Genomic DNA, 45053 nt, shown 5'->3' on the forward strand with positions numbered 1-45053 from the left:
TGCGTAACGAACCGCTCGTACATGCTGGTTTCCAATCCTTGATGATTGGGAATAGTATGCATGCCAATTGGGAGTCAATGACCTGATATCTGGGAGCGCCCAAGATATCCCGTGCAGCGAGGTCCAGCACGGCCATGACCTGGAGCCAGCCTTCCGCAGTCCAGCTCCATGTGAAGTCGGCCGGCCACTTCTGGGTCGGTCGGTCGGCCTGTCCGCCACGCGTTCGAGGGTCTCTTCGTCGTCAAAGGGTTCGCTGGCCTCCAGCGTGCAGATCACCCTACCATTGCCGCGCTGCATTGATCGCTTCCGCGGTCTGGCGCGAGAGGTTGGTCGAAACGACGGCATTCAACCTGCGGCGTCCTCTCCGCTGCATGAGGGCGCGCCTCGCCCTTCAGGCGACGGGCAGTATCCTCCATCGGAAGCGGTTCCATCGGCCTGATCGGACGGTCAAAGCAATCGAGGTCGATCACCTTCACAGCCGGCCGAACACGGCGGCACTTTCCGCCGCGCCGCGCTGCGGGCCAGACAACTTCGCGCATGGTCGTTTCAGGCGTCTTGCATGCCAGACCATTCCCCCACTTTGCGGTGGCAAACAGCGGAGCCTGCGCTGTCACCGCTTGCATCAGCCTCAGGGACCATATGCTGGACTGCATGCCGATCGGCGTCGTGGTCTTCCCCGGCACCGGCATCCAGGACAACCTCGCCGACAAAGCCCGCAAGATGGGCATCCCGATCATCAGGTTTGGACAGGGGGCGTGAGCCCCCTCCTACTATCGGCCTAGCCTATCGTGCACAAATCCTAGCAGCAGACGCCACCACGAGGCCCTTGGCTCTCGCGCTTCATAATGTGCAGTACGCTTCGCATGTTCCTTCTGCCGCCCGGCATGGATCTGTTTGTCGGTCCACTGATTGGACCATTGAACATTGCCGTTCGTGATCAAGTAATGAGATTTGCAGGGCAGCTGCCAGTTTCCAACAGATGGGCGCCGAGTTGGCCCTCGCACGTCTGCTCGAACGGCCCATTCAGTCGGACCAAGGGGCGTTCTGACCTCTTGCCCGCACCCACATGCGCAAAGGTGAGCTGCGGAATGGAACTCCTCGGACAGGATGCGCCTGAACAGGGGCGGCAATCGTCAGGCGAATGCTGCGCTCTACCGTGTGGCCATCGTGCGGATGCGCGACGACGCGGAAGCAAAGCTCTATGCGGCGCGGCGTATGGCTGAAGGCAAGACCCGCCGCGAAATCGTGCGCTGCATAAAGCGATACATTGCCCGAGAAATCTTCGCAGCGCTGTGCAGGCCTAAATTCCCCGCACAACCCGCTTGACGAATATAGGAGCTTCAACGACTTGGCCGAGACGATCAATGGCCTGAGGTCATCCACCGCCGTGGCCCATGGCGCAGCTTGGAAGCCGTGGAATACGCGACGCTCGAATGGGTGGACTGGTTCAACAACCGCCGTCTTCTCGAGCCCATAGGGAACATCCCGCCCGCAGAAGCCGAGGCCACCTTCTATGCAGCTCTGGAAACTGAAGCCATGGCCGCGTAACTAACGTCAATCAGCCTCCGGCAAACCCGGTGCGGTTCAGAAGCCCTTTACCTTAGACAAATCCTCACTAGTCGCGATCAGGATCTGAGATCGTCCACCTGCTATCCTTGAAGCCTCCGCCAGCAGACCAGCAACGCTCGCCTCGGCTGCTTCCTGCTGTCGGGGTTCGTCGAAAACCACTAGGCCCGGATGGCTGGTCTCGCTTCCTTGGGGAACGTCCAGCAGCCCGAGCTGATAGGCCCACTTCAATCGCACGCTATCGCTGGCGGATAGGCCCGCCCGGCCCGGACAAAATGTTCCTTGCTGCGAAAGTTGTCGCGCACCATGCGCCGTGTGTCCGACATGCCTCAAAGGCGTTCGATCTACCCGAAGATGTAAGTCTTTACCAATAGTTGCATCCTGCCCAGTTGGGTTCCCGGTGATTGGTGCCCCTGCGTATCGTGCCCGTTCAATCCTGACCAGCCGTGCCACAGATCGCGCGAATCTTTCGCAATGACGGCCACTCCAAATTTGATGACACTCGCTACATATCCAGTAATATCAGATAGTTAAAAAGATGAGCCTGAAGCTGGATTTTGTTGACGCCAAAGGGCTCGCGACCTTACCCAGATAGACATGAGGCCCCCTGCGCCATCACGGTCACGGGGAATGTTCGGGAGAAGCCCGACAGCTCTCGCCCAGAGGACTGCCGATGACGGCGAACTCCATGCCATTGGCGCGTCCGGTCAGCCGGGCGTGGCCGTTTCCGATGACCTTCGACCCGAACAAAGGCTTTCTCATGGTCCGCCTTGCAGTGTCTTGCCTGCGCCTGATGCCCGACCCGCACGCCTGCGACCGCGCAGGCCCGGAGCCGGGGTCCGTCTCAAGGCCCTGACAGCGGCAAGGCGGCCCCCGAACGGCCCCTGTCAAAAAAGTCTGCATCCCTGAAACTTGCGCGCGGCAACCATCGTTCCTGCATTCCAGGCGATGAGCGCGTGCGTCCATACACCCAGAGTATATCATGCCCACCACGACGATTGACGACCTTGATGATCTTGCGCTGCCGTTCGAGGGCCGCGGAACCCCGACCTTGCTCGACAGCGCGATCACGCTGCCGGACAGCTACAATTCGAACTTTTCATACACCTTCACGATCACGGGCCTGGAGTCGACCGATACGGTCGCCTTTCAGGAGTCCGCGAATCTCTTCTTCTCCGATGGCTATCTGTCCGCAAGCTATCCTGACTACTCCGGGACCCTGGGGTACATGAACAGCAGCGGCCCGGGATCATTCATTTTCACGGTCAGCGCATTCGTGCTGCGCCCCTTCCTGGAACGCGCGCTGGAGGCGCTGGTCTTTTCGACCACCGATGAGCGGGAAACTTCGACCCGCCAGCTCGGCTATTCGTTGTCGTCCATCTTCTATCCAGGGAACGACATCACCGGAACCATCGACGTGACCCTTGATGGCCCGGAGGCGGTTGCCCCGGTGACACTGGCCGACCTGACCGAGACGGCGGTGTTCAACGCGGGCAGCTTCGATCAGGGCGCGCAGCTGCTGGACAGCGACGTCACCGTCACGCTGGAGCCGGGGTTCGACAGCATGGGAAGCCTGCTGTCAGTGGCGGGCCTTGTGCAGGGCGATACGGTCAACTTGCGCCTGCAAGGGGCGGGCAGCCCGTTCACCATCACGCAGCATCCGTCCTTGCCCGAAGGGTCGTGGCGCCTGCACATGGATGGCGACGAAATCGCGAACGTCACCTTTGGCTACAATGACGGGACCGCACAGTCACCGTTCATGGTCGAGTTCCTGACCCCGGCCAGTGCGGCCACCATCGAGACGGTGATCGAGAACATCCAGTTCTCGACCGCGACGGAAAACAGCGCCCGCACGCTGTCGCTGACCCTGACCGGCCATGGCGAGACCACACCGATGGTTTCGCAGGATATTGCTGTGTCGATGGTGCCTGAAATCGGCGGGATCGCCGACGAAATCTGGATTGATTCGGCCAATCCGAATGGCCCGTTGGCCCGAATGGTGGATTTTCCGGCGGGGGATTATTCTGGCGGCAAGCTGACGATCAGCGGCCTGATCGGAAACATCGACATCCCGGGCATCGCCAACGGCAGCATGTTCTACATGGACAACCCCGATCAAGTTCAGGGCAACACCTACAACGTCTATTGGTTCAGCTCGCACTTCGCGACCATCACGATCCCCGGCTATCACGATGCCGGAGACCTTGTGGTGGATTTCCTCATGAGCGGCACCAGCTCTGGCCTGGCGGAATCGTTCATGAACGACCTGCGGTTCCGGGACGTGGGCGCAATCTGGGGCTTTCCCCCGACGCGCGAGCTGACCTTTACCGTTGAAACCGTGCAGGACGGGATCACGGCGCAAAGCACGGCGACACTGACCTATGGCAAGCCGGAACTGACTGGCGTGGACTTCTACACGTCGGATCGGGTCCAGGCCGGCGGCGCGGCGATGGTGCTGGATGATGATGTGACCGTGACCTTGCCGGCCGGCATCACCCAGGATGATGCGCGTATCGAGGTGACGGGCCTGGCAGCCGGCGATGTTGTCGGCCTGTCCGATGCCGGACCGTTCCGGGTGGATGGTGCAGGCAACCTGATCCTGACCTCCCAGGGGGGCGATGTGACCATCGGCACCTTTGAAGGCGGCTATGCGGGCTATGATGCGGACAGTGGCCAGTTCAATTCCACCCCCGCCGTGATCCGGCTGAACGAAGATGCGCCGTCCTCGGTGCTGGAAACGATCATCGAGAACCTGACCCTGGCCAGCACGGGCCGTTTCTCGACCGACAACCGGACGCTGACTGTCTCGGTTTACAACGCGCAGGGCAATCGGTGGACCAGCGCCGAAGTAAATGTCTCTGTGACGGGCAATCCGATCGACGGGTTGAAGAACGTCCACTACAATGACAGCGATGGCCCCGTTACCGACATGTCGGTGGAGCCCTTCGTCGATACCAACGTCAGCCTGGCACCGGGCAACTACACCGGCTGGACGTTGGAGGTCACGACCGCCAATGGCGACCTGGGCGATGCAGTCGGGATTGGGCGTCACATTGTCGGCCTGCGTTATTTCGAGCTTCAGACCCAGCCGGATCAGTCCATCACGCTGTTCTATATCGACGAGTTCAACCAACCGACCGCCGTTGCAAGCTATACCGGCCTGCCGTTCAAGAACAGCGCGTTGGGCTATGGCTTCAGGCTTCAGGTCGCCAATGACAGCACCTGGACCGCTGAGCGGCTTGAACACCTGATCGAATCGGTGACCATGGCCGCCGGTGGTCCGGTGGGCACCACGTCGTCGGTGACCTACAAGCTGTCCAATTCGCAAGGCGTGTTCTACGAGGATACGGTTCAGGTAGTGAAATCCAACGCCGTGCCGGGACTGGACGGGCTGGCATCGTCGATCACCGTCAACACGGCCGTCCTGGCGCTGGATGGCCCGGTGCTGATCGACAGCGACGTGACGGTGCCGGAAACCTTCTCCTCGGGGCTGCTGAACATCACGGTAGCCGGTCAGGAACCGGGCGATGTGCTGGGGGTGCGCACCTTTGAAACCCCGGCCGTCGGTCAGTTCGGGCTGAGCGGCAACATGGTCTATCGTCAGGGCGCCGATGGGCTGGAACTGATCGGCTATGTCAACGGTGGCGAAGGCAGGCCGCTGGTGTTCGATTTCTTCGTGGGCGTCACGGCCGAACAGGTCGAAGCGGTGCTCGAGGCGCTGACCTTCACCAGCACGTCGAACGTGACCAATCGGGAACTGGCGATCACCCTTACGCAGGATGGCGCAGCGGTGGTCCGCGGCTTTGTCGATGTGAACCTTGACCGGACCCCGCTGATCGAGGGCCTGTCGCGTGTCGTCAAGTTCGATGCCGCCACCATCGCCACCACGCCGATGAACATCGACACGGACGTCACGCTGCCCACCGGCATTTCCTATGACCGCATCTCGATCAACATCCTGCGTCCGGCCGAAGTGCAGATCGGGGTCAGCGGTGATTTCCGGATTGTGCAGGAAGGTCCGGATGCTTTCCTGTTCCGTGGCGACACGAACATCGGCTATTGGGGCAACGGCAGCCAGTCGAACTATGTGTCCCTTGTCTCGGGCCTGACCCGCGAAGAGGTGGAAGCCGTGATGGAGGCGCTGACCTTCACCTCGACCATCACCGACGGGCCCCAGAGCCTGACCATCTCTCTTGCCCAATCGGTTTCGGGCGGAAGCAACCTGCTAGCCCGGACCGAAATCACGCTGCAACCGGCCGCTGGCAATCAGACCCTGACGGGGACCGAATTTGGCGACACGCTGACCGGCGACGAAGGGCACGACCTGCTGTCGGGCCTGGAAGGCGACGATCAGTTGTCCGGCATGGCGGGTCGGGACACCTTGCTGGGCGGTGATGGCGATGACAGCCTTCTGGGCGGCGGCGGGTTCGATCGGCTGTCCGGAGAGGCCGGAAACGATACGCTTCACGGCGAAGACGGTGACGACCGGCTTTTGGGCGGTGCCGGAGAAGACGTGCTGTTCGGCGGCAGGGGGAATGACCGCTTGTGGGGTCGCAACGGCAACGACTGGCTGTCCGGCAACAAGGGCAACGACATGCTGGATGGCGGCAATGGCAACGACAGCCTGTTCGGCAGCCAAGGCGCGGATTCGCTGTTCGGCGGGGCAGGCACGGATTCTCTGAGGGGCGGTGCAGATGATGACCAGCTCTTCGGAGGTGCCGGGGACGACAGGCTTCTCGGTGAGGATGGCGCCGACACCCTGAGCGGTGGCGCCGGTTCCGATACCCTCAACGGTGGCGATGGTGCCGATGTGTTCGTCTTCGGCCTTGAAGATGTCGGCACGGGCGTTGATCTGATCTGGAACTTCCAGCAAGGCGTGGATGCGCTGCAGCTGTCCGTGGACCTGATCGGTCAGCTGGAAAGCATGGGCTTTGCGGCCACGGATGCAATCCACTGGAACGGGGCGTCTCGCACCTTGTCGCTGGACTTCGAGGCCGTCGGCCTGTCGGGCGGCCAGGTCGCGATCGCACGCTTCTCCGGCGTCGTTCCTGATGATGTGACGGCCAGCGATTTCATCTTCGGCTGACGCGCCATGATCTTGCGCCCCCCTTTGGCAACAAGGGGGGCGTCCTTCACCGGGCATGGCCTGGCAACCATCCCGCCGTTCCTGTCGCGCCCGCTCGGTCAGGGGGCGCGGCCTGCCACGCGGGCCACACCCCGTGCCGCAGGGCGGCTTTGTCCCTGGCTCTGACCGCCTCCATCGCTTCACGCCCGGGAAATTGCGCCGAACGCGGCGCCGCCGCAGTATCCTGCGGGCGGCTACAAACCTTCCTGCACGACGGCCGTGTGGAGATCGACAGCAACAGGGTCGAAAACCTGATCCGCGCCATCGCCCTCAATCGAAAAAACGCGCTCTTCACCGGGCATGACGAAGGCGGCATCGCCTGGGGCCGCATCGCCTCGCTCATCGAAACCTGCAAGATCAACGGCATTGAGCCCTTCGCCCATCTCAAGGCCACCCTGACAGCCATCGCCAACGGCCATCCGCAAAGCCGCCTCGACGATCTGCTGCCGTGGAACTTCAACCCGTCAAACTAGCAACTGTATCTCTCAGGCCGTTGCGGCGGTCCATTTCTGACGGCTCTGCCCGTTCCCGGGAAACGCCGTGGCCGGTGTCGCGGTCAGTTCCCGCATCCAGCGGCGCAGAACGCTCTCGGCCACATCAAGGTCTCGCGCCGCCTGCGCCACCGCAACGCCACGGTCCGCCACCAGCCTTACGGCCTCGATCTTGAACTCACGGCTGAACTTCGCTTGCGGCCGTCATGTCCACTCCCCGGTCCCTTGGTCACGATCTTATCTTCGTGTCCACGATAGCGGCAGCAGGCCAACATGGGCCATCCGACCTCAAGGCAGGTTGCCTTTGCCAAACAGCTGGCGCGGATCATACGCCGCGCGCCGTACCGGACGAATGCTTTTGGGGACCGAGGGCCGATGTCGAAGTGGATAGACGGAAATCGGTGAGGCCAACCGGCCTGGGCGAGTTACTTCGTGCGGTCCACGAGCTTCGCAGCGCCCGCCTTGGCCAGGGTCAGAAGAGTCGTGCGAATTCTGGCGGTGAAGGCTGCGCTGAAAGCGCCAAGCTGCTTGCGGTCATCCCAGACATAGGATCGCTCGACGATGTCAGTGTTGACCTCGTCGAGCATGATCCATTTGCGGACATGGGTTTCGAGACCGACGCGCTGCGACTCGATTTCGGGGACCTCGATGGCATGTCGCGAGGGGAGTGGCGGTTGTGTCGTGATCGGCAGAATGAAGACCACCGTCTCGCCATCCTGCCTGGCGACAGTTACGGCGATGCAAACGGGACGCTTCTTGCGGCCCTCGGTTTCGCCGGAGAGGTCCTCCCGCTTCCAGAGAAAGGGATAGCGGAAGACCTCTCCGGCCGCAGGTTTATTCACCATCCTGGTTCATGTCCCGCTCGAGCCCTTCGATCATCAGCGCCTTGAGGTCGTCCGGCATTTCACCCAGCATATGAACCTGCTGGGTCGCACCTTTCGCAAGCTGTTGGTATTGATCCATGCTCATCAGCACGAATTTCGGCTTGCGATGCTTGGTGATCGCGACGGGCGAGCGTATCGCCGCATCGAAAAGCTCGCTGGTGTGCCGCGTCAGGTCTGCGGCCTTGAACTCGGGTAGCTGTTGCATGCCAGAACCTCCATTTGGCCAGAATATACAGATATTCTGGATATTCTGCAAGCGCCGACGCGGCCTGCTGTTATCCGAACCGCCATCCCTCCTCGGTGAAGCATCTCTCCCAGATTGCGACAGCGCGCGCCGATCTCGGCCCCATCTTCGATGCGCGTGACCCGAACGAGCTGGCGACGCGCGGGATGCCCGCAGCGTCCCTCGCCGATCCCGGATGGCGCGCGGCGATGCTGGACGGTCGTGCGGTGCCGACGCAGGATTTCTCCCGGCGCCTCGTCGCCGAGGGGTTCGTGGGCCTGCTGGTCCGCAGCTACGTCAAGGGAGCCGCTGGGACCGACCTGAACATGGTCCTGTGGCACTGGACCCGCGATGGCTGCGCCCTGGACGTGATCGACGATGAGGATCGGCTGGGGCGAATGTAAGCGACGGCCCAAGGCGGACCGCGCGATCCGCTTGCTTGCGGCTCTCCCGCATGGCGGCAAATTCGGCACCGATCTCGCGCGGCTTGGTGCCGATCCATGTGCGCAACAGCATGGCCATCAGGGCGACGACTGCGACCCAGGCCAGATTGGGCTGCCGCCAGGGCATGATGATCAGCGCGGCGAACACCGGCCCCCTGCTTGCGCTTCGTCACGGATCGCTCCTGCCGTATCGACCTGACAAGCTGGTCAAGCATCGCTAGGTTGGCTGCGAAAATCGGCAGTCGGACATGTGACAGGTGGCAAGACGTCGGATCGATGAGGCTTTGGCCGCCCTTGCCGCCAAAGGCGATGACGGGTTCGGGGCGCGTCGCGAAGTGCTGGAGCGCGCCGCCTTTGACATGCTGCAGCGCCCGGCCCTTGGAGGCCAGATCGTCGCGCGGCTTTGCGCCGTCGCAGAGCCGACCCCGAAGGACGCGGACCTGCTCGATCTGCTTGGCGCGGGCCTTGAGGCGGCCCGCATGGCCAGCGAGAATGGCAAGGCGCGCGGTCAGACCCTGATTGATACCGTCGAAGAGGCCCTCGACCTGGCATGCCGGAAGGGGCGCATGACAGCCGGCCACACGCTGCTGCTTGCCCAACTCTGGTCGCGCGCTGGTCTGCGCCCGCTTTCAAATGTGTCGAGATCGGGCACGAATGCCGCGATGGCGCCAGCTGTGACTGGGCCGATCCCGGGAATGGTGCAGAGGCGACGCAGCTGAACATCGGTCCTTGTGGTCGCCTCGAGTTCGTTCGCCGACCGCGTGGTCACGTCGGTCAGTCTCGCGATTTGGTCAAGGTAGATCGCCCCCTTCTCCCGGACTGCGCCGGGTAGAGTGCTGGTCTCCTCGGCCAGCGCGGTCTCGAGCACTTTCAGGCTCGCCAGCCCCTTCGGCGCAACCAGCCCGAATTCGGCCAGATGCCCCCGCAGCTGGTTGCCGAGCTGTGTGCGCTGCCTGACCAAGCATCGGTGCCTACTGAAGGCGACGGCACGGCCCTGCGTCTCGGCACTCTTCACGGCAACAAACCGCGAGGCCGCCTCCGCAATGGCTTCAGCGTCAGCAGCATCGTTCTTTGGCCGCTTGACGAACGGCTTCACATACGCCGCCGGAACCAAGCGCAGCTCATGGTCATGGGACTGCGCCACCCGGCCCCAATAGCGTGATGTGGCACAAGCCCCCGTCACCATGACGCAGCATTGCTGCCCGGCCAACAGTGTCGCCAGACGCGACCGCGAAAGCACCCGGTCATATCGAACCGCCCCATCCTGTCCGATTGCGCAGACCTGGAAACGGACCATTGCCAAATCAATCGCCAACATATTGATCGGTGTCGTTATCGCTGTGCCCGTCCTTCGGTTCCTGTGAAACCATCTTGGCATATGTGATGTCCTTGGGGTGGGGGCATTCGCCGCATCGGTTCACCTGCGCGGTCAGGCTGCCTTGCGGATGCCGCCGCCTGCCCGGTCAAATTCGTCGAAGACCCGCAGCCGACGTGTGGCCTCTGACCAGTGCGGGCACATCATCCACAGACGGAACAGGTGCCGCTTGCGGTCCTGTTCGGGCCAGTCGCGATAGTCCGTCCGGCCATGCACCGTCGTGCGATCGTTGAGGAACTGCATGTCGCCAGGCTGAAATTCCATGTCCAGGAAGACGCCGTCGCGGTTGGCGATCTCCTCGAAGACCTTCAGCGCCTCCAGCGCCTGCGCGCTCAGCTCGGCCCCATGCTGCGCGGCGCTGCGGATCAGCTCGGGGATATAGGAGCAATGCAGCTGGCCATCCGCGTCCTGGGCAAAGACCGGAATGCTGACGGGCGTCAACGCAGGTGAATCGCCGCGGTCGGCTGTCGGGCGATAGAAACGGAAGCCCTCGATCAGCGGCTCCAGCAGGTCGGGGCGCTCGGCCAGCATGGTGTTCCAGATCGTCGCCGCCGAGGCCACGCGGCTCAGGCCGCCTTCCTTGGCGTTGCGCAGGCAGAACAGCCCCACGATGTCGGACGGATCGCGGTGCATGCTGATCGTGCCACCGCGCCGATAGGGGCGTTCGTTGCCCGGCTCGGCGCGGTCGATCACGTCACCCAGATAATCGCCGCGATGACTTTGCGAGACCGAAACGCCGAAATACGACCCGATCCCCACGAAGATCAGCCGCAGCATGTCTTCGCTATGGCGGGTCACGTCGATGCCGCTGAACAGCACAAAGCCGCAGCCGGACCGCAGCACCTCGTCCATCCGGCGCAATTCGTCGCCCAGCGTGGGCAGCGGAAAGTCGGCGCTGGTCACCTCGGACAAGGCGCGCCCCAGCGTGCCCAGATGCGCGGCTGCGGCCTCGATCTCGGCCAGTTGTGCCGGGGAAAAGGCATAGTGCCATTCACTGCGGGGCCCGAAATCGGCCCCGGTCCACGCCATGGGTCCGGTGATCGGGCGGCGCTCGGCCAGAAATCCGCTTGCTGTCATTGCCGTGCTCTCCCTGATTGATTCGTTCATCATATACGAACAATGTTCATCATATGGACATGGCCCCGCTTGGCAAGTCCTGGTCTGTCGCTTATCCCGATGTGAAAGGTCCCAGACCCGCGGAGATGTCATGCCACCCTCGCATTCCAACACCGACCAGCATTCGGGCGCCGAAGTGGCGGACACGTCGGCCAGCGCACGGACGGGCCGGCTGAGCAGCATCACCAAGGCGCTTGATCTGCTGGAGCTGCTGGCAGCGGCCCCGCGCGAATGGGGCGTAAGCGAGCTGGGGCGCGAGCTGTCGCTGTCCAAAAGCGTGGTGCATGGCCTGCTGGCCACGCTGCGCGACAAGGATTTCGTCGCCATGGACGAACGCAGCCGGCGCTATCGTCTTGGTCTCAAGGCATTGACGCTGGGGGCGCATCACGATCTGGACCAGATGCTGCGCGCCGCCTCGATGCCGATCCTGAACCAGTTGACCGCGACCAGCGGCGAGGCAAGTTACCTGATGGTCCGCCGTGGTATGACCTGCGTTGCAGTCGCGCGGTCGCTGCCGGCCACGGCGATCCATCTGGCCATCGAGGAGGGGGTGCGCACGCCCCTTCATGCCGGGGCTTCGGCGCGGGTCATCCTGGCCCATGAGGCGCCGGATCTGGTCGATGCGGTGATCCGTCAAAGTGGCCTGCCGCGCTTGGGCAATTGCACCATCACCGAGGCCGATGCGCTGCTGGAAAGCCTGGAACAGATCCGCCGGCAGGGCCATGCGTTCAGCGTGTCGGAAACGCTGAACGGCGTCTTTGCGCTGGCCGCGCCCGTGCATGGGGCGGGCCAGATGATCGGCAGCCTTGGCCTTGTCGGCATCGAGGCCAGCCTGGGCGACCGCAAGCAGGGTCTGTTGGCGCAGCTTCTGGACCACGCGCGCCAGCTGTCAGCCGTGCTGTCCAGCCGCGGCGAGGCACTGGGCTGATTTGCGTCGGGCGCCAGGCCTCGATGGGCCGAAGTGCAGCCCGCACCCGATGGATGCGCTCGATTTGACCGTCAATCTGTCGGCGATCGCAAAGACGCTCGCGGGACATAGGCCAAGCCTCATGCCGTTGTTTACTTGGTTGTTGCCATGTGCAACATCTGCTTCCGGAATTGGCTTGGCGCGGATACGGGCGGCCGGTTGTCCCGCGAATGAAAGGTTTGGTCATGGCGTCAATCGTGGGCACCGACGGCAACGATTTCATCCATCGGGCGGGCGACGGTCATTTGCCGCCTTCGGGATCGGTGGAGATTCTTGGCGTCACGACTTCGGCAGATGTGCTGTCAGGGGGCGCCGGGCGCGATACCATTTTCGGTGATGACGGAAATGACGTGTTGTACGGCGGCTCGTTCAACGACGTCCTTTACGGCGGGGCGGGCGACGATACGCTTGATGGCGGGGCCGGCGCCGATCAGATGTACGGCGGCGCCGGACATGACACCTATCTTGTCAGAAGCATCGAAGACCGTGTCCATGAATTGCCGGGTGGGGGAATTGACACCGTCGACAGCACCATCAGTTACACATTGTCCGCAAACTTCGAGAACCTGACACTGTCCGGCGGGGCAGCGATCAACGGGACCGGCAATGACCTGGACAATGTGATTCGCGGCAACACGGGCGCCAATCGTCTTGATGGCGGCGCGGGTGATGACCAGCTCCGGGGCGGCAATGGCAATGATACGCTTGTCGGGGGCAGCGGAAAGGATACGCTGTACGGCGGCGCCGACGCGGATGACCTCGTTATCGCTCATGCCTCGGACTTGGTCGCAGGCGAGCGTTATGAAGGTGGCGCCGGACTTGACACGTTGCGCGGCAGCGATGGCGTGGGGGCTGCATCTTTGGTCGGTATCAGACTGCGCGGGATCGAAAGCATCACCGGCTTTGCAGATGGTCTGACAGCCACGACCTCGCAACTGAACGGGTTGTCAGGCAGCCTTGCCACCGGGACGCTGCAGGTGGCGACTGGTGGGAACCTTGATCTTCTGGATGTGCAGGTCGGCACCCGCGTGATCAATCTGTCGGCGGCCGGGAACACCGTGACCTTGCAAGGGCTTCCTTCCCTGTTCTTCGGCACGTTCAACGGGACAGTGAATGGCGACAAGGGGAACGATGTCGTCACCGTGAATGCGGCCGGCTATGTCTACATCCCCATTGGCGTAACCCTTCATGGGAACGGCGGTTCCGACACCCTGGCGGGCGGCGACGGGGCCGATACAATCACCGGCGGGACGGGTGCGGACGAACTTTCGGGCAACAGCGGGGCGGATGTGCTGACGGGCGGCGCTGGCCGCGACACCGTGCGCGGCGGTTCGGGCAGCGATCTGCTGATCGTGACCACGGCCTCGGAGATCAAGGCCGGAGAAGTGTACAGCGGCGGTCTTGGCGAAGACACGCTGGACGGCACTGGCGTGACCACGATGGTTGACCTGAGCACGGTCACGTTCGACGGACTAGAACGGATCACCGGCTTTTCCGGCGGCCTCAAGATGACCGCAGCGCAGTTCGACACCTATTCAGGTGACCTGCTGACGGGGCCGCTTTCCATCACCACCGGGGGCAGCATCGACCTTGCCGATATTCGCCGGGTGACCGTGCCCGTCATCAATCTGTCCGCAGCGGGCAACAGCCTGGTCATCCGCGGCGGAACTGCCGAAGAGGGCGCCTTTGTGGGAACGGTGAACGGTGGCGCCGGCGACGACACTGTCCGCATCATGTTGACCTTTGCCGACGAGGGCGTTCGCCTGAACGGAAATGGCGGCAACGATACGCTCAGCGGCAGCATGGGCGCGGATGTTCTGACAGGCGGCTGGGGAGCCGACAGTCTGCAGGGCATGGGTGGTGACGATACGATCACCGGTGGCACGGGGCGGGATTCGATGGATGGCGGCGAGGGCAATGATACCCTGCTGATCACTGCCGCCAGCGAACTTGTGGCTGCTGAAGTCTACAACGGTGGTGCGGGGACCGACGTGCTGGACGGAACCGGCGTTGCCGGGCCTGTCGATCTGTCGCTGGTGGACATCTTTTCGATCGAAGCGATTCAGGGCTTCTCCGGCGGCGTGCGGATGACCGCCGATCAGGCGAACGGTTTCACCACAGCAATCCAGACCGGCGCCCTGACGCTTGTTTCCGGTGGCACGGCCGACCTGCGCACCGCCAGCCTTGGCATGTCACAGATCACGCTGTCCGACAGCGGGAATGTGCTTTTGCTCGGCGAATTCGCAGGTACGGTCATCGGCGGCACCGGAAGCGATTGGGTCCGGGCGCAGTCTGCAGCCGGGTCCAGTGCATTGCTGTTGCAGGGCAATGCCGGGAACGACACGCTGGAAGGCGGCAACGGCAATGATCGGTTGATCGGCGGTCTGGGCGCAGATGCCCTTGACGGCGGCGCGGGCAATGACGTCCTGCGCGGCGGTGCGGGGAACGATCTTCTCCAAGGCGGGGCTGGAGCGGACACGATGGCCGGCGGGGCAGGCGATGATACGCTGCAAGGCGGGAACGGCAGCGATACCTTTGTCTTCGATGCGACAGATATCGGCGGCGCGGATGTGATTTCCGGTTTCGAAGGCCAGTTCGACGGCACACCATGGGACGGCTTGATCCAGATCAGCGGCGGGGCGTCGGGCACTGTCTATCTGGGCTCATCCTCCTTCACGGCAACCGGAAACACCGAGGTCCGCTTTACCGGCGCGGCGCTCGCGGTTGACCACGATGGCAATGGGACCTCGGATTTCACCATTGCCCTGCTCGGCATGACCAGTGCTTCTGATCTGGCACAGAGCGATTTTCTTTGACTGGCCTGATGGGGTGTGAACAGCCCCATGGCGCATGGACGCCTTCTTCGCCAACTTTGAGGCAAGGAGGCCATGATGGGCACAGGCAATTTCACAGACGAGTGATGTGCTGGCGCAGGTCACGGAGCGGGGCGATCCAGCACATTCAGAAGGCGCTGATGGTGATGAACCGGGGTACCCCCCCCCGAAAGCAAGGGGCTGCATGAACAGAACCTTCTCGCTAGGATGAACGAAGAAGTTCTGAATGAAGACAACCAGATACACTGGGGCGCAGATCCTTGGGATCCTGCGTCAGGCCGAAGGCGGGTTGCCGGTGGCAAAGCTGTGCCGGGCTCATGCCATGAGCCGCGCGTATTTCTACAAGCGGCGGGCGAAGTATGGCGGCATGGGCGCGTCCCTGATCAGCCAGATGAAGGCCATGGGTCGAGCCATTGGCGCCCCATTGGATCAAGCCCAATGGCGAGGGAGTACCGGCGCCTGAAGCGGATGTATGCGGACCTCAGCCTGCAGGCCCATCTGCTCAAGGGGGCTCTTGGAAAAATGACACGGCCATCTCAACGCCGCGAGATGGCCGAGACGGCAGGGGCGCGACACGGGGTCAGCCTTGCGCTGGCTTGGCGGGCCTTCGGGGTCAGCCAGAAGGTTCCGGGCGATGAAGAGATCGCAGCCGCCTTATTCGTCACGCCGCAGGTGGTCAAACAGCGCCTGAACCTCGCCGCCGTGGCCCATGTGCACCCGTTCGGGGCGGGCACGGCACGGATGAAACGCCTGACCGACATCAGGTCTCGTGCCAGGCAGGTCTGCATTGCAGATACCAGCCTGGTTCACGTTCAACCCGCCCTGCGGCTGCCTTTTGTCAACACGGCTCAGGCATCGCAAGGAAGGATGCGTCCGAGGACCTCGGCCAGCCGGGCTCTGGGCTGCGCAACGCCGGTCGGCATGTGACAGGCGATATAGCGATCAGGCCGGACCAGGACCGCGCCGGTGCTATCGGTGCGCCGCAGCCGCGCCCAGGTGGCGCGCATGTCGAGGTAATCACCCTCGTCCAGGCCCAGCCGGATCGCCCGCAACGGCAGCCCGCGCGCAGCGGCCAGATCCTGCGCGGCGGCGACCCAGTCGGCCCCATCCTCGCCAGCAATCAGCAGGAAATGCCCGTCTGCGACCAGTGAGCCCAGCGGCACCATGACACCATCGCGCGACACCCACGCATGGGGCAACGGGTGACCGGGTCGGGTCGCGGGTTCATAAAGACGGATGGCGTCCAGCGGTTCATAGGGCGGTGCCCCATCGGGGATCAGCGCACCGTCGGCATAGGTATAGCCGAATTCGATATTGTGGTGCCGGAAGCCCAGCCGCTGAACCTGCACGGCCTTGAACACCTCTTCGCGCAGGGTGGCGTGATCGGGCTGACCGCTCCACAGCCGCGCCATGTTGGCCCAGTTGGTCGCGCGGTCGTTCTGGTCGGACAGGCCAAGCGCGGTGTCGATCTTGAAATGGTTCATCGCATTGGCCAGTGCAGCCTTGACGTTGGCCTGCGCGACCGGGCGGCGTTCGGTTTCATAGCTGGCCAGCAGGCCCGGCCCCGCGACCCCGCGCAGCACCAGCGCCAGTTTCCAGCACAGGTTGTAGACATCCTGCACGCCCGAATTCATCCCCAGACCGCCGGTCGGCGGATGCACCTTGCAGGCATCGCCTGCCAGATAGATGCGACCTTCGGAATAACGCTCGGCCACGATGCCCTGGATCAGCCATTCGCTGACATGGATCACGCGGTCGATCTCGTCCGCGCGCAGGCCCAGAACCTGCAGCATGTGCGCGATGATCGCATCGCGGTCCAGCGGGGCATCGGACTGGTCGGGGTTGCGGATGTGGAACACCCATTCCTCGGACAGGTGCCCCCATTTCATCGGCCCTTCGGGGATCATCACCCCCGAGGTCCAGCTGCCGCCCACATCGGGGTTGATGAAGAACCGCGTCAGCACATCCGCCCCGGTCGCGATCTGTGACAGGTCAGCCGCAAAATGCACCGAGGCCATGCGCATGATCCGCGCTTGCCCCTGCCGCTCGATCCCCAGCTGCGGACCCACCGTCTTGCCACCATCGGCGGCGATCATGTAGCGGGCACGCACCTGGAACACGCGCTCGGTGGCGCGATCGCGGATGCGCGCCGTGACGCCATCGGCGTCCTGGGTGAAATCCAGAAGCTCGTGGTTGAACACCAGCCGCCCCGGACAGATCAGGTCGGCATGATCCTTGATGATCGGCTCCAGATACATCTGGGGGTAGTTGCCCGGTCGGAACGGGCTGGCGGCCACATAGTCGGGGTCCTCGCATCCGGCGCCCCAGGCCTCGACCCGGCCGATCTCGCGCCCGCTCATCGGGTGGCTGCCCTTGAGCCCGGCATACCAGCCGGCCGCGCGCATCTTTTCCGGCGGCGTCGAGACGGCATAGACCTTGTCCGCCAGCCCCAGCTCGTCGAAGATCTCCATAGACCGCTGGTTGAGGATATGGGACTTCGGATGCGGCGAGGTTCCGGGGTAATAGGTATAGAGCCGCGCGTCGATGCCCAGCCGGGTCAGCAGCATGATGGCGGTCATGCCCACGACGCCACCGCCGATCACCAGAACCTGCGTTTCGATCTGTTCCATGATGGGCCCCGTTCAGCGGTTCACCGGCAGGTGCCGGGCAAGAAAGGCGATGGACTGGCTGTTGGCCCGGATCGCGGCATCGGCATCGTAGTTCGGGCCGCTGGGCAGCGCGAAGGCGTGGTTGACGCCCGGATGCATGACGACGGTCGCATCCTTGCGCGCCCCCAGCCGCTCGCGCAGCGCCTCGCGCACCGGCGCCGGGACCAGATCGTCCTCGCCGGCGACATGCACCAGCAGCGGGGTGTCGCTGGCCTCGGCTTCGGGCAGGTAGCTGTCCAGGTTGACGCCATAATAGCTGACCGCTGCATCCAGCCGGCCGCGTGCCGCCATGGGCACCACCAGCCGCCCGCCAAGGCAATAGCCAAGCGCGCCGACATGGCCATCGCAGCCGGGCAGCGCGCGCAGCACCTCGGCGGCGGCGATCAGGTCAGACACCGCCAGATCGTCACGGATGCCCGCATTCAGCGACAGGGCGCGCTGGATATCCTCGGGGCTTGGGCGTGCCGGATCGGGGATCAGCTGCACGTCCGGTTCTTGCCGCCAGTAGATGTCGGGCACCAGAACCATATAGCCAAGCGCGGCGAAGTGGTCGGCCAGCCGGCGCATCACCTGATTGACGCCGCAGATATACTGGATCAGCACCAGACCCGGCGCTGGCAGGGTGGCGGGGCGGGCCAGGTAGCCCCCGAAGCTGCCGCCATCGGCGGCGGGGATCACGATCTGGGTCATGCGGGAACTCCGTTCGGTTGGGGGGCAAGGACGCAGGCGGCGACATGCCGGGCCAGCGTCAGGCACGCGGTCAGTCCGGGGGTGTCGATCCCGAACAGATGGATCAGGCCGGGCACGCCATGCGCCTCGGGTCCGTCGATGCGCCAGTCGCCGGGCGGCTGACCGGGGCCCGTCACGCGCGGGCGGATACCGGCGAAGTCCGGGGCCAGGCGGCTGGCATCCAGCCCGGGCCACCACTGGCGAATGGCGTCGATCTGGGGGGCGGGCACGTCATCCGTCAGGCGATAGTCGCGGTCAGCCACAAAGCAGGTATCCGGCCCGAACCGCACCTGCCCCGAGGGGTCGAAACTCAGCGCCCCGCCCGCCTCGAGCACCGCGCCCAGCGGCACGACAAGGTGGCGAAACGGCACCTGGCCGCGATGCGCCGCGAACTGGCCGCGTGCGAAATGAATGGGCGGCACATGGGCGGCCGGAAAGCCGTGCAAGGCGCGGGCCAGCGGTGCGGCCCCAAGGCCGGCCGCATTGATCAGCCAACGGCAGGACAGATCGGCCAGCGACCCATCGGCGGACCGGATGCGCACCCGATGGCGCGCGCCCCCGATCTCGCCCCCCAGCGCGCTGGCGGCGGGCACCAGCATCGCGCCGGCCGCCTCGGCCGCATCGCGCAGGCTGGCGACCAGGGCCGCCGCATCGACAATGCCGGTCGAGGGCGACAGCAGCGCCGCATCAGCCTGCATCGCGGGTTCCAGCCGTGCCAGCGCCGCACGGTCGAGCAGGTCCAGATCGGTGACGCCTGCCGCCGCGCCTTGCGCCTGCAGCGCGACCAGCGCCGCAACCCCGGCCCCTGTCGCCGGGATCAGTTTGGGCGCCAGCCGATGCGGCACACCGCGATCGGCGCACCAGGCGAACAGGGCATCGCGCCCCGGCTTGCACAGCGCCGCCTTGAGGCTGCCGGGCGGATAGAGAAACCCGGCGTGAATGACCTGGTTGTTGCGCCCGCTGGTCTCGTCGCCGAAATGGGCGTTGGCCTCGGCCAGAACGACCTCGGCCCCGTCCTGCGCCAGCTGGTGGGCGATGGCCAGACCCACCGCGCCGCCGCCGATCACCGCCACATCGGTTTCCAGCCGCTCTGCCTGTGCCATGGCCGGCACCTAGATCAGCTGGCTGTCAATGCGCAGATGCCGCGCGGGATAGACGATATCGGCCAGGTAGATCAGCCGCCCGGCCGGATCCAGCGCCTCGCGGCGGACCTGCGCCACGGGAACGCCGACCTCGAGCCCCAGATGATGCGCGGCTTCCAGATCGGCGGTGGAAATGGTCAGCGCCTGATGCGCGGCTGCAATGGTCACGCGCGGGTCGCGCGCCAGCACCGGCAGGATGGACTTGCCGCCATAGGTGTCCGGATCGGTATCGTAGATGTCGCGCGCAAGGCTGACGGTCGCCAGACTGTAGGGCGCGCCGCCCGGCCCCAGCCGGTTGACACGCTGTGCCTGCCAGTATTCCGCCGCCGCGATGCCGCGCAGCCCAAGCGGGGGCAATTGCACGAAACTGCGCCGCACCTCGGTCACGTCGGCTTCCAGCGTCTCGATGTGGTGGACCAGCTCGTCCCAGGTATTGGGCAGCAGCAGCCAGCGGTCCTTGGACAGATCACGCAGCACATGCGTGCCCCGGCCCCGGCTGCGGCTGACGATGCCCTCGCGTTCCAGCCGGGCCATCGCCTCGCGCACGGTGGCGCGCGAGACCCCATATTCCACCATCAGATCGTCCAGCGTGGGGATCTGACTGCCCTTTTGCCAGTCGCCGGATTCCAGCCGTTTGACGAACAGCGAATACAGCTGGGTATACAGCGGCATCCCCGATCCGTCGGGACGTTCGGAAAGCGAAAACTGCACCTGATGCGCCATGTCTGATCCTTTCATCTGTTCCATCCGCTTCACATCAGCGCAAAGCCGCCGTCCAGCACGAAGGACTGGCCGGTGGTGAAATCGCTGGCGGCCGAAGCCAGCCAGACCAGGAGGCCGGTCAGATCTGCGGTCTGACCAGACCGCGGCACGATCTGCCGTGCCAACACGCGCGCGATGGCCTCATCCGTCTGGCCGATGTTGACATCGCCAGTCAGGATCTGGCCGGGCAGCAGCGCGTTCACCGTAACCCCGCTGCCCGCCAGTTCGCGCGCCATCGACCGGGTCATGCCCTGAAGTGCGGCCTTGGACCCCACATAATGCAGATAGTTCGGATGCCCGACCAGCACGGTCGAGGAGGACATGTTGATGATCCGCCCCCAGCCCTGCGCCCGCATCACCGGCGCCAGCAGGGCCGATACGCGGAACGTGCCCCCGGTGTTCACCTGCATCACGCGGTCGAATTCCTCGGGCGGGATATCCCAGAACGGGCGGCGTTCCAGCGCCGACATCAGGGCGGCGTTGTTGACGAGGATATCCACCCGCCCGTGTTCCATCATCACTGCCGATCGCATCGCCAGAACCGAGGCGCTGTCGGCGATGTCGGTCGCCACCGCCATCGCCGCCCCGCCGCTGTCGCGGATTGCCGCGGCGCATTCGTCGGCCAGCGCGGCATCGCGGTCGGCGATCACCACGGATGCGCCCTGCGCTGCCAGCGTTTCGGCAAAGGCCCGGCCGATGCCGCGCCCCGCCCCGGTGATCACGGCCACGCGGCCGGCGATGTCTTGGGCCTGTATCATTGGCTGCATGAAATCCTCAGCGCATCAGATGGGGAAGGAACAGCGCGATCGCCGGAAAGGCCGCGATCAGCACCAGGCGCAGGACGTCAATTCCGACAAAGGGGATGACGCCGCGGAAGATCCGGGGGATCGAGATGGTCGGCACGACGCCATTGATGACAAAGACGTTGATCCCGTAGGGCGGTGTCAGCAGGCCCATTTCGCAGGCGATGACCAGCACGATGCCGAACCAGATCGGGTCATAGCCCAGTTGCACGATGACCGGATAGACCACGGGCACGGTGATGATGATCATGGCCAGCGCATCAAGAAACCAGCCCAGGAAGAAATACATCACCAGCAGCAGCGCCAGGATCCCCCAGGCCGGCAGATCCAGCCCCGACAGCCAGCCGACCAGATCCTGCGGTGCCCGCGTGACCGTCAGAAAGGTGGAAAACAGGATCGCGCCGATCAACATGGTGAACAGCGCGCCGGTGGTGCGCACGGCCTCGACAAAGCTGTCGGCCACCATGGCCGGGCCGATGCGCCCTTGCAGCACCGACACGATCAGCGTGGCCGCCGCGCCGATGCCTGCGGCCTCGATCACGGTGAACAGCCCGCCATAGATCCCGCCGATCACGACGGCAAAGATCACGATGGCCGCCCACAGGTTGCGCAGCGAGTGCAGCTTTTCGGCCAGGCTCGTGCGCGGACCCAGCGGAAAGGCCGCCGGATTGCGCCACGAGATCAGAAAGATCGTCGCCATGTACAGCAAGGTGGCCAGCACGCCGGGCACGATGCCGGCAATGAACAGCGTGCCGATATCGGTCTCGGTCAGGATGCCGTAGATCATCAGCGGCACCGACGGCGGGATCAGGATCCCCAGCGTGCCCCCGGCCGCCACGGTTCCGGCGGCATAGCGGTCGTCATAGCCGGCGCGGGTCATTTCCGGCACGGCGATCTTGGCCATGGTGGCGGCGGTGGCGATGGACGATCCGCAAACGGCCGAGAACCCGGCGCAGGCGCCGATGGTGGCCAGCCCCAGCCCGCCGCGCAGCGCACCCAGCCAGGTGCGGAAGGCGCCGAACAGATCGGCCGAAATCCCGGCGTTGCGCGCCAGGACGCCCATCACGATGAACAGCGGCACCACGGCGAAGTTCAGATCCGACGCGGTGCGCAGCGGGGCAAGCGCCAGCAGTTTCAGCGCCGGCATGGTCTTGACGACCATCGCATAGCCGATGACCCCGACAACCCCCAGCGCCACCCCGATCGGCACGCGCATGGCCATCAGCACGAACACCGCAGCAAAGCCCAGAAGGGCGGCATCGTAATGCATCACAACTCTCCGTCGATGCGCTTGGCGCGGATCCAGCCGATCAGGACCAACCCGGTCACCAGGGCCGATACGACCAGACCAACGAAGGCCACCGCATAGAACGGCCACAGCGGCAGCCCGAGGTCATAGGTCTTTTCCCCGCTGCGCCACAGATCAGCGATCCGGCCGGCGGACATCCAGGCCATGATGGACAGCGCGACAAAGGTGATGCCGGTCGCGGCCCGCACCACCAGCGCGCGCAACCCGCGCGGCAAGGCATTCACGATCAGGTCCAGCTCGATATGCTCGCCCTTGCGGCAGGCCCCGGCCAGGCCCCAGAACACCACGACCGCCAGCAACATGCGGCAGATCGCATCGGCGTCGGGGATCGGGTAGTTGAACAGGTATCGGGTGACGGTGGTCACCGCCATCACCCCCATGATCAGGAACAGCGCCAGCGCCCCGGCGCGCTCCATCCAGCGGATGCCTTGATCCATCTGCGGTCTCCTGTCTGGGCCCGCGCGCCTTGGTCGGCCGGTGACGCGCGGGCGCTGCCTCAGTTCACCGCCGCGTTGTGGGCGGCCAGGGCACCGTGCAGCTTTTGCCGGATGGCCGCGGGATCAAGGCCCTTGGACGTCGCCTCTTTGGCCCATTCCGTCTCGACCGCCTGGGCGCCTGCCTTCCATTCCGCCAGCGCCTCGGGCGATGGGGTGACAACCTCGTGCGTGTCGGTCATGCCGCGCAGCTTGCGAAAGCCCTCGTCCTCGAAGGTCTGGGGCGCGGCGAAATAGGTCGTCGCCGCCTGCCCGCTGCAGAACTTGCCGATGACGGCCTTTTGCGCATCGTCCATGCCGGCATAGGTGTCAGGGTTCATCACCATCACGAAGGACACCGCCGAGAATGGCACATCCAGATGATATTTCACCGAGTCGATGGTCTTGAACACGAACTGCGAGCCGACGACGCCGGTGGTGCCGTCGATGATGCCACGGTCCAGCATCTCGCGCGCCTCGGGGTTGCCACCGGGCACGGTGCTGCCGCCGAAGTTGCGGATGAACAGCGCCTCCATGGCCGAGGACGGGCGGATCTTCATCCCCCGCAGGTCCGAGGGCCGTTCCACCCGCGTCTTGCTGTGCACGATCAGCGGCGAGAGCATGTGGGCCAGGCAGAAATGCACGTCCGACATTTCAGAGGCAGCATATTCGGGATACCATTCGTTCAGCGCGGCGATCCCGCCCATGCCATCCGAGACCGTCATCGGGACCTGCACGGCGGCAAAGGCGGTGAAGCGGCCAGGATTGAAGCCGGGGTTCAGCCAGGCCATGTCGGCAATGCCGTCGCGGGCAAGGTCATAGTGATCTTCGGCCTTGCCCAGCTGGGCTGCGGGGAACATCTCGAAGGTGATGGTGCCGCCCGATGCCTCGGTGACCGCCTTGGCCCAGGGCTCGATCGACTGGGTGACGATCGGGTGGGTCGGCGGCAGCCAGTGGGACAGGCGCAGCGTCACCGGGTCGGCGACCGCCGCCCCGGTCAGCGCAAGATAGGCAAGCAGGGCGGTGGCCCGCCGTGTCGATCTGGTCATGTCGTTCACCTGTTGGTTCTATTGCTTTTGTTGGTTTCGTCCCGACCTAGAGGTCGATCCGCATGAGGTCATGGGCCAGATAGAGCGGCCCGCCAAAGGCGCCGCGAATGTCGGCGGCGACTTCGTCAATCAGGTGCGGGCCGCACAGCTCGACCGGCATATGCGCGCCCGCCGCGCGTTTCAGGGCGGGATTGACCGTGTCGAAATGGCCAAAGTGCGTGGCGGCCAGCGCCTTGACGCCTGCATCGCGCGCGATCTGACCCACCTGGGTTGGCGTGGTGTGGTTGAACGTGCCCACGCCGGTTCGCGCCCGATGGTCGATGAAGCTTTGCGGAAAGGTGCATTCGTGGATCAGCAGATCCGCCCCTTGCGCCAGCTTGCCGACATTCTCGCACGGCGCCGTGTCCGAAGAGATCGCGATCACCTTGCCCTCGGCCTCCAGCCGAAAGCCGTAGCACATGCAGATGTCCTCGGGGATATGACGCACCGGCAGCGCGGTCACCCGCAGCGCGCCATCGTCATGGATCACCCCTTCGGTGATTTCGCGGACCACGGGGCGCACCGCGACCATGTTCTGTTGCCGCATCGGATAGGCGCCGCGCGCCCGGATATCGACATCATAGGCCCCGCCTTCCAGCGCGTTGCGCAGGAAATCGGCGGTGCCGGGAGGACCATAGATATGCGGTGCCGCCTGCCGGCCAAAGATCCAGCCGGTCAGGATGTGATAGGGCAGCCCGATGATGTGATCCATGTGCAGATGGGTCAGGAAGACCGTGCCAACCTCGGCCGGATTCACATTGGCCTTCAGCATGTTGCGCGTCGCGCCCTCGCCGCAGTCGACAAGGTATTTCGCGCCGCTTTCCAGCTCCAGCAGGATGGCGGTTTGTGCGCGGTCAGGATCGGCCAGCGCCGCTGCCGAGCCAAGGAAGGTCAGTCGCATGTTGTATCACCCTGTCCGGTGTCCCCCGCCGGATGGCCATGGGAGTCCGCTTACATCGTATAGTTCGTTGTTTAGGACTTTATGTTGTTTTGGCGACCTGTCAATCGGAATCTTCGTCCGATATCAGCTCCAGGCCAACCCCGGCCGGATGCTGCAGATAGACCAGACGGCGCCCACGGTTCGGCCCGGTGGTGACACGAACCACGGCGCCGACCTGCCGCAGGCCATGGGCCTGCGCCAGCTGCAAGACCTGTGCAAGCGATGCGGTTTCCAGCGCCACATGTGCCGCAGCCGGATGGTTCGCCGCAGGAAGCCCGGCGGGCGCACCACCGGGCGCCAGAAAGCGGATCAGCTCCAGCACCAGACCGGGGCCTTGCAGAAAGGCGATTTCCACATCGGCGCCGGGTATCCCGGTCAGCGCCTCAGCCAGGTCCGCAGGCCGCCCCATGCGCGATGTCAGGCCAAACCCCAGCCCGTCGCGAAAGAAGGCAATGGGGCCATCCAGATCGGTGACGGTAAAGGACACATGGTTGACGCCCAGAATCAGCGATGCGGTCATTTTGCTTGCCCTCCGGGGCGCTGGCTGCATTCGCGAAAGATGCGGCTGGTGCAGGTTCGGCAGATGTCGGGGTCCAGCGTCGGCACGATCGCCTCGATTGCGGCGCCCTTGCTCAGGTGGATGTTGCTGCGCGTCAGGTTGCGCAGCACATGCAGCCGCGCCACCTTTTCCAGCTGGCGCGGCGTGCGGGTCTGCAGATGGAATGCCCCGCCGCGTGCGGCCCGTGCCTCGGCCTCCTCCAGCAGCAGCTCGGCGCCAGGCAGGTCGATCTCGCCCACCCCCTTGACGATGAACAGCATGTGGCGTTGCCCCGGCCGATCCAGCGCGATGCGGCGAAACGCGCGCCGGATGAACTCGACAGACCCGAAATAGAGCGGGCCGTTGATCCGCGCGACCACCAGTTGCGGGCATTCCGCCAACCCGTATTCCGCCGCATCGCGAAAGATGCGCCCGCCTGTCGAGGGATCGGGCGCCCCGATCCCGATATGGGGCCGCGCCGTGTTGCGCAAGAACACCGCCAGCGACATCAGCACCCCGGCCAGAATGGCGAATTCCAGATTGACCAGCAACGCCATCAGGAAGGTCGTGGCGGTGATCGCTGCCTCGGCCCGAGAGGCGCGCAGGATCTGGCGCAGCTCTGCGATGTCGATCAGGCGCACCGCGACCAGAAGGATGATGCCGGCAATCGCCGCCATCGGCACATGCGCAAACAGCGGCCCGACCACGGTCAGGATCGCTGCCAGCATCAGCGTGGCAAAGACCGCAGCAAGCCTGGATTGCGCGCCTGCCTCAAGGTTGACACCGGATCGGGTGAAGGAGGCTGCCGCCGGAAAGCACTGGAACAAGGCCCCCGCCACGTTCGACAGGCCCTGCCCCAGGAATTCGCGGTTGCTGTCGAATGGCTGGCCGGTGCGATGCGCCAACGACCGCCCGATCGAGCTGGATTGCAGCAAGCCGACAATGGCGATTGCCAATGCGGCGGGGGCCAGCTCGCGCACAAGTGCCGGGTCGGGCATGGCAAGGCGCAGCCGGGGAAACACCTGCGAGACGGCGCCAACCTCGGGCAGCGGCCCGAACAGCGGGGCGAGGGCGCTGCTTGCAAGCAGCGCGACCAGATAGGCCGGCCATTTCGGTGCCACCCAGCGACACATCAGTGCCACCATGATCGTCAGGCAGGTCAGGCCAATGCTGGCCGGCTGCGCCGAGGGCAGCGCGGTCAGGATGGCGACAAGCGTGCTTGGCAGATCCGGTGTGCGCGCCATCGTCAGTCCAAGCGCCTGCGGAACCTGGCTGACCAGAATCTGGATCGCGGCGGCCGTGACGAACCCTACCATCACCGAATGCGAGATGAAGTCGATCAGCGCCCCCATCCGCGCCAGCGCAAAGCCGATCTGCAACACGCCGACGATCAGGGCCAGCAGCACCGCCGCCTCGACATAGCCTTGCGAGCCGACAGGGAAATGGGTGAACAGCGCGGCAAACACCATCAGGCAGATCGCCGTGTTGGGCCCCGAAACCGCCAGCCGGGATGATCCGGCAAGGGCTGCAACCATCACGGGGACCATCGCGGTATAAAAGCCATAGGCAGGCGGCATCCCCGCGATTGCGGCAAAGGCCACGCCCTGCGGCACGACGATCACCGCCCCGGTCAGCCCCGCGATCGCATCACGGCATAGTCCAGTCTTGACACCTGTCGGCCGGCGTCCGGGGTTTTGTTCGGTCATCGCCCGACGTCCGGCCAAATCCACCCCGCCCGCATGATTTCAGCTTGCACAGATGGCCCAGAGCGTCGCTGGCCCCTGCCGGGTCCATCCACCGCCCCTGGCTGCGAGAGGAGCGCAAAGAGTCTGCCGCCGGAGCGATTGAGCCACCTTTTCGCTGGGTTGGATTGGCGTCATGACAGGCTGGCTCCGCGCGGCTTCGCTCTTGGGGGGCTTATTAGTATTATATTACGAACTAACATATTTAATAATCGCCGCCTGTGTCAATCGTCCCGAAACCCCAGGCGGGACGCCGGGTTCGTCATGCTGGGCAGGGGCTCAAGGGTAACCATGCGGCGCAGGCCGCAGACAGTGGCGGAGCTTGGAATGTGGTCTTGGGTGGTTTTGGGCTTGCCGGGCGACAAAGCCCGTTTGCCCGCTCGCTGACCACAACGCCCAACGATCCCGTCAATGCGGGCATCGTCCGGATCGAGGGACCCGTCTGACGTGCGCGCCTTGTCAATCTGCCGCGCGTGCTCCGGGTCAGTAAAGGCTTCGATCAATGCCTCTTGTCCTCAGACACCACCGACGTCCTCTGGCAGGCATGGTCCGCAGGCCTTCGGAAGCCTCGGCTAGATTGAACCTGGAGCGGCCTCGCCGACCTTCACGGGTCGGATGTCCGTCGCAGCGCGGTCAGTCGCGAGGGTATCGCCGTGCTTCTGACGTCACGGGTGCAGGGCGTGGCGATCTGCTGGCCACTGGGCGCGCGCGATCGTCCGCTTCTTGCTGTGGTTCAACACTGCGGCCGGTCCGGCCTATATCGTCGCGGGCTCTGGCCCGTGGCGGGACAGCCAGTGGGCCTATCGTCTGGCAACCGTCACCGTCGCGGCAACGCGGCTGGTCTGCGCGAGGTTCGGGGCGGCGCGTCCCAAATGCGTCTGGTCATCATGGCGATGCGCAGCGGCGTCCGGGGCTTGATGGCGCTGGCGGCGCGTCAGACGGCTTCGGGATCGTAGATGCAATCCGCAAGTGTGCTCCGGTTGAGTTCGGCGACAAAAGCGGCCTTGGCCCGGGCCAGCGGCGCCTTCAACCGGCATCGCGGCGTGAGCGTGCAGGTATTGCCAGTGACTGCGAAGCATTCAACCAACGACTGCCCGGACTCGAGCAGCGCCACAACCTCGCCCAGCCTTATATCCTCGGGGGGCCGCGCCAGCATCGCGCCGCCGCCACCGCCGCGCCGGGTCTCCAGCAGGTCCGCGGCAGACAGGGCCGACATCACCTTGGCCAGATGATGGCGCGACACGCCGAACTCTGAAGCGAGATCTGCAGTGGTGAAGGCCCGGCCGGGATCGCCCGCCATGCGCATCAGCACGCGCAGCCCGAAGTCGGTGAAGGATGTGAGACGCAAGGTCGCGCTCCTGATTTGGTATTTGCAATACGCATTACAGAAGCGTAATCGGTAAATCAAATGCCAATTCAGGCCGACTCGAGGTCGGCCCGGCCCGAAGAACCATCGCGAAGGGGCGTCCCATGTATGAGGGTCTTGCCAGCGACCTGCCGCCGGAAACCAACGCTCTGATTGGTCACGTCCTGACCCGGTATCACGGGATGCGCAGGGCCGACCTTGCGCCGATGGTGCCCTTAGCCCAGTGTGTCGATCAAAGTCCTGCCAATGATCCGCAGGCCTCGACCGCGTTGGCGCGCGAGATGGCGGATCATGCCAAAACCATCGGGGGGATCGGGCAGTTGACGAACGCCCCGGCGCCGCCCGGGCATGCCTGCGGGTGGTCGCGCTACAGTGGCACGGCGACCCTGCTTGACGAGTTGGGCGCCCATATCGTGCCGGAGACCGATGTGTTCTCTCCCCGGTTCGAGCCTGCGGCATGACCAACAGGGGCACATATGCCTCGCCGCCCTGCATGGCGGCAGAGGTGGACCCAGCGTATGTCGACCCTGACCAGGCGCGAGACGTCGCGCGCTGGCGGCGGGCAGAGCGGGTCCGGCTGGCGGGACTGCGGAAGCAACTGGGCCAGGCGGGGCGGGCACGGGTCTCGGCCAGGATCGGTCAGCTTCTGGAGAGGGAACTGGCCGAGCGCGGGGTGGGACAGGGCACCGTCCTGTCCGGCTACTGGCCGATCAAGGGGGAACCTGACCTGCGCCCGCTTCTGACAAGGCTGCACGCAAAGGGCCTGACACTTGCCCTGCCGGTGGTCGAGGAACGCGCGGCGCCGCTGATCTTTCGCCGCTGGACCCCGGGGGCAAAGATGCTGCGTGGCGCGTGGAACATTCCCGTGCCCCCGCCCGAGGCCGAGATGCTGACCCCGGGCATCGCGCTTGTCCCCTGCCTCGGGTGGACGGGCGACTGCTTTCGCCTCGGCTGGGGAGGTGGCTATTTCGACCGGACATTGGCCGTGATCGCACAACGACCCTTCACCATCGGCATCGCGTTGTCCGCCGCGCGCCTGTCGACCATCTATCCGCAACCTCATGACATCCCGCTGGACCTCATCCTCACCGAGGACGGGGTCGCTGCGGCAAGGACAGAACGATGACGACGACGACCGAACAGATGCGCGCCTGGACTGGGCCGGCGATCCTGACCTTCGGGTTCCGGCCGTTCTTTTTCGGGGCTGCGGTCTGGGCCGTGCTGGCGATGGCGCTCTGGGTGCCGATGCTGTCGGGGCATTCGGTGCTGCCTACCACCTTCGATCCGGTAAGTTGGCACGCGCACGAATTCCTGTTTGGCTATCTGGGCGCCGTGGTCGCCGGATTCCTGCTGACGGCTGTGCCGAACTGGACGGGGCGCCTGCCCATCGTCGGCTGGCGGCTGGGGATGCTTGCGGCCCTCTGGCTGGCCGGCCGCCTGGCGGTTGCGGTCTCGGCCGGCTTGCCAGATTTGTTGGTGGCCGTGGCAGATCTGGCGTTTCCGTCTGTCTTTGCGCTGCTCATCGCGCGCGAGATCGTGGCGGGGAAGAACTGGCGCAACCTGATCGTACTGGCGATGCAGGGCGTATTCATCCTGGGGAACACGCTGTTCCACTGGGAGGCCGTACGGGACGGTTACCCGGCGCAAGGATACGGGCTGCGGCTGGGCCTCGGCGCGGGGGTGATGATGATCGCCGTCATCGGCGGGCGCGTCGTGCCATCGTTCACCAGGAACTGGCTGGTCAAGCGGCGCAGCGCGGTCCTGCCGGTGCCACCGATGCAGCCCTTTGACAAGGTGGCGCTGGTTGCGCTGCTTGTGGCATTGCTGCTTTGGGTCGCGCTGCCGGTCGCGGTGGTGACAGGCGTGGCGCTTGCGCTGGCCGGTGGCTTGCATCTGGTGCGGCTTGTCCGCTGGAAGGGACACCGGACGCTGGCCGAACCGTTGGTGACAGTTCTGCATGCAGGATATGCCTTCGTGCCATTGGGGGCGCTGGCTCTGGCGGCAGAGATCCTGTTGCCCGGCACATTCGGAATGGCGGGTGCTCAGCATCTGTGGATGGCCGGGGCAATCGGCCTGATGACGCTGGCGGTGATGACGCGCGCCACGCTGGGCCATACCGGGCAAGCGCTGACGGCGGGGGCGGGCACGGTCGCGATCTATGTGGCCCTTGCACTGTCGGTCGTTGCGCGGCTCGCGGCCGGGATCTGGCCAGACATGGCGGGCACACTGCACATCGTGGCGGGCCTGTGCTGGATCGGGGCTTTCGGTGGGTTCGCGGCGGTCTATGGGGCGCTGCTGCTGCGTCAGCCTGTGGCCAAGCGGGTGTGACCTCCCTGGCGACCTTTGACCCGCCGGGCATCGCGATCTGGACCCGACTCATGGACAGGACGGACGATGAGAAAGGCACTGCCGCCGAAAGGGCAGACCATCGACCTCTTGCAGGGGCATGGGCCCGGCGCGAAATGCGCTGACCCCGGCCGCAAGCACGGGATGTCGGAAGACACATTCCATGCCGGGAAGGCGAGGTATTCCGGGATGACGGTATCCGAGACCAAGCGGTTGAGGGCACTTGAAGACGAGAACGCCAAGCCAAGCCACGCGTCGGTGATGGTGGTGTCCTTGGCAGCATGATCCGTATCAAGCGCAATGTCTTGCGGTGATCTGATGCGCCGACGGAACACGGGTCCGCCAAGAAGCCTTTGAACCGATGGGGTTACAACGGGTTCTTCGGCCCGATCATGGTCGGCCGGGCCGTCGAAAGTGCAAAGACCAAGACGATCATGATCGACATGACCTGTCTCAGGGCGTGCCGCGCGGCGTCGCGCCTGTGTGCCAACAAGGGGGCGCGCACGACAGATCGGCGGGCCAGCGGCGGCATGAACACCAGCTTGCAGGCGATTGCCAAGGCAAAGGGTCAGGGGCGGGCGATGTCGCGCAGGCCCTCGGGGTCGATCACGGTCAGCCGCTGGCGCCCGCCGCGCACCAGCCCCATGCCTTCCCAGGCCGACAGGATACGCGAGACGGTGTGCAGCGTGGTGCCCGTCATCTCGGCGATGTCCTGGCGCGAGATGGGAAAGTCGATCCGCGTGCCATCGCCATCGGCCGTTCCGGCATTGCGGATCAGCCGCAGCACCGCATGGGCGACGCGGCGTTCGACATCCTGGGTCGACATCTCGCGCAGGCGGGTATGGGCCTCGTCCAGCCGCTGGCCGATGGTCTGCATGGCATTGACCGCCAGGCGCGGGTTGCTGTTCACTACCAGATCCCAGTCCCGGGTTGCCCAGCCGATCACATCGGCATCGACGACGGCATGGGACGTGCCAGGATAGTCGGGGCGACCAAGCGCGCGGGTAAAGCCGAACAGATCGCCCGGATAGACGACGCGCACCACGATCTGCTGGCCATCTTCGGTCACCTGCGTGACCTTGAGCCGGCCCGAGACCAGCAAGAAGAAGCTGGCCGCCGTTTCCCCCTGGCGAAAGACGGCATCGCCCGCGGCCACACGCCGACGCACCGCGCGCCGGGTCAGACGCTCCAGCACGGCGGGATCGAGGTTCGCGAACAGCGCAAAGCTGCGCAGGGTTTCCATGTCTGTCGCCATCAGCGGCCCTTTGCTGCGGTGGTCGCGACTGCCTGTGTCCGGTCATCGCAGATGTTGCGCCGCAGGGAAAGCCGCAACCGGCTGTTTGCGCGACAGCCTTGCGGTTGCATGGATGGTGCCGAAAGGGTCCGGCGGGCAGGCCGGCGCCCCACAGCGCGCAGGTGATGGGCAATGGAACGGTCAGGGTTGTGGCGGATCGGCGGCCCCTGGCGCCCGCACAAGGGGGCTGGGGATCAGGCCCGATCACCGCGCCGGATCAGCAGCCGATAGGCCCGCCCGTCCGGCGCAAAGTTCCCGGCCCATTCATCACCTTGCGCGGCCAGATCGGCAAAGAGTCCATCGGGTTCGCGGCCCAGAAGGGCGAACAGCACATCGCCCGGCGCCATCGGCTTCAGCGTGGCCAGGATGCGCGTTGCCGCTTCGGGCAATGCCATTCCGTGCAGATCCAGCGTGCAGACCGGATCGGGCCAGAACATCGCCTCGGGCGCGCTGCCGGGGGCCATGCGGGTGATGTCCTCGGCCCGGGCGACGGGGGTGAACAGAACCTCCCAGCTGCCATCCTCGCGCGGGCGGGCATCGGCTTCGAACCCGCGCCGGGCCAGCACGCTGAACAGTTGCACCGGCCGGAACGGTGCGATCAGCCGCAAGGCGGCCCCTTCGGGCAAGGCGCGGACGGTCTGCATGATCAGGGCAAAGGGCTCTTGGCCGGCGGCAAGGATCGGTCGCACATCCAGAAACCGGGTGTCATCGTCTTGGGTCATGTAAAGGCTCCCTGCCGGAACTTGCCGGATGTCACAAACGTGTTAACATGTTCCCGTCATCCTCTGACATCCGAAGGCGCAGGTCTTTGCGCCCGGTCAAATTCCGGACTGTCAGATTTTCGAGCGCTGTTTGTTGCGGCGCAAAGATCGTCATCGCCGCACAGCGCAGTGTTGCCCCGTGATCTGTAGGAAACCTGCCATGAAGCTGTTCCGTCTGCTGTTCGTGTTCCTTGCCCTGGCATTGGCCGGGTTTCCTGCTGCGGCGCGCACCGTGCTGGACGATCTGCTGCCTGGCATTGCCGCCGCAGATCTGGTGCCGGGGGCCGACAGCTTTGGCCAACCGCGCACCGATCTGGCCGTTGTGCCGGTCCTCAAGGGGGGCGAGACGCTGGCCTGGGCCTTTGTCACGTCGGATTTCGTCGGCACCACGGGCTATTCGGGCAAGCCGATCCATACGCTGGTGGCCGTGGACAAGAACGCCCGCATCGTCGGGCTGCGGCTGGTCAAGCATTCCGAACCCATCGTGCTGATCGGCATTCCCGAAGCCAAGGTCCGCGCGCTGGTCGAGGGCTATGTCGGCCTTGATCTGGTGGCCGAGGCGCAATCGGGCGGCACGGCGCATGATGTCGATATCATCTCGGGCGCGACGGTCACGGTGATGGTGATCGACGATTCCATCGTGCGCTCGGGCCTCAAGGTGGCGCGGGCGCTGGGGCTGGGCGGGCTGGTGGCCGAAAGCGGTGCCAGCGGTCCCGAATACGCGATCAACCCCGATGCCGCCCCGCCCGCCGACTGGTTCCAGGCCGAAGGCGATGGCACGCTGCGCCGGCTGTCGCTGGATGTCGGGCAGGTCAATGCCGCTTTCGATGCCCACCCCGACCCCCGCGCCCGCGAGCGCGCCCTGACCGAGCCGCCCGAGACCACCTTCATCGAGATGCAGGCCGCACTGGTGTCGGTGCCGGCCATCGGCAAGGCGCTGCTGGGCGAGGCGGCGGATGCCAACCTGCGCGGCTGGCTGCAACCGGGGGATCAGGCCATCGCGGTGGTGGGCCGGGGGCTCTACAGCTTCAAGGGGTCGGGCTATGTGCGCGGCGGGATCTTTGACCGGATCGTGCTGATCCAGGACGATGTATCGGTGCGCTTTCGCGACCGCGATCACCGCCGGCTGGGCAGTCTGGCCGCCGAGGGCGCGCCCGAATTCACCGAGGCCGACCTGTTCCGCATTCCTGCCGCCTCGGGCTTTGATCCGGCCAGGCCGTTCCGCATCCAGCTGCTGGTGCACCGCGAGGTGGGGCCGATCGAAAAGGTGTTCCATACCTTCGACCTTGGCTATCAGCTGCCGGCGAAATACCTCAGCGCCGTCACCCCGCCTGCCCCGCCCCCGGCCGTCGCCGCCGTGACCGAGCGCGACGAGCGCAGCGCCCAGGCCGATCTGTGGAAACGCATCTGGCAGGATTCGCAGGCCAAGATCGCCGTGCTGGCCGCCATGCTGATCGTGCTGACCGGGGTGTTCTTCTTTCAGACCTGGGCGGTGCGCAACGAGCGGGCCTTTGCCATCTTCCGCATGGCCTATCTGACCGTCACGCTGGTCGTGCTGGGCTGGATGTTCAACGCGCAGCTGTCGGTCGTGAACCTGATGGCGCTGTTCGGCAGCCTGGTCAGCGGCTTCAGCTGGCAGGCGTTCCTGCTGGACCCGCTGACCTTCATCCTGTGGTTTGCCGTGGCCGCCGCCCTGCTGTTCTGGGGCCGGGGCGCCTATTGCGGCTGGCTGTGCCCGTTCGGCGCCTTGCAGGAAATCACCAACCGCATCGCCCGCAAGCTGCATGTGCCGCAATGGACCCTGCCCTGGGGCCTGCACGAGCGGCTGTGGCCGGTGAAATACATGATCTTCCTGGGGCTGTTCGGCGTGTCGCTGGTCAGCGTGGAACAGGCCGAACATCTGGCCGAGGTCGAACCCTTCAAGACCGCGATCATCCTCAAGTTCCTGCGCGCCTGGCCCTTTGTGGCCTATGCGGCGGCGCTGCTGGTGGCGGGACTGTTCGTCGAACGGTTCTACTGCCGCTATCTGTGCCCGCTGGGCGCGGCGCTGGCGATCCCGGCCCGGCTGCGGATGTTCGACTGGCTCAAGCGGTATCACGAATGCGGCAATCCGTGCCAGACCTGCGCCCGGCAATGCCCCGTCCAGTCGATCCACCCCACCGGCGAGATCAACCCGAACGAATGCATCAACTGCCTGCATTGCCAGGTGCTCTACCAGTCCGAAACCACCTGCCCCGTTGTCATCAAGAAGCTGAAACGGCGCGAGGCCGTGGCCTCAAGCGCGCCGCCGAAACTGGGCAACCCGCCGGCCGGGCATCCGAACGCCGCCCGTGTCAGAAACTCATAACACAGGAGTCCGATCATGGAATCGACATCGAACAAGGGACTGAGCCGCCGCGCCATGCTGGGCGCAACCGCAGGGGGGGCCGCCGCCGCAGGCGCGCTTGGCGGCCGGCTGGCATTGACACCGGCCATGCTGGGCCTGGGCGCGGCCGGGGTTGCCAGCGCGGCCGGCAGCGGGGCGGCCCGTGCCGCCGGCGCCGATGGCGGCATCGCGCCGGGACAGCTGGACGACTATTATGGCTTCTGGTCCTCGGGCCAGACGGGCGAGATGCGCATTCTGGGCATTCCGTCCATGCGCGAGCTGATGCGGGTTCCGGTGTTCAACCGCTGCTCGGCGACCGGCTGGGGCCAGACCAATGAATCGATCCGCATCCACCAGCGCAGCATGACCGAGGCGACCCGGCGCCAGCTGGCCGCCAACGGCAAGAAGATCCACGACAATGGCGATCTGCACCACGTCCACATGTCCTATACCGAGGGCAAGTATGACGGCCGGTTCCTGTTCATGAACGACAAGGCCAACACCCGCGTCGCCCGCGTGCGCTGCGATGTGATGAAATGCGATGCCATCCTGGAAATCCCCAATGCCAAGGGGATCCACGGGATGCGTCCGCAGAAATGGCCGCGTTCGAACTATGTCTTCTGCAACGGCGAGGACGAGGCGCCGCTGATCAACGACGGCAAGACCATGACGGACGTTTCCACTTATGTGAACGTCTTTACCGCCATCGACGCCGACAAGTTCGAAGTTGCCTGGCAGGTGCTGGTGTCGGGCAACCTCGACAACTGCGATGCCGACTACGAAGGCAAATGGGCCTTTGCGACCAGCTACAACAGCGAAATGGGCATGACGCTGGCCGAGATGACCGAGGCCGAGATGGACCACGTGGTCGTCTTCAACATCGCCGAGATCGAAAAGGCCATCGCTGCCGGCCAGTATCAAGAGGTCAACGGCTGCAAGGTTCTGGACGGCCGCAAGGCGGCGAACAGCCAGTTCACCCGCTATATCCCCATCGCCAACAACCCGCATGGCTGCAACATGGCGCCGGACAAGCAGCATCTGGTGATCAACGGCAAGCTTTCGCCCACGGTGACGGTGCTGGATGTGACCAGGTTCGACGCGCTGTTCGCCTCGGACGTCGATCCGCGCAGCGCGGTGGTGGCCGAACCCGAACTGGGCCTTGGCCCGCTGCACACCGCCTATGACGGGCGCGGCAATGCCTATACCTCGCTGTTCCTGGACAGCCAGGTGGTGAAGTGGAACATCAACGACGCGATCCGCGCCTATGCCGGCGAAAAGGTCGATCCGATCAAGGACAAGATCGACGTCCACTATCAGCCCGGCCACCTGAAAACCGTGATGGGCGAGACGCTGGACGCGGGCAACGACTGGCTGGTGTGCCTGTGCAAGTTCTCCAAGGACCGCTTCCTGAACGTTGGTCCGCTCAAGGCGGAAAACGACCAGCTGATCGACATTTCCGGCGACAAGATGAAGCTGGTCCACGATGGTCCGACCTTTGCCGAACCGCATGATGCGATCTCGGTCCATCCCTCGATCCTGTCCGGCATCAAGTCGGTCTGGGACCGCAACGATCCGATGTGGGCCGAAACCCGCAAGCAGGCCGAGGCCGACGGTGTCGATATCGACAGCTGGGCCGATACGGTGATCCGCGATGGCAACAAGGTGCGGGTCTACATGTCCAGCGTCGCGCCGACCTTCAGCCTGGAAAGCTTTACCGTGAAGCAGGGCGACGAGGTTACGGTGATCGTGACCAACCTTGATGAAATCGACGACCTGACCCACGGCTTCACCATGGGCAACCATGGCGTCGCCATGGAAATCGGGCCGCAGATGACCTCGTCCGTCACCTTCGTTGCGGGCAATCCGGGGGTCTACTGGTATTACTGCCAGTGGTTCTGCCATGCGCTGCACATGGAAATGCGCGGCCGCATGTTCGTCGAACCGAAAGCGGCCTGAGCCATGCGCCTGCCCGCCCTTTTCCTTGCCCTGCTGGTCGCCCTGCCGCTGTCGGCCGGGGAACGCCCCGTGGCACCGGGGGCGGGCACGCTGGCCGCAGCGATTGCCGCGGCCCGGCCGGGCGATGTGCTGCATCTGAGCGACGGGGCCTATCTGGGCCCCGTCACCATCGACCGCCCGCTGACCATCACCGGCCCCCTTGGCGCGGTGGTGGATGGCGGCGGCACCGGCAGCGTGATCACGCTGGCCGCGCCCGACATCGCGCTGCGTGGCTTTACCGTCACCGGATCGGGCCATGTGAACGAGGAACTGGACGCTGGGGTGAAAATCCTGCGCGGCGCCGACCGGGCGCTGATCGAAGGGCTGCAGATCACCGGCAACATGCATGGCATCGACGTCCATGGCGGGCGCGATGCGCGCGTGATCGGCAACCAGATCACCGGCACCCGCGATCCGCGGATGAACGAACGGGGCAACGGCATCTATGTCTGGAACAGCCCCGGCACCTTGCTGGAACGCAACACGATCCGCTATGGCCGCGACGGCATCTTTTCCAACACCAGCGCCGACAGCATCTATCGCGGCAACCTGATGCGCGATCTGCGCTTTGCGGTGCATTTCATGTATACCCGCAACACCGAGGTTTCGGAAAACATCTCGATCGGCAACCATCTGGGCTTTGCCATCATGTTTTCCGACCGGACTGTGGTGCGCGGCAACCTCAGCCTTGGCGACCGCGACCACGGCCTGATGCTGAACTATGCCAACAATGCCGATGTCACCGGAAACCTGGTGCGCGGCGGCACGTCGAAATGCCTGTTCATCTACAACGCCCACAAGAACCTGATCTGGAACAACCGCTTTCAGGGCTGCGGCATCGGCATTCACTTCACCGCCGGATCGGAACGCAACGTGCTGACCGGCAATGCCTTCATCGGCAACCGCGAGCAGGTGAAATACGTCGGCACCCGCCACATGGAATGGAGCCACGATGGCCGGGGCAACCACTGGTCCGACCATCCGGCCTTTGACCTGAACGGCGACGGAATTGCCGACAGCTTCTATCGCCCCAATGACATGATGGATCAGATCCTGTGGTCGCAGCCCGCCGCCGCCCTGATGACCGGATCGCCGGCCGTGCAGCTGATCCGCTGGAGCCAGTCCAGCTTTCCCGCCACCCTGCCCGGCGGCGTGCGCGACAGCGCCCCGCTGATGCGGCCCCTGACGATTGCCGTCCCCCCCGACATCTTGCCGCTTGAGGCCGAGGTGGCCGGGCGCTGGGATCATGGACCTAGACATGACACTGACGATTTCCAATCTCACTAAGCAGTTCCAGGCGGTGCAGGCGCTGTCGGGCGTCTCGCTGTCGCTGGCGCCGGGCCGGCGCGCAGCGCTGCTGGGCCACAATGGCGCCGGCAAGTCGACGATGATGAAGATCATCCTGGGCCTGATCCCCCATGATGCCGGCACCGTCTTGGTCTGCGGCGCGGCGCCCGGATCGGCGGGCGCGCGCGCCCAGGTGGCCTATCTGCCGGAAAACGCCGCCTTCCACCCCGCCCTGACCGGCGAGGAACAGATCCGCCACTACCTTGCCCTGCGGGGCGAGGATCCGCGCCTTGCCATGGGCCTTCTGGACCGCGTTGGCCTTGCCCACGCCGCCCGGCGCCGGATCGGCACCTATTCCAAAGGAATGCGCCAGCGTGTCGGCCTGGCGCAAACCCTGATCGGCCGCCCCCGGCTGCTGGTGCTGGACGAACCGACCTCGGGCCTCGATCCCGTCTCGCGGCGCGACTTCTACGATGTGCTCGACGGGCTGGCGGCCGAAGGCGCAGCGATCCTGCTGTCCTCGCATGTGCTGACCGAGGTCGAAGCGCGCACCGACAGCATCCTCATCCTGTCCGGCGGGCGTCTGGTGGCCGAAGGCACGCTGCCCGACCTGCGCGCCCGCGCGGCGCTGCCCGTCACGCTGCTGGTGCGCCCCGCCTCGGGGCAGGCATCCACGCTGGCCGCCGCCCTGCCCGGAGCACAGGCCCTGGCGGGCGGGCTGCTGCGCCTGACCTGCCCGCAGGGCGACAAGCTGGCACGGCTTTCGCAGATCGCCAGCCTTGGCGCGGCAGTCGCGGATCTCGATGTGATCCCGCCCAGCCTCGAAGACATCTACAGCCATTTCAGCCGGAGGGACGGACAATGACCCCCCACCCCCAGCTTGGCCCGCAGCGCCGCTGCCCATCATCTTGCCCAAAATACCCTCGGGGGGAGGCGTCCCTCGGGACGCCTGGGGGGCAGAAGGCCCCCCATCCGACGCCGGTCCCAGGCGATCGCGCTGTGGTGGCGCCCGACCGGAGGGCCGTGGCATGAGCCGCATCCTTGCCACCGCCGCCTGCGAATTCCGCATCGCCTTTCGCAACCGCTGGGTGGCGATCGCCACCGCCATGATGGTGCTGTTCGCGCTGGTGCTGGCCGCGGCCGGTGCTGCGCCAACGGGCGATCTGGGCATTGACCGGCTGTCGGTGATCGTTGCCTCGCTGACCTCGCTGGCGGTCTATCTGGTGCCGCTTCTGGCCCTCTTGATGAGCTTCGACGCCATCGCCGGCGAGGTCGAGCGCGGCACCTTGCCCCTGCTGCTGACCTATCCGGTCTCGCGGCTGCACATCCTGCTGGGCAAGCTGCTGGCGCATCTGGCAATTCTGGCGCTGGCCACCGGGCTTGGCTATGGCGCGGCGGCGCTGGCGGCGATCTGGGCCGATCCGGGCGCGGTCAAGGGGCTGCCGGCGCTGGGGCGTCTGGTGTGGTCCTCGGTCCTCCTGGGCGCGACCTTTCTGGGTGCGGGTTATGCGCTGTCGGCGCTGGCGCGGCGGCCCTCGGGGGCGGCGGGGCTGGCCATCGGCCTGTGGCTGGCTGTCGTGGTCCTCTATGATCTGGCTGTGCTGGCGCTGATCGTCTCGGATGGTGGCGGCGCGCTGACCACCCATGTGCTGCCCGTCGCGCTGCTGGCCAACCCGGCCGATGCGTTCCGGCTGTTCAACCTGACCGCTTCGCAGGCCGCGGCGGCCGCGGGCGGCATCGGCGGCGCGGCCGGGGCGATCCCGCTGTGGCAATCGGCGGCCTCGGTCCTGCTGTGGCCTGTGGCCGGCACCCTGCTGGCCTGGGCGGCTTTCCGAAAGGTGACACCATGACCCGCACGCTTCCGCTGCTGCTGACCTGTGCCCTGCTGGCCCTGAGCGCCTGCAAGGAGGAGGTGGCGCAAGACACCGCCCCGCAAGAGATGACCGCCGAGACGCTGGGCCATTACTGCCAGATGAACCTGCTGGAACACCCCGGCCCCAAGGCGCAGGTGCATCTGGACGGCATGCCGGGCCGGCCGCTGTTCTTCAGCCAGGTCCGCGACGCCATCGCCTATGCCCGCGCGCCCGAACAGATGGCCCCGATCCTTGCGATCTGGGTCAACGACATGGGCGCCCCCGGTGCCAGCTGGGACGCGCCCGGCGGCTGGATCGCTGCCGACACCGCCTGGTATGTCGTCGGCTCTGCCCGTGAGGGGGGCATGGGCGCGCCCGAAACCGTGCCCTTCGCCACCCGCGCCGCTGCCGAGGCCTTTGCCGCCCGCGAAGGCGGCGCGGTGATGCCCCTGTCGCAGATCACCACCGACATGGTGCTGACCCCGGTCGACAATTCCGCCAGCGACGACGATTTCCTGCGTCGCCTGAAAACCCTGCCCCACCCTGCCGGAGGCTAAGCCATGCTGACCCGTCGCCGCCTGATCGCCATTTCCGCCGTCGCAGTGCTGGTTCCCCTGCGCGCGCAGGCAACCCCGCGCCTGTGGACCGGCCAGGCGCTTGGCGCCCGCGCCTCGATCCGGCTGGACCACCCGGACGGCGCCGCCATTGCCGCCCGCGTGTTGGCCGAGATCGACCGGCTGGAGAATGTCCTCAGCCTCTATCGCCCCGAAAGCGCCCTGTCGCGGCTGAACCGGCACGGGCGGCTGGACGCGCCGCCGTTTGAACTGCTGGACTGTCTGGCCGTCGCTGGTGCGGTGCATCATGCCAGTGGCGGGCGGTTCGATCCCACCGTGCAGCCGCTTTGGGCGCTGTGGGCCGAAGCCGCTGCCAAGGGTGGCCGCCCCGCTGCCACCGCGCGCCAGAATGCCCTGCACCGGACCGGCTGGGACGGGCTGCGCATGGACAGCACCGCCATCACCTTGCGCCCCGGCATGGCGCTGACGCTGAACGGGATCGGTCAGGGCTATGTGGCGGACCGGGTGGCCGCGCTGCTGGCGGCCGAAGGGCTGGACGACATCCTGATCGACACGGGCGAATTGCGCGCCATCGGCGGGCAACCCGGCGGCGGTGGCTGGCCCGTGCAGCTGGCGCCGCAAGGTCAGGTCGCGCTGCACCAGCGCGCGCTGGCCACATCGGCCCCGCGCGGCACCACCTTTGACGCGGCCGGGCTGGATGGCCATGTGCTGGATCCGCACAGCGGCCTGCCCTGCCCTGCCCGGTGGCAGGCGGTGTCCGTCTCGGCCCCGACCGCTGCCCTGGCCGATGCGCTGTCGACGGCGGCCTGCCTGATGCCCGACCGTGCCGCGATCCTTGATCTGCTGGGCCGCTTCAACGGTGCAAGGCTGGAGGCCGCGACCCCTGCATGACCCCGCCGGTTTCGGCAGGGACCGGGCGCGCCCCATTTACATAGCCCCGACCGCCCAGCATGCCGCCCGTTGCGCTGGTCAGGCCGGAGTTTTGCGGCTATGACGCCCGTGCCTTGCAGACCCCCATTTTCCAGACCGGAGCCCTTATGCAAAAGATCGCGCTACCCGAACGGCAGCAATGGCGCGACAAGGCACAAGAGGTGGGGTTTACCTTCGCCGACATGCATGGCGAGCCCTATTGGGATGAAAGCTCGGCCTATCGGTTCAGCCTGCGCCAGATCGAGAACGACATCGAAGACCCCGCGACAGAACTGCACGCCATGTGCCGCGAGGCCGTGGACCATATCGTCACCAGCGATGCGCTGATGACGCAGCTGTGCATCCCCGAGGCGCATCGCGGCCTGATTGCCGACAGCTGGCAGCAAGGCCAGCCAGAGCTTTATGGCCGCTTCGATCTGGCCTATGATGGTACCGGCCCGGCCAAGCTGCTGGAATACAACGCCGATACCCCGACATCGCTTTATGAAAGCGCGTCCTTTCAATGGTCCTGGCTGGAAGACCAGATCGCCGCCGGCGTGCTGCGTGACAGCGACGATCAGTTCAACGGCATCCATGAGGCGCTGGTCGAACGCCTTGCGGCGCTGTTCGCCCCCGACACCGACCTGCATTTCACCGCACAGGCCGGCAGCCCCGAAGATTACGCCACGGTCGAGGCCCTGGGCTGGGCCGCGCGTCAGGCGGGCCTGGGGGCGCATTACTGCGATCTCGACAAGATCGGCCTGTCGCCCGATGGCCAGTTCGTCGACGATCAGGATCGGGTGATCGGCACGCTGTTCAAGCTGTATCCGTGGGAGGATCTGCTGCGCGACGATTACGCCGCGCATCTGGCGTCTTCGGGCACGCGGTTCCTGGAGCCGCCATGGAAGGCGCTGCTGTCGAACAAGGGCCTGCTGGCCGTGCTGTGGCAGATGTTCGAAGGCCATCCCAACCTGCTGCCAGCGTTTTTCGAAACCGACGTGGCGCAGGCCCTGGCCGGCACCGGCCCTGCCGCACAGCCGGTCCGGGCAGCGTTCGGGCGTGCGGCGGATCAGCTGCGCACCGGCCATGTGACGAAGCCGGTGTTCTCGCGCGAAGGGGCCTCGATCACCATTGTCGAGGCGGGCAGCGTGACCGAAACCGCCGCCCTGCGCGCCTACGACCACCACCCCCGCATCGTGCAGGCCTATGCGCCCCTGCCGGTCTTTGACGGTTTCCGCCCGGTGATCGGCGCCTGGATCATTGGCGAATCCTGCGCCGGGATCGGCATCCGCGAGGACCGATCACGCATCACGCAGGATCTTTCGCGCTTCAAGCCCCATTTCATCCGTGACTGATCCGCAGGAGCACAGGATATGAAGAAACGTTCGACACATGTGGCCCTTGTGCTGATGGGGGCGTTCGCCCTGTCGGGCTGCAAGGAGGAACAGGTCGACGCGCAGGCCTTTCCCGACCTGCAAAGCTGCAAGGCCGCGGCCAATGCCGGCGGGATGTTCAGCCCCGCCGAATGCGACACCGCCTTTGCCGAGGCAAAGGCGCTGCATGTCGAATCCGCGCCGCGCTATGACAGCCTTGCCGTCTGCGAGGCACAGCATGGCGAAGGCGCCTGCGGCACCGAACAGGCGGCGCAATCGGGCGGGTCGGGGTCGATCTTCATGCCGCTGATGATGGGCTACCTGCTGGGCAACATGATGGGCAACGCGCGCGGCGCTGCCGCCTCGCAGCCGCTTTACAGGACGGCGGATGGCAAGTTCACCAATGCCGCCGGCAGCAGCACCTTTTCCAGCAACGCCGGCAAGGCCAAGCTGTCACCCAGCCAGTTCACCAAACCGCCCGGCACCATCGGCCTGGCGCCGATGACCAAGACCACCGCCGCCTCGCGCGGGGGCTTTGGCGGATCGGGCATCGCAAGCGGCGGCTGAGGGGCTGGGCCGCAGCAATAGGCGCCATTGATGCGCGTCGAATTGCCGGCGCCGTGATGCGAGGGCGATCTTTGCGGGCGATCCGCTTCAATCGGCCGCCCGAAGGGATCGTGATCTGCGGCCCGGGCCTTGCCGCAGGTCGCGGCGCGGCCGTCTTGCCACCTTATGAGGCCAGGGCACTGATGGCGGCCGGACCAGCCATCAGCGTCACGCCCTGCTCGCGCAGCCGGGCATCGATACGGCTGTAGACCTCGCTGCGGCAGGCGATTTCCAGATCATGCCGGGGAACCCAGTATTTCACTCGGAAGGTGATGCCTTGCGGGCTGAAGCTTGCGACCTGCACCTCGGGTGTCCTGCCGGGAACGATGGTCTGTGCCCCCTCGAGTGCCGTGCCGATCAAACGACATGCCTCGGCCACCGGGAAGGTGACGGGCAGGGTCAGGTCAACGTGATCGCGGTATTCTGGTCGCGGGGCGCTGAAATTGGTGATCCTCTGGCGCGAGATCTGGCTGTTGGGCAAGATCACATATGTGCTGTCGCGCGTCACCAGACGCGTGGTGCGCCAGCCGATGTCCTGCACCCGGCCCTGCGCCAGCCCGTCGATGCTGACCCAATCGCCAATGCGGAACGGCGCCTCCAGCCCAAGCGCAAGGCCCGAAAAGGTGTCGGCCACCACATTGCGGATTGCAAAGCCCAGAACCGCCAGCACCAGTCCCGACCCGGTCAGGAACCCCGACAGATCCTGACGGAAGAACAGCGACAGGCTGGCAAGGGTGGCCACCATGAACAGCGCCACGCGAAACATATGTGGACACCCCCTTCGTCAAGTCTTTCCTCAAAGCGCGTCGAATCCGGTTGGGTGCTTGCATATGTCCGGCCTCGTAGTGCGGCCGGTTGGCCGCGGGCCCTGATGATATCCGCGGATCATGGTCCCTATCAAATCATCGCGCTTTTGGGCGCTGTCTCGCGAACGGGTTTTCCTGATCCCCGGCAAAACCGGTAGTCATCACGCTTCTTGGGCAGACCCTCCGAACTGTTGCGACGCCAGTGCGTCGTATTCTATGCGGCTGCTTCTCCGTAGACGGTTTTCCGTGCCATCACGGCCCAGCAGATCCGTGCCATCTTGTTGGCCAGGGCCACCGT

Annotated in this window: 38 protein-coding genes and 5 pseudogenes; 21 read left to right on the plus strand and 22 right to left on the minus strand. The window is 65.4% G+C overall.

Going from position 1 to position 45053, the window contains the following annotated elements:
* Positions 1-770 precede the first annotated feature (770 nt).
* Entirely contained in the window at positions 771-1130 is a 360-nt protein-coding gene (locus G481_RS27000) for a ubiquitination-like system serine protease family protein (protein ID WP_084451004.1), read from the minus strand.
* On the opposite strand from G481_RS27000, the gene G481_RS26400 reads away from it, so the two are divergent.
* The 4 genes and pseudogenes from G481_RS26400 to G481_RS24130 all read left to right on the plus strand — a co-directional run.
* A complete protein-coding gene (locus G481_RS26400; protein ID WP_169728719.1) occupies positions 1108-1326 on the plus strand; it encodes a hypothetical protein in 219 nt (72 codons plus the stop codon). The genes G481_RS27000 and G481_RS26400 overlap by 23 nt on opposite strands.
* A gap of 16 nt (positions 1327-1342) precedes the next feature.
* A pseudogene (locus G481_RS24120) lies at positions 1343-1548 on the plus strand (IS3 family transposase); the annotation flags it as partial.
* A 1000-nt stretch (positions 1549-2548) separates the two neighbouring features.
* A complete protein-coding gene (locus G481_RS25205; protein WP_051294587.1) occupies positions 2549-6652 on the plus strand; it encodes a calcium-binding protein in 4104 nt (1367 codons plus the stop codon).
* A gap of 233 nt (positions 6653-6885) precedes the next feature.
* Positions 6886-7164, plus strand: a pseudogene (locus G481_RS24130) (transposase domain-containing protein); the annotation flags it as partial.
* A gap of 39 nt (positions 7165-7203) precedes the next feature.
* Here G481_RS24130 and G481_RS25550 read toward each other — a convergent pair.
* From G481_RS25550 to G481_RS0115885, 3 genes and pseudogenes are all read right to left on the minus strand, one after another.
* Positions 7204-7374, minus strand: a pseudogene (locus tag G481_RS25550) (transposase); the annotation flags it as partial.
* Positions 7375-7607: 233 nt separating this feature from the next.
* The gene (locus tag G481_RS0115880) at positions 7608-8027 is read right to left on the minus strand and encodes a hypothetical protein (protein WP_028030904.1); all 420 of its coding nucleotides are present in this window, start codon (positions 8025-8027) and stop codon (positions 7608-7610) included.
* Positions 8017-8271, minus strand: a complete 255-nt coding sequence (locus G481_RS0115885; RefSeq protein ID WP_028030905.1) for a type II toxin-antitoxin system prevent-host-death family antitoxin — start codon at positions 8269-8271, stop codon at positions 8017-8019. The genes G481_RS0115880 and G481_RS0115885 overlap by 11 nt, the downstream gene beginning before the upstream one ends.
* Positions 8272-8366: 95 nt before the next feature.
* On the opposite strand from G481_RS0115885, the gene G481_RS24135 reads away from it, so the two are divergent.
* Positions 8367-8693 carry an RES domain-containing protein gene (locus tag G481_RS24135; protein ID WP_245594988.1) on the plus strand — a complete coding sequence of 109 codons (327 nt, stop codon included), beginning with the start codon at positions 8367-8369 and terminating at the stop codon, positions 8691-8693.
* Between the two features lie 547 nt (positions 8694-9240).
* Here the strand turns inward: G481_RS24135 and G481_RS24140 are convergent.
* On the minus strand, positions 9241-10110 hold the full coding sequence (locus G481_RS24140; protein ID WP_342666594.1) for an IS110 family RNA-guided transposase: 870 nt from the start codon (positions 10108-10110) through the stop codon (positions 9241-9243).
* A 51-nt stretch (positions 10111-10161) separates the two neighbouring features.
* The gene (locus G481_RS25210) at positions 10162-11184 is read right to left on the minus strand and encodes a TauD/TfdA family dioxygenase (protein ID WP_051294589.1); all 1023 of its coding nucleotides are present in this window, start codon (positions 11182-11184) and stop codon (positions 10162-10164) included.
* A 130-nt stretch (positions 11185-11314) separates the two neighbouring features.
* Here G481_RS25210 and G481_RS26000 point away from each other — a divergent pair, with 130 nt between their 5' ends.
* From G481_RS26000 to G481_RS24150, 3 genes and pseudogenes are all read left to right on the plus strand, one after another.
* On the plus strand, positions 11315-12151 hold the full coding sequence (locus G481_RS26000) for an IclR family transcriptional regulator (RefSeq protein WP_028030907.1): 837 nt from the start codon (positions 11315-11317) through the stop codon (positions 12149-12151).
* A 224-nt stretch (positions 12152-12375) separates the two neighbouring features.
* The gene (locus G481_RS26005; RefSeq protein ID WP_028030908.1) at positions 12376-15006 is read left to right on the plus strand and encodes a beta strand repeat-containing protein; all 2631 of its coding nucleotides are present in this window, start codon (positions 12376-12378) and stop codon (positions 15004-15006) included.
* Between the two features lie 244 nt (positions 15007-15250).
* Positions 15251-15645: pseudogene (locus G481_RS24150) on the plus strand (transposase); the annotation flags it as partial.
* A 227-nt stretch (positions 15646-15872) separates the two neighbouring features.
* Here the strand turns inward: G481_RS24150 and G481_RS24155 are convergent.
* From G481_RS24155 to G481_RS0115985, 13 genes are all read right to left on the minus strand, one after another.
* The gene (locus tag G481_RS24155) at positions 15873-17654 is read right to left on the minus strand and encodes an FAD-dependent monooxygenase (protein ID WP_051294590.1); all 1782 of its coding nucleotides are present in this window, start codon (positions 17652-17654) and stop codon (positions 15873-15875) included.
* A 12-nt stretch (positions 17655-17666) separates the two neighbouring features.
* Positions 17667-18383 (minus strand): dienelactone hydrolase family protein, encoded by a 717-nt coding sequence (locus G481_RS0115930; RefSeq protein WP_028030909.1) that lies wholly within the window; start codon positions 18381-18383, stop codon positions 17667-17669.
* Entirely contained in the window at positions 18380-19525 is a 1146-nt protein-coding gene (locus G481_RS0115935) for an NAD(P)/FAD-dependent oxidoreductase (RefSeq protein WP_051294591.1), read from the minus strand. The genes G481_RS0115930 and G481_RS0115935 overlap by 4 nt, the downstream gene beginning before the upstream one ends.
* Before the next feature lie 9 nt (positions 19526-19534).
* Positions 19535-20287 carry a GntR family transcriptional regulator gene (locus tag G481_RS0115940; RefSeq protein WP_028030911.1) on the minus strand — a complete coding sequence of 251 codons (753 nt, stop codon included), beginning with the start codon at positions 20285-20287 and terminating at the stop codon, positions 19535-19537.
* A 29-nt stretch (positions 20288-20316) separates the two neighbouring features.
* Complete coding sequence (locus G481_RS0115945; RefSeq protein WP_028030912.1) at positions 20317-21084, minus strand: SDR family NAD(P)-dependent oxidoreductase; 768 nt, start codon at positions 21082-21084, stop codon at positions 20317-20319.
* A gap of 16 nt (positions 21085-21100) precedes the next feature.
* Positions 21101-22399: a TRAP transporter large permease gene (locus tag G481_RS0115950; RefSeq protein ID WP_028030913.1), complete on the minus strand. Its 1299-nt coding sequence runs from the start codon at positions 22397-22399 to the stop codon at positions 21101-21103.
* Positions 22399-22875 carry a TRAP transporter small permease gene (locus G481_RS0115955; protein WP_028030914.1) on the minus strand — a complete coding sequence of 159 codons (477 nt, stop codon included), beginning with the start codon at positions 22873-22875 and terminating at the stop codon, positions 22399-22401. The genes G481_RS0115950 and G481_RS0115955 overlap by 1 nt, the downstream gene beginning before the upstream one ends.
* A gap of 59 nt (positions 22876-22934) precedes the next feature.
* Positions 22935-23960 (minus strand): TRAP transporter substrate-binding protein, encoded by a 1026-nt coding sequence (locus G481_RS0115960; protein WP_028030915.1) that lies wholly within the window; start codon positions 23958-23960, stop codon positions 22935-22937.
* Between the two features lie 46 nt (positions 23961-24006).
* Positions 24007-24900 (minus strand): MBL fold metallo-hydrolase, encoded by an 894-nt coding sequence (locus tag G481_RS0115965; protein WP_028030916.1) that lies wholly within the window; start codon positions 24898-24900, stop codon positions 24007-24009.
* 100 nt (positions 24901-25000) lie between these two features.
* Complete coding sequence (locus tag G481_RS0115970; RefSeq protein WP_028030917.1) at positions 25001-25459, minus strand: VOC family protein; 459 nt, start codon at positions 25457-25459, stop codon at positions 25001-25003.
* Entirely contained in the window at positions 25456-27183 is a 1728-nt protein-coding gene (locus tag G481_RS24160; protein ID WP_035026392.1) for a SulP family inorganic anion transporter, read from the minus strand. Before G481_RS24160 ends, G481_RS0115970 begins: the two co-directional genes overlap by 4 nt.
* A 260-nt stretch (positions 27184-27443) precedes the next feature.
* A complete protein-coding gene (locus G481_RS0115980) occupies positions 27444-27722 on the minus strand; it encodes a hypothetical protein (RefSeq protein ID WP_028030918.1) in 279 nt (92 codons plus the stop codon).
* Between the two features lie 431 nt (positions 27723-28153).
* Entirely contained in the window at positions 28154-28567 is a 414-nt protein-coding gene (locus tag G481_RS0115985) for an RrF2 family transcriptional regulator (protein WP_028030919.1), read from the minus strand.
* 122 nt (positions 28568-28689) lie between these two features.
* On the opposite strand from G481_RS0115985, the gene G481_RS24165 reads away from it, so the two are divergent.
* From G481_RS24165 to G481_RS0116005, 4 genes and pseudogenes are all read left to right on the plus strand, one after another.
* Complete coding sequence (locus G481_RS24165) at positions 28690-29046, plus strand: hypothetical protein (RefSeq protein ID WP_051294593.1); 357 nt, start codon at positions 28690-28692, stop codon at positions 29044-29046.
* 44 nt (positions 29047-29090) lie between these two features.
* Positions 29091-29711: a 5-formyltetrahydrofolate cyclo-ligase gene (locus tag G481_RS0115995; protein WP_245594990.1), complete on the plus strand. Its 621-nt coding sequence runs from the start codon at positions 29091-29093 to the stop codon at positions 29709-29711.
* Positions 29708-30913 carry an NnrS family protein gene (locus tag G481_RS0116000; protein ID WP_028030921.1) on the plus strand — a complete coding sequence of 402 codons (1206 nt, stop codon included), beginning with the start codon at positions 29708-29710 and terminating at the stop codon, positions 30911-30913. The genes G481_RS0115995 and G481_RS0116000 overlap by 4 nt, the downstream gene beginning before the upstream one ends.
* A 66-nt stretch (positions 30914-30979) precedes the next feature.
* Positions 30980-31174: pseudogene (locus G481_RS0116005) on the plus strand (transposase); the annotation flags it as partial.
* A 325-nt stretch (positions 31175-31499) separates the two neighbouring features.
* Here the strand turns inward: G481_RS0116005 and G481_RS0116015 are convergent.
* Together G481_RS0116015 and G481_RS0116020 are read right to left on the minus strand one after the other, a co-directional pair.
* Positions 31500-32186 carry a Crp/Fnr family transcriptional regulator gene (locus G481_RS0116015; protein WP_028030924.1) on the minus strand — a complete coding sequence of 229 codons (687 nt, stop codon included), beginning with the start codon at positions 32184-32186 and terminating at the stop codon, positions 31500-31502.
* A gap of 233 nt (positions 32187-32419) precedes the next feature.
* Entirely contained in the window at positions 32420-32947 is a 528-nt protein-coding gene (locus G481_RS0116020) for a DUF2249 domain-containing protein (protein WP_028030925.1), read from the minus strand.
* A 199-nt stretch (positions 32948-33146) separates the two neighbouring features.
* Between G481_RS0116020 and G481_RS0116025 the strand changes: the two genes are divergently transcribed.
* From G481_RS0116025 to G481_RS0116065, 9 genes are all read left to right on the plus strand, one after another.
* Positions 33147-35333, plus strand: coding sequence for a NosR/NirI family protein (locus G481_RS0116025; protein ID WP_028030926.1), 2187 nt, complete (start codon positions 33147-33149; stop codon positions 35331-35333).
* Positions 35334-35348: 15 nt separating this feature from the next.
* The gene (nosZ, locus tag G481_RS0116030; RefSeq protein WP_028030927.1) at positions 35349-37307 is read left to right on the plus strand and encodes a TAT-dependent nitrous-oxide reductase; all 1959 of its coding nucleotides are present in this window, start codon (positions 35349-35351) and stop codon (positions 37305-37307) included.
* A 3-nt stretch (positions 37308-37310) separates the two neighbouring features.
* The gene (locus G481_RS0116035) at positions 37311-38633 is read left to right on the plus strand and encodes a nitrous oxide reductase family maturation protein NosD (RefSeq protein ID WP_028030928.1); all 1323 of its coding nucleotides are present in this window, start codon (positions 37311-37313) and stop codon (positions 38631-38633) included.
* A complete protein-coding gene (locus G481_RS0116040; RefSeq protein WP_028030929.1) occupies positions 38605-39498 on the plus strand; it encodes an ABC transporter ATP-binding protein in 894 nt (297 codons plus the stop codon). The genes G481_RS0116035 and G481_RS0116040 overlap by 29 nt, the downstream gene beginning before the upstream one ends.
* Positions 39499-39661: 163 nt before the next feature.
* Positions 39662-40483 (plus strand): ABC transporter permease, encoded by an 822-nt coding sequence (locus G481_RS0116045; RefSeq protein ID WP_028030930.1) that lies wholly within the window; start codon positions 39662-39664, stop codon positions 40481-40483.
* On the plus strand, positions 40480-41043 hold the full coding sequence (locus tag G481_RS0116050) for a nitrous oxide reductase accessory protein NosL (RefSeq protein ID WP_028030931.1): 564 nt from the start codon (positions 40480-40482) through the stop codon (positions 41041-41043). The genes G481_RS0116045 and G481_RS0116050 overlap by 4 nt, the downstream gene beginning before the upstream one ends.
* 3 nt (positions 41044-41046) lie before the next feature.
* The gene (locus G481_RS0116055) at positions 41047-41952 is read left to right on the plus strand and encodes an FAD:protein FMN transferase (RefSeq protein ID WP_028030932.1); all 906 of its coding nucleotides are present in this window, start codon (positions 41047-41049) and stop codon (positions 41950-41952) included.
* Between the two features lie 146 nt (positions 41953-42098).
* A complete protein-coding gene (locus G481_RS0116060; RefSeq protein WP_028030933.1) occupies positions 42099-43325 on the plus strand; it encodes a glutathionylspermidine synthase family protein in 1227 nt (408 codons plus the stop codon).
* A gap of 18 nt (positions 43326-43343) precedes the next feature.
* A complete protein-coding gene (locus G481_RS0116065) occupies positions 43344-43910 on the plus strand; it encodes a DUF1190 domain-containing protein (protein WP_028030934.1) in 567 nt (188 codons plus the stop codon).
* Positions 43911-44073: 163 nt separating this feature from the next.
* Here G481_RS0116065 and G481_RS24170 read toward each other — a convergent pair whose 3' ends face one another.
* On the minus strand, positions 44074-44715 hold the full coding sequence (locus tag G481_RS24170; protein ID WP_035026394.1) for a mechanosensitive ion channel family protein: 642 nt from the start codon (positions 44713-44715) through the stop codon (positions 44074-44076).
* Between the last annotated feature and the right edge of the window lie 338 nt (positions 44716-45053).

Source organism: Gemmobacter nectariphilus DSM 15620, assembly GCF_000429765.1.
Taxonomy (GTDB): Bacteria; Pseudomonadota; Alphaproteobacteria; order Rhodobacterales; family Rhodobacteraceae; genus Wagnerdoeblera; species Wagnerdoeblera nectariphila.

What these genes read in the sequence shown, in the direction of transcription:
- G481_RS26400 (WP_169728719.1), top strand. Translation starts at nt 1,108, where the DNA reads ATGCGCCTGAACAGGGGCGGCAATCGTCAGGCGAATGCTGCGCTCTAC.
- G481_RS25205 (WP_051294587.1), top strand. Translation starts at nt 2,549, where the DNA reads ATGCCCACCACGACGATTGACGACCTTGATGATCTTGCGCTGCCGTTC.
- G481_RS0115880 (WP_028030904.1), bottom strand. Translation starts at nt 8,027, where the DNA reads ATGGTGAATAAACCTGCGGCCGGAGAGGTCTTCCGCTATCCCTTTCTC.
- G481_RS0115885 (WP_028030905.1), bottom strand. Translation starts at nt 8,271, where the DNA reads ATGCAACAGCTACCCGAGTTCAAGGCCGCAGACCTGACGCGGCACACC.
- G481_RS24140 (WP_342666594.1), bottom strand. Translation starts at nt 10,110, where the DNA reads ATGCCAAGATGGTTTCACAGGAACCGAAGGACGGGCACAGCGATAACG.
- G481_RS25210 (WP_051294589.1), bottom strand. Translation starts at nt 11,184, where the DNA reads ATGACAGCAAGCGGATTTCTGGCCGAGCGCCGCCCGATCACCGGACCC.
- G481_RS26000 (WP_028030907.1), top strand. Translation starts at nt 11,315, where the DNA reads ATGCCACCCTCGCATTCCAACACCGACCAGCATTCGGGCGCCGAAGTG.
- G481_RS26005 (WP_028030908.1), top strand. Translation starts at nt 12,376, where the DNA reads ATGGCGTCAATCGTGGGCACCGACGGCAACGATTTCATCCATCGGGCG.
- G481_RS24155 (WP_051294590.1), bottom strand. Translation starts at nt 17,654, where the DNA reads ATGGAACAGATCGAAACGCAGGTTCTGGTGATCGGCGGTGGCGTCGTG.
- G481_RS0115930 (WP_028030909.1), bottom strand. Translation starts at nt 18,383, where the DNA reads ATGACCCAGATCGTGATCCCCGCCGCCGATGGCGGCAGCTTCGGGGGC.
- G481_RS0115935 (WP_051294591.1), bottom strand. Translation starts at nt 19,525, where the DNA reads ATGGCACAGGCAGAGCGGCTGGAAACCGATGTGGCGGTGATCGGCGGC.
- G481_RS0115940 (WP_028030911.1), bottom strand. Translation starts at nt 20,287, where the DNA reads ATGGCGCATCAGGTGCAGTTTTCGCTTTCCGAACGTCCCGACGGATCG.
- G481_RS0115945 (WP_028030912.1), bottom strand. Translation starts at nt 21,084, where the DNA reads ATGATACAGGCCCAAGACATCGCCGGCCGCGTGGCCGTGATCACCGGG.
- G481_RS0115950 (WP_028030913.1), bottom strand. Translation starts at nt 22,399, where the DNA reads ATGCATTACGATGCCGCCCTTCTGGGCTTTGCTGCGGTGTTCGTGCTG.
- G481_RS0115955 (WP_028030914.1), bottom strand. Translation starts at nt 22,875, where the DNA reads ATGGATCAAGGCATCCGCTGGATGGAGCGCGCCGGGGCGCTGGCGCTG.
- G481_RS0115960 (WP_028030915.1), bottom strand. Translation starts at nt 23,960, where the DNA reads ATGACCAGATCGACACGGCGGGCCACCGCCCTGCTTGCCTATCTTGCG.
- G481_RS0115965 (WP_028030916.1), bottom strand. Translation starts at nt 24,900, where the DNA reads ATGCGACTGACCTTCCTTGGCTCGGCAGCGGCGCTGGCCGATCCTGAC.
- G481_RS0115970 (WP_028030917.1), bottom strand. Translation starts at nt 25,459, where the DNA reads ATGACCGCATCGCTGATTCTGGGCGTCAACCATGTGTCCTTTACCGTC.
- G481_RS24160 (WP_035026392.1), bottom strand. Translation starts at nt 27,183, where the DNA reads ATGACCGAACAAAACCCCGGACGCCGGCCGACAGGTGTCAAGACTGGA.
- G481_RS24165 (WP_051294593.1), top strand. Translation starts at nt 28,690, where the DNA reads ATGTATGAGGGTCTTGCCAGCGACCTGCCGCCGGAAACCAACGCTCTG.
- G481_RS0116000 (WP_028030921.1), top strand. Translation starts at nt 29,708, where the DNA reads ATGACGACGACGACCGAACAGATGCGCGCCTGGACTGGGCCGGCGATC.
- G481_RS0116015 (WP_028030924.1), bottom strand. Translation starts at nt 32,186, where the DNA reads ATGGCGACAGACATGGAAACCCTGCGCAGCTTTGCGCTGTTCGCGAAC.
- G481_RS0116020 (WP_028030925.1), bottom strand. Translation starts at nt 32,947, where the DNA reads ATGACCCAAGACGATGACACCCGGTTTCTGGATGTGCGACCGATCCTT.
- G481_RS0116025 (WP_028030926.1), top strand. Translation starts at nt 33,147, where the DNA reads ATGAAGCTGTTCCGTCTGCTGTTCGTGTTCCTTGCCCTGGCATTGGCC.
- nosZ (WP_028030927.1), top strand. Translation starts at nt 35,349, where the DNA reads ATGGAATCGACATCGAACAAGGGACTGAGCCGCCGCGCCATGCTGGGC.
- G481_RS0116035 (WP_028030928.1), top strand. Translation starts at nt 37,311, where the DNA reads ATGCGCCTGCCCGCCCTTTTCCTTGCCCTGCTGGTCGCCCTGCCGCTG.
- G481_RS0116040 (WP_028030929.1), top strand. Translation starts at nt 38,605, where the DNA reads ATGACACTGACGATTTCCAATCTCACTAAGCAGTTCCAGGCGGTGCAG.
- G481_RS0116045 (WP_028030930.1), top strand. Translation starts at nt 39,662, where the DNA reads ATGAGCCGCATCCTTGCCACCGCCGCCTGCGAATTCCGCATCGCCTTT.
- G481_RS0116050 (WP_028030931.1), top strand. Translation starts at nt 40,480, where the DNA reads ATGACCCGCACGCTTCCGCTGCTGCTGACCTGTGCCCTGCTGGCCCTG.
- G481_RS0116055 (WP_028030932.1), top strand. Translation starts at nt 41,047, where the DNA reads ATGCTGACCCGTCGCCGCCTGATCGCCATTTCCGCCGTCGCAGTGCTG.
- G481_RS0116060 (WP_028030933.1), top strand. Translation starts at nt 42,099, where the DNA reads ATGCAAAAGATCGCGCTACCCGAACGGCAGCAATGGCGCGACAAGGCA.
- G481_RS0116065 (WP_028030934.1), top strand. Translation starts at nt 43,344, where the DNA reads ATGAAGAAACGTTCGACACATGTGGCCCTTGTGCTGATGGGGGCGTTC.
- G481_RS24170 (WP_035026394.1), bottom strand. Translation starts at nt 44,715, where the DNA reads ATGTTTCGCGTGGCGCTGTTCATGGTGGCCACCCTTGCCAGCCTGTCG.